At 71.1% G+C, this 57,252-nt stretch carries 50 protein-coding genes and 5 pseudogenes (1 of these 55 only partly in view); 39 read left to right on the top strand and 16 right to left on the bottom strand.

Going from position 1 to position 57,252, the window contains the following annotated elements; translation table 11 throughout:
• Positions 1 to 649 carry the 5' portion of a glycosyltransferase family 4 protein gene (locus tag ACWD11_RS17355; protein WP_451283834.1) on the bottom strand. Its footprint begins 617 nt before the window's first position, so only the first 649 of its 1,266 coding nucleotides appear in the window; its start codon is at positions 647 to 649; its stop codon lies beyond the left edge, outside the window.
• A gap of 156 nt (positions 650 to 805) precedes the next feature.
• Between ACWD11_RS17355 and ACWD11_RS17350 the strand changes: the two genes are divergently transcribed.
• Together ACWD11_RS17350 and ACWD11_RS17345 are read left to right on the top strand one after the other, a co-directional pair.
• Positions 806 to 2,434 carry a protein kinase domain-containing protein gene (locus ACWD11_RS17350; RefSeq protein WP_451283832.1) on the top strand — a complete coding sequence of 543 codons (1,629 nt, stop codon included), beginning with the start codon at positions 806 to 808 and terminating at the stop codon, positions 2,432 to 2,434.
• Positions 2,431 to 3,096, top strand: a complete 666-nt coding sequence (locus tag ACWD11_RS17345; RefSeq protein ID WP_451283830.1) for a hypothetical protein — start codon at positions 2,431 to 2,433, stop codon at positions 3,094 to 3,096. Before ACWD11_RS17350 ends, ACWD11_RS17345 begins: the two co-directional genes overlap by 4 nt.
• Before the next feature lie 15 nt (positions 3,097 to 3,111).
• Here the strand turns inward: ACWD11_RS17345 and ACWD11_RS17340 are convergent.
• A pseudogene (locus tag ACWD11_RS17340) lies at positions 3,112 to 3,288 on the bottom strand (SRPBCC family protein); the annotation flags it as partial.
• A gap of 112 nt (positions 3,289 to 3,400) precedes the next feature.
• On the opposite strand from ACWD11_RS17340, the gene ACWD11_RS17335 reads away from it, so the two are divergent.
• The 18 genes and pseudogenes from ACWD11_RS17335 to ACWD11_RS17250 all read left to right on the top strand — a co-directional run bounded on the left by ACWD11_RS17335 (position 3,401) and on the right by ACWD11_RS17250 (position 21,415).
• A complete protein-coding gene (locus tag ACWD11_RS17335; RefSeq protein ID WP_451283828.1) occupies positions 3,401 to 5,476 on the top strand; it encodes a DUF4139 domain-containing protein in 2,076 nt (691 codons plus the stop codon).
• Between the two features lie 8 nt (positions 5,477 to 5,484).
• A complete protein-coding gene (locus ACWD11_RS17330; RefSeq protein WP_451283826.1) occupies positions 5,485 to 7,044 on the top strand; it encodes a mucoidy inhibitor MuiA family protein in 1,560 nt (519 codons plus the stop codon).
• A gap of 9 nt (positions 7,045 to 7,053) precedes the next feature.
• Positions 7,054 to 7,611, top strand: a complete 558-nt coding sequence (locus ACWD11_RS17325; protein WP_389417315.1) for a GNAT family N-acetyltransferase — start codon at positions 7,054 to 7,056, stop codon at positions 7,609 to 7,611.
• 122 nt (positions 7,612 to 7,733) lie between these two features.
• Positions 7,734 to 9,317 (top strand): ABC transporter substrate-binding protein, encoded by a 1,584-nt coding sequence (locus tag ACWD11_RS17320; RefSeq protein ID WP_451283824.1) that lies wholly within the window; start codon positions 7,734 to 7,736, stop codon positions 9,315 to 9,317.
• 20 nt (positions 9,318 to 9,337) lie between these two features.
• Positions 9,338 to 10,306: an ABC transporter permease gene (locus tag ACWD11_RS17315; RefSeq protein ID WP_389417313.1), complete on the top strand. Its 969-nt coding sequence runs from the start codon at positions 9,338 to 9,340 to the stop codon at positions 10,304 to 10,306.
• A complete protein-coding gene (locus tag ACWD11_RS17310) occupies positions 10,296 to 11,177 on the top strand; it encodes an ABC transporter permease (RefSeq protein WP_389417312.1) in 882 nt (293 codons plus the stop codon). The genes ACWD11_RS17315 and ACWD11_RS17310 overlap by 11 nt, the downstream gene beginning before the upstream one ends.
• A gap of 56 nt (positions 11,178 to 11,233) precedes the next feature.
• Positions 11,234 to 12,145 carry an ABC transporter ATP-binding protein gene (locus tag ACWD11_RS17305; protein WP_451283942.1) on the top strand — a complete coding sequence of 304 codons (912 nt, stop codon included), beginning with the start codon at positions 11,234 to 11,236 and terminating at the stop codon, positions 12,143 to 12,145.
• On the top strand, positions 12,138 to 12,812 hold the full coding sequence (locus ACWD11_RS17300; protein WP_451283821.1) for an ABC transporter ATP-binding protein: 675 nt from the start codon (positions 12,138 to 12,140) through the stop codon (positions 12,810 to 12,812). Before ACWD11_RS17305 ends, ACWD11_RS17300 begins: the two co-directional genes overlap by 8 nt.
• A 49-nt stretch (positions 12,813 to 12,861) precedes the next feature.
• A pseudogene (locus ACWD11_RS17295) lies at positions 12,862 to 13,778 on the top strand (threonine ammonia-lyase).
• Between the two features lie 8 nt (positions 13,779 to 13,786).
• Complete coding sequence (locus ACWD11_RS17290) at positions 13,787 to 14,266, top strand: DUF5990 family protein (RefSeq protein WP_451283819.1); 480 nt, start codon at positions 13,787 to 13,789, stop codon at positions 14,264 to 14,266.
• A 370-nt stretch (positions 14,267 to 14,636) separates the two neighbouring features.
• The gene (locus ACWD11_RS17285) at positions 14,637 to 14,840 is read left to right on the top strand and encodes a cold-shock protein (RefSeq protein ID WP_028799214.1); all 204 of its coding nucleotides are present in this window, start codon (positions 14,637 to 14,639) and stop codon (positions 14,838 to 14,840) included.
• Positions 14,841 to 15,081: 241 nt separating this feature from the next.
• On the top strand, positions 15,082 to 16,575 hold the full coding sequence (locus ACWD11_RS17280; protein ID WP_389417309.1) for a DEAD/DEAH box helicase: 1,494 nt from the start codon (positions 15,082 to 15,084) through the stop codon (positions 16,573 to 16,575).
• Positions 16,576 to 16,665: 90 nt separating this feature from the next.
• Entirely contained in the window at positions 16,666 to 16,905 is a 240-nt protein-coding gene (locus ACWD11_RS17275; RefSeq protein ID WP_389417477.1) for a CBS domain-containing protein, read from the top strand.
• 432 nt (positions 16,906 to 17,337) lie between these two features.
• On the top strand, positions 17,338 to 17,691 hold the full coding sequence (locus ACWD11_RS17270) for a helix-turn-helix domain-containing protein (RefSeq protein ID WP_389417308.1): 354 nt from the start codon (positions 17,338 to 17,340) through the stop codon (positions 17,689 to 17,691).
• A 66-nt stretch (positions 17,692 to 17,757) separates the two neighbouring features.
• Positions 17,758 to 18,291: pseudogene (locus ACWD11_RS17265) on the top strand (S1 RNA-binding domain-containing protein); the annotation flags it as partial.
• 243 nt (positions 18,292 to 18,534) lie between these two features.
• Entirely contained in the window at positions 18,535 to 19,158 is a 624-nt protein-coding gene (locus ACWD11_RS17260) for a class I SAM-dependent methyltransferase (RefSeq protein ID WP_451283940.1), read from the top strand.
• Between the two features lie 100 nt (positions 19,159 to 19,258).
• Positions 19,259 to 20,557, top strand: coding sequence for an MFS transporter (locus ACWD11_RS17255; protein WP_451283817.1), 1,299 nt, complete (start codon positions 19,259 to 19,261; stop codon positions 20,555 to 20,557).
• 219 nt (positions 20,558 to 20,776) lie between these two features.
• On the top strand, positions 20,777 to 21,415 hold the full coding sequence (locus tag ACWD11_RS17250; protein WP_389417307.1) for a hypothetical protein: 639 nt from the start codon (positions 20,777 to 20,779) through the stop codon (positions 21,413 to 21,415).
• Between the two features lie 127 nt (positions 21,416 to 21,542).
• Here ACWD11_RS17250 and ACWD11_RS17245 read toward each other — a convergent pair whose 3' ends face one another.
• Positions 21,543 to 22,745, bottom strand: a complete 1,203-nt coding sequence (locus ACWD11_RS17245; RefSeq protein WP_451283814.1) for an Ig-like domain-containing protein — start codon at positions 22,743 to 22,745, stop codon at positions 21,543 to 21,545.
• 218 nt (positions 22,746 to 22,963) lie between these two features.
• On the opposite strand from ACWD11_RS17245, the gene ACWD11_RS17240 reads away from it, so the two are divergent.
• The 5 genes from ACWD11_RS17240 to ACWD11_RS17220 are packed head-to-tail and all read left to right on the top strand — an operon-like array spanning position 22,964 to position 28,572.
• A complete protein-coding gene (locus ACWD11_RS17240; protein WP_451283812.1) occupies positions 22,964 to 24,157 on the top strand; it encodes a lipid II:glycine glycyltransferase FemX in 1,194 nt (397 codons plus the stop codon).
• The gene (gene murJ, locus ACWD11_RS17235) at positions 24,154 to 25,791 is read left to right on the top strand and encodes a murein biosynthesis integral membrane protein MurJ (RefSeq protein ID WP_451283810.1); all 1,638 of its coding nucleotides are present in this window, start codon (positions 24,154 to 24,156) and stop codon (positions 25,789 to 25,791) included. Before ACWD11_RS17240 ends, murJ begins: the two co-directional genes overlap by 4 nt.
• Positions 25,792 to 25,814: 23 nt before the next feature.
• Positions 25,815 to 26,495 carry a response regulator gene (locus ACWD11_RS17230; protein WP_389417303.1) on the top strand — a complete coding sequence of 227 codons (681 nt, stop codon included), beginning with the start codon at positions 25,815 to 25,817 and terminating at the stop codon, positions 26,493 to 26,495.
• Entirely contained in the window at positions 26,492 to 27,961 is a 1,470-nt protein-coding gene (locus ACWD11_RS17225; RefSeq protein WP_451283808.1) for an ATP-binding protein, read from the top strand. The genes ACWD11_RS17230 and ACWD11_RS17225 overlap by 4 nt, the downstream gene beginning before the upstream one ends.
• Positions 27,958 to 28,572: a hypothetical protein gene (locus ACWD11_RS17220; RefSeq protein ID WP_389417301.1), complete on the top strand. Its 615-nt coding sequence runs from the start codon at positions 27,958 to 27,960 to the stop codon at positions 28,570 to 28,572. Before ACWD11_RS17225 ends, ACWD11_RS17220 begins: the two co-directional genes overlap by 4 nt.
• 35 nt (positions 28,573 to 28,607) lie before the next feature.
• Here ACWD11_RS17220 and mscL read toward each other — a convergent pair whose 3' ends face one another.
• The 3 genes from mscL to ACWD11_RS17205 all read right to left on the bottom strand — a co-directional run bounded on the left by mscL (position 28,608) and on the right by ACWD11_RS17205 (position 31,352).
• Positions 28,608 to 29,054, bottom strand: a complete 447-nt coding sequence (mscL, locus tag ACWD11_RS17215; protein ID WP_451283806.1) for a large conductance mechanosensitive channel protein MscL — start codon at positions 29,052 to 29,054, stop codon at positions 28,608 to 28,610.
• Positions 29,055 to 29,185: 131 nt separating this feature from the next.
• On the bottom strand, positions 29,186 to 30,139 hold the full coding sequence (locus tag ACWD11_RS17210) for a sigma-70 family RNA polymerase sigma factor (protein ID WP_451283804.1): 954 nt from the start codon (positions 30,137 to 30,139) through the stop codon (positions 29,186 to 29,188).
• 10 nt (positions 30,140 to 30,149) lie between these two features.
• Positions 30,150 to 31,352, bottom strand: a complete 1,203-nt coding sequence (locus ACWD11_RS17205; RefSeq protein WP_389417298.1) for an NAD(P)/FAD-dependent oxidoreductase — start codon at positions 31,350 to 31,352, stop codon at positions 30,150 to 30,152.
• 243 nt (positions 31,353 to 31,595) lie between these two features.
• Here ACWD11_RS17205 and ACWD11_RS17200 point away from each other — a divergent pair, with 243 nt between their 5' ends.
• Positions 31,596 to 32,252: a DUF4232 domain-containing protein gene (locus ACWD11_RS17200; protein ID WP_451283801.1), complete on the top strand. Its 657-nt coding sequence runs from the start codon at positions 31,596 to 31,598 to the stop codon at positions 32,250 to 32,252.
• Positions 32,253 to 32,291: 39 nt separating this feature from the next.
• Here ACWD11_RS17200 and ACWD11_RS17195 read toward each other — a convergent pair whose 3' ends face one another.
• Entirely contained in the window at positions 32,292 to 32,951 is a 660-nt protein-coding gene (locus tag ACWD11_RS17195; protein WP_389417296.1) for a type III effector protein, read from the bottom strand.
• A 130-nt stretch (positions 32,952 to 33,081) separates the two neighbouring features.
• Between ACWD11_RS17195 and ACWD11_RS17190 the strand changes: the two genes are divergently transcribed.
• From ACWD11_RS17190 to ACWD11_RS17160, 7 genes are all read left to right on the top strand, one after another.
• Complete coding sequence (locus tag ACWD11_RS17190; RefSeq protein WP_451283799.1) at positions 33,082 to 33,513, top strand: Hsp20/alpha crystallin family protein; 432 nt, start codon at positions 33,082 to 33,084, stop codon at positions 33,511 to 33,513.
• 102 nt (positions 33,514 to 33,615) lie between these two features.
• The gene (locus ACWD11_RS17185; protein ID WP_389417294.1) at positions 33,616 to 34,011 is read left to right on the top strand and encodes a DUF2267 domain-containing protein; all 396 of its coding nucleotides are present in this window, start codon (positions 33,616 to 33,618) and stop codon (positions 34,009 to 34,011) included.
• Between the two features lie 105 nt (positions 34,012 to 34,116).
• On the top strand, positions 34,117 to 34,551 hold the full coding sequence (locus ACWD11_RS17180) for a DUF2267 domain-containing protein (protein WP_451283797.1): 435 nt from the start codon (positions 34,117 to 34,119) through the stop codon (positions 34,549 to 34,551).
• A 189-nt stretch (positions 34,552 to 34,740) separates the two neighbouring features.
• Entirely contained in the window at positions 34,741 to 35,028 is a 288-nt protein-coding gene (locus tag ACWD11_RS17175) for a DUF4190 domain-containing protein (protein ID WP_389417292.1), read from the top strand.
• Positions 35,029 to 35,378: 350 nt separating this feature from the next.
• The gene (locus ACWD11_RS17170; protein ID WP_451283795.1) at positions 35,379 to 36,905 is read left to right on the top strand and encodes an alanine/glycine:cation symporter family protein; all 1,527 of its coding nucleotides are present in this window, start codon (positions 35,379 to 35,381) and stop codon (positions 36,903 to 36,905) included.
• 258 nt (positions 36,906 to 37,163) lie between these two features.
• On the top strand, positions 37,164 to 38,465 hold the full coding sequence (gene nhaA / locus ACWD11_RS17165; RefSeq protein WP_451283938.1) for a Na+/H+ antiporter NhaA: 1,302 nt from the start codon (positions 37,164 to 37,166) through the stop codon (positions 38,463 to 38,465).
• Between the two features lie 36 nt (positions 38,466 to 38,501).
• Positions 38,502 to 38,750, top strand: a complete 249-nt coding sequence (locus ACWD11_RS17160) for a hypothetical protein (protein WP_451283793.1) — start codon at positions 38,502 to 38,504, stop codon at positions 38,748 to 38,750.
• 85 nt (positions 38,751 to 38,835) lie between these two features.
• Here ACWD11_RS17160 and ACWD11_RS17155 read toward each other — a convergent pair whose 3' ends face one another.
• The 3 genes and pseudogenes from ACWD11_RS17155 to ACWD11_RS17145 form a co-directional block, all read right to left on the bottom strand.
• A complete protein-coding gene (locus ACWD11_RS17155) occupies positions 38,836 to 40,014 on the bottom strand; it encodes a Cmx/CmrA family chloramphenicol efflux MFS transporter (RefSeq protein ID WP_451283791.1) in 1,179 nt (392 codons plus the stop codon).
• Between the two features lie 206 nt (positions 40,015 to 40,220).
• Positions 40,221 to 40,619, bottom strand: a pseudogene (locus tag ACWD11_RS17150) (bifunctional serine/threonine-protein kinase/ABC transporter substrate-binding protein); the annotation flags it as partial.
• Positions 40,620 to 40,676: 57 nt separating this feature from the next.
• Positions 40,677 to 41,177 (bottom strand): PaaI family thioesterase, encoded by a 501-nt coding sequence (locus ACWD11_RS17145; RefSeq protein WP_451283789.1) that lies wholly within the window; start codon positions 41,175 to 41,177, stop codon positions 40,677 to 40,679.
• A gap of 90 nt (positions 41,178 to 41,267) precedes the next feature.
• Here ACWD11_RS17145 and ACWD11_RS17140 point away from each other — a divergent pair, with 90 nt between their 5' ends.
• A complete protein-coding gene (locus ACWD11_RS17140) occupies positions 41,268 to 41,735 on the top strand; it encodes a winged helix-turn-helix transcriptional regulator (RefSeq protein WP_451283787.1) in 468 nt (155 codons plus the stop codon).
• 56 nt (positions 41,736 to 41,791) lie between these two features.
• On the opposite strand, the gene ACWD11_RS17135 is transcribed toward ACWD11_RS17140, so the two are convergent.
• Positions 41,792 to 42,451: a hypothetical protein gene (locus tag ACWD11_RS17135; RefSeq protein WP_451283785.1), complete on the bottom strand. Its 660-nt coding sequence runs from the start codon at positions 42,449 to 42,451 to the stop codon at positions 41,792 to 41,794.
• A 186-nt stretch (positions 42,452 to 42,637) separates the two neighbouring features.
• Here ACWD11_RS17135 and ACWD11_RS17130 point away from each other — a divergent pair, with 186 nt between their 5' ends.
• From ACWD11_RS17130 to ACWD11_RS17110, 5 genes and pseudogenes are all read left to right on the top strand, one after another.
• Entirely contained in the window at positions 42,638 to 43,084 is a 447-nt protein-coding gene (locus tag ACWD11_RS17130; RefSeq protein ID WP_451283784.1) for a hypothetical protein, read from the top strand.
• Between the two features lie 32 nt (positions 43,085 to 43,116).
• A complete protein-coding gene (locus ACWD11_RS17125; protein WP_451283782.1) occupies positions 43,117 to 43,683 on the top strand; it encodes a hypothetical protein in 567 nt (188 codons plus the stop codon).
• 666 nt (positions 43,684 to 44,349) lie between these two features.
• A complete protein-coding gene (locus tag ACWD11_RS17120) occupies positions 44,350 to 47,631 on the top strand; it encodes a LamG-like jellyroll fold domain-containing protein (RefSeq protein ID WP_451283780.1) in 3,282 nt (1,093 codons plus the stop codon).
• A gap of 178 nt (positions 47,632 to 47,809) precedes the next feature.
• Positions 47,810 to 50,143: pseudogene (locus ACWD11_RS17115) on the top strand (AbfB domain-containing protein); the annotation flags it as partial.
• A gap of 36 nt (positions 50,144 to 50,179) precedes the next feature.
• On the top strand, positions 50,180 to 50,641 hold the full coding sequence (locus ACWD11_RS17110) for an AbfB domain-containing protein (RefSeq protein WP_451283936.1): 462 nt from the start codon (positions 50,180 to 50,182) through the stop codon (positions 50,639 to 50,641).
• A gap of 49 nt (positions 50,642 to 50,690) precedes the next feature.
• On the opposite strand, the gene ACWD11_RS17105 is transcribed toward ACWD11_RS17110, so the two are convergent.
• The 5 genes from ACWD11_RS17105 to ACWD11_RS17085 form a co-directional block, all read right to left on the bottom strand.
• Positions 50,691 to 52,193 (bottom strand): glycoside hydrolase family 43 protein, encoded by a 1,503-nt coding sequence (locus ACWD11_RS17105; protein ID WP_451283778.1) that lies wholly within the window; start codon positions 52,191 to 52,193, stop codon positions 50,691 to 50,693.
• A 124-nt stretch (positions 52,194 to 52,317) separates the two neighbouring features.
• Entirely contained in the window at positions 52,318 to 53,352 is a 1,035-nt protein-coding gene (locus ACWD11_RS17100; RefSeq protein WP_451283777.1) for an ABC transporter permease, read from the bottom strand.
• A complete protein-coding gene (locus ACWD11_RS17095; protein ID WP_389417278.1) occupies positions 53,349 to 54,311 on the bottom strand; it encodes an ABC transporter permease in 963 nt (320 codons plus the stop codon). Before ACWD11_RS17095 ends, ACWD11_RS17100 begins: the two co-directional genes overlap by 4 nt.
• Positions 54,304 to 55,863, bottom strand: a complete 1,560-nt coding sequence (locus ACWD11_RS17090; protein ID WP_451283774.1) for a sugar ABC transporter ATP-binding protein — start codon at positions 55,861 to 55,863, stop codon at positions 54,304 to 54,306. The genes ACWD11_RS17095 and ACWD11_RS17090 overlap by 8 nt, the downstream gene beginning before the upstream one ends.
• A gap of 73 nt (positions 55,864 to 55,936) precedes the next feature.
• Entirely contained in the window at positions 55,937 to 57,034 is a 1,098-nt protein-coding gene (locus ACWD11_RS17085; RefSeq protein ID WP_451283772.1) for an ABC transporter substrate-binding protein, read from the bottom strand.
• Positions 57,035 to 57,252: the final 218 nt, after the last annotated feature.

Here is a 57,252-nt window from a genome sequence, read left to right as displayed (position 1 = left end):
CGAGCAGGTCGTAACGTTTCACCGGCACCAGCCGCCCGGCCGCGACCACCACCTTCGCGCGGCCGTCCGCGGCAGGCAGCACGGGGTCGGGGACGCTGTTGGGCAGCGCCTGCACCCTGACCCCGGGCAACCGCATCTTGCGCCGGTAGGCGGCGGCGTCCGCCTCCGTGACGGTGGTGAGCACGTCGAGCCCTCGGTAGGCCCGGCGCAGCGCGGTGCGCAGCGCGGGCGGATGGTTGTCGAGGGTGAGATGCTCCTGCCCGACGCGGACGACCTGGGGCGGGGCCTGGGACGCCAGGTGCACATTGAGCCCGGGGCGGGTGCCGATCACCACGTCGGCGTCGGTCCCTTCCAGCCACTCGGCGATGCGCCGGTCGGTCAGCTCGCTGTACTGCTGGTAGCGGTACTCAGCGGCGGGGAACACGCGCGCGGGTCTGCAGTGGAGCGGATCGTCCTTTTCCGTCCGCAGGTCCACCAGCGGTCGCAGGCGGACTCTCGGGTCCACGGTGAAATTCGGGCGTTCCCGATGGCGTAACACCGAGACGATCTCCACGTCGTGGCGCGCCGCCAGCGCCTGGGCCAGGTTGAGGGTGGTGGTGATCGTGCCTCCGATGCCGTACGCGTTGTGGATCAGAAAAGAGATCTTCATGGCGGACTAGACCTCTCCAATCCCCTTTTCGTTGCCCGCCGTTACCGGTTTGTTCTCTTTTCGATCATGGTTCCGGGGTGTGTCACGGTCCGGGTACGTCTCACCTTTACGTCTGGTCCCGCAACCGCACTGGCTGAAAACGGTGTCTCTGAGCGCATGAGCACATGGGAAGTGCCCGGCTACACCGACTCGCTGGAGCTGGGCTCGGGAGCCAGCGGGCGGGTCGTGCTGGCCGTCCACGAGGAGACCGGCGTCGCGGTCGCCGTGAAGTACCTCAGCGAAGCGCTGCTCACCCGGCCCGGCTTCGTGTACGGCTTCCGGGCCGAGGCCCGGCTGCTCGGCGGCCTGGAGAGCCCGTACGTCACCGGTCTGTACGAGTACGTGGAGAGCCCGCACGGCGCCGCCATCGTGATGGAGCTGGTGGACGGCGTCTCCCTGCGGACCCTGCTGACCCGGCACGGCCCGCTCGACCCGGAAGCCGCGCTCGCCATCCTGAAGGGATCGCTGCTCGGCCTGGCCGACGCCCACCGCGTCGGCGTCGTCCACCGCGACTACAAGCCGGAGAACGTCCTGGTCGTGCCGGACGGATCGTCCAAGCTCGTCGACTTCGGGATCGCGGTGGACTCGGGCACCAGCGCCGGCGTGGCGGGCACCCCCTCGTACATGTCCCCCGAGCAGTGGACCGGCGCGCCCGCCTCACCCGCCGCCGACGTCTACGCCGCCACGGCCACCTTCTTCGAGTGCCTGACGGGCCGCAGGCCCTTCTCGGGCGACAACTTCGCCGAGCTGGCGTTGCAGCATGTCGAGGCGCCCGTCCCCGCCGAGGAGGCTCCCGAGGCCGTACGGGAGCTGGTCCGCCGCGGTCTGGCCAAGGACCCGGAGCAACGGCCCGCGCAGGCAGCGGAGTTCGTCACGGAACTGGAGGCCGTCGCCGGCACCGCCTACGGGCCCGACTGGGAGGAACGGGGCCGGGGACGGCTCGCCGCCCTCGTGGCGCTGCTGCCCCTGCTGCTGCCCTCGGGCCGGGGCACCCCGCGCAGCACCACGGACACCGCCCGCACGATCCTGCCCCGGCAGGGGCCCGGCCCCGTCCCCGCACGGTCGTGGCTGCCCGGCCGGCCCGGCATGCTGGTGTCGGTCGCGGCCGTCGTCCTCGGAGCGCTCCTGGCCTACGGCACCCCGTTCGACCCTGGGCCCGCCGCTCAGCAGGCGGCACAAGCCCTGGCCACGACCAGCGCCCGGCCCGACGCGGAACCCGCGGGAACCGCCGTACCCACGGCGTCCGCCTCCCCCTCCCCCTCCTCGGCCACCACGTCGGAGAGCCCGTCGCCCTCGGACCCGGCGGCCACCGAGGGCGAAGCACCCCCCGCCGCCGCAGAGGAGGGCACGACGCCGCCGCCCGCGGGCACCGAGACCACGGCGGCCCCGACGACCGACGCTCCCCCGTCCCCTGCCGCGCCCGCCGTCAAGGCCGTCTCGGTGTCGGGCTTCAGCCAGACCGGCGCCACGACCGCCACCGCCACCCTCAATGTCACGACCGACGGCACCGGGCCGATCTCCCTCACCGTCTCGTGGTCCACGAGCGACACCGGCGGACAGCCCGGCGCCGCCGACGGTGCGCCGCAGACCTTCACGCGCAGCGGAGCCACCACCTACGCGATCACCGTCGACCACACGTTCCAGAACACCGGCTGCTACTGGACCGTCCAGACCACGACGGACCCCGCCGCCGCCGGCGGTACCGCCTCTCAGCAGCTCCTGACCAGGCGGTGCGACATCCGATGACCGCTCACGGCGACCGCACGCCCGCACGGACCGAGGACCGCGAACCGACGCGGGTCCCCGCATCCGCGGAGTACAGCGCCACGGTGCTGGCCAGCCACTGGGTCCAGGGACCGGCCTCCAGCGACACGCGCGTCGAGGAGACCCCGTCCGCGCCCCCACCCGACCGCGTCGACGGCACCGTGCTGCGCTTCGGCCCGGGCGTCACCGCCGCCGTCGCGCACCGCACGCACGTGACCCTCCCGACGATGACCGCACCCCCGGCGCCCCCTCGCCGGCGGATGCGCAGACACGCGCTCCCGGCCCTGGTGCTGGTCGGTGTCCTCGGCTTCCTCGCCTGGCAGCGCCTGGGGCCGTCCGTCGAGGTGAGCACGGTGGCTGTCACGGCCCGGCCGACGGTTCTCGGGTGCGACGAAACAGCCGACATCGTGGGCGTGGTGACGACGAACGGCAGTCCCGGCACGCTCTCCTACCGCTGGACCAGAAGCGACGGCACCACCTCAGGCGTCCTGCGCGAGGTGCTGGTGAGGGGGCAGGAGCAGGCACGCCTGCACCTGAGGTGGACCTTCCAGGGCGAGGGCCACCGCACGGCGCGGGCCGAACTCGAGATCCTCTCGCCGACCGGCGATACGGCCACCGCTCAGTTCACGTACGCCTGTCCCTGACGGTTCATCAACAGCTCAGCTCGGGGCGATCGCCGACTCGGCCGCCGCTTTGATGCGGGCACCGAATGCGGGGGCGTCCTTACGGGCAGCGGCGAGCGCCAGACCGACGAGGAGCTTGCCGCCCTCGCTGACGGTGCCGCTGTTCTTCGACACCTCGGCCCACCGGATCAGTGCCGGGGCTTCGAACGAACTCCGCGGACCGCCCGTCCGCCCCAGCGGGACGCCGGTTCGGGCCACCGCTCGGCACCTGAAGTGCCGTGGGCGCTAGGCTTCGCGCGGCACGGATACGACGGGGGCGGCACGTATGAAGTCCGAGGAGACACCGCGGTGGGCGTCGGCCCTCGACGCGGTCGTGGTGTACGCGCAGGGCGCGATGTGCAGCAGGCGGGCGCGGGGTTCCGTGCCGCCGGACGGGCGGGTGCGGGTCACGGGGCTGCCTCGCTCGATGGACCCGGGGTCCCTGCGCGCCCGGGTGCTCGGCGACAGCGGAGTGCGGGTCACCGAGGTGCGCGTGGAGGTGGACGCCGAGCCGTCCGTCACCGGCTCCTCCCCTGAGGTGCGGCAGGAAGTGGAGCGGCTGCGCGACGCCCACGGCGCGGTGCAGGGGCGCCGCGACCGGGTGCTCGCGCGCATCAAGGAGGTCACGGACCTGCGTCCGGTGCCGCCGCCGCGCAAGCGTGAGGACCCGCACCGCCGCACCCCCGCCGAGGCGTGGCTGACCCTCGCCGACTTCGTGGACGAGCGGCTGACGGCCCTGCACCACCGCCTCACCGAACTGGAGGCGGAGCTGGACCGCCTCGGACACGAACTCACCGTCGCCGCCGACCGCTTGGCCCGGGCCTCCACCGACGCCCCCTCCGCCCACGTCCGGACCACGGTCTGCGCCGTCCTGACCCTCGACGGACCGGGTGAGGTCGAACTGGAGCTGGAGTACGGTGTGCCGGGCGCCGTCTGGGTCCCGGCGTACCGGCTGGCCTACCGGCAGAGCGCCGACAGCGGCAGCCTGGTGCTGCGTGCCTCGGTCGCGCAGCGCACCGGGGAGGACTGGACCGGGGTGCGCATAGCCCTGGCCACCGCCGATCTGCGGCGCCGCACCGACCTGCCGAAGCTGCGCTCGCTGCGCATCGGCCGCCGCCAGCCCGTCCCCGCGCCGTCCGGCTGGCGCGAGCCCCCGGCGGGCCTGGCCGACCTGTTCACCGGGTACGACTCGGCGGGCCCGCGCCCTCAACCGCGTACGATTGCGCCCCCGATCTCCGTCGGCGGCCCCGTCCCGCCTCCCCTCCCCGCGCCCCCGGCATACAGCGGAGCACCCGTACGGCCCGGCGAACCGGGCAGCGCCCGCAGGCCACAGGCCGACGCGCCCGACCGCTCCACTGCCTACGGGCAGGCCCCGCCGCAGCCACTCGCCCGCCCCCGAACAGGCGGCGCACCGGCCCCCGCTCTCGCCGCCATGGCACCGGCCGCCGGAGGACCCCCGCCGCCACCGGCCCCCTGCGGCCCGATCGCCCCGCTCTCACCGCCGCCCCCCGCGCCGGTGACCGGTCCGCCACGCCCGAGCGGCGACGAACTGGACTACGCCGCGCTCCACCTCAGCGGCCCCGACGAGCCCGCCGCGCGCAGGGGCCGGCTGTTCCCCGACGCGCCGTTCGACCCGGTGGCCGCCGAACACCGCCGCCGTGCCGAAGCGGTGGCCTCGCTGCCGCTGCCCGGACACGCCGTGCGGCCCCGCGAGTCGGCGGGCTCCTTCGATCATCGCTACGACGCCGTCGCCCGCGCGGACATCCCCTCGGACGGCACCTGGCACACCGTCACCATCAGCGAGATCCCGGTCGGTCTGCGCACCGAGTACCTGTGCGTGCCGTCCGCGGAGCAGCGGGTGTACGGGACGCTCGTCCTCTCCAACGCCACCGACCAGGCGCTGCTGGCCGGCCCGGTGGAGGTCACCGTCGACGACGACTTCCTGCTGACCGCCGCGCTGCCCACGCTCGCCCCGGGCGGCGTCCGCCGGATGGGGCTCGGACCCGCGGAGGGTGTCCAGGTCACCCGGCGCACCCACCTCGACGAGTCCACGGCGGGCCTGCGCAACAACGTCACCGTGCTCGACCACCGCGTCCAGGTGGACCTGGCCAACCGCCTCGCCCGGCCCGTCTCCGTCGAGGTCCGCGAGCAGGTGCCGGTCACCTCCGATCCGGATGTGCGGATCGACGAACGGGCCGACTGGACGGTGCCCGACGACGGCGCGGGGCCCGATCACCACGCCCCGGGCACCCGCGTGTGGCGTGTCGACCTGCCGCCCGGCGGCACCGTCGCGCTGCACGGCGGCTACGAAATCCGTATCCCGGCCGCGAAGGCCCTGGTCGGCGGCAACCGCAGGAGCTGACACACACCATGCCCACGGATCCGGAACTGATCCCCGCGCCCGTCACCGCCGTCACCTGCCTGGAGGACCGCGCCCAGGTCGAACGCAGCCTCGCCCTCGACCTGCGCGCGGGCGTGCAGCGGCTGCGGCTCGGGCCGGTCAGCGCGCTCGCGGTCGACCGCACCCTGCACGCCGAGCTGACCGCCGACCACGAGGCCGGCGTCCTCGACGCCCGCATCGTCCGCGCCTGGACGCCGCGCGGGCCGCTGCCCGCCACCGACGACTCGGTGCTGCGCCTGCGCGTCCACGCTCTGGAGGAGGAGCGCCGCACGCTGGAGCAGCGCACCGACCGGCTGCGCACCCGCCTCGACCTGCTGGGCCGACTCGCCGCCGACCTCCTGCGCGAGATAGGGGAGGGAGCCGGTACCGGCGAGACCGACCCGACGCGCTGGAGCCGGGAACTCGACCGCGTGGACGACGAACGCGACGTCCGCAGCGAGGAGTTGCGCACCGCGCAGGCCCGGCTGACGGTGCTCGCCACCGAACTCCAGGAGACCGAGCACGCCATCCATCTGTCCGAGCAGGGGCCCGCCGAACTGCTCGGCCATGTCGAGCTGACCGTGCGGTCCGCGGCGGCGGGGCCGGCGCGGCTGCGGCTGACCCACCTCGTACCCTGCGCGCTGTGGCGCCCCGCCTACCGGGCCGTGCTCGACGCGGACACCGTGACGCTGGAGACGGACGCCATGGTGTGGCAGCGCACCGGCGAGGACTGGTCCGACGTGGCCCTCACGCTGTCGACGGCCCGCTCCGCTGCGGCGAACGAGCCACCCACCTTGGTCGAGGACCGGCTGACGCTGACCGACCGCTCCCCCGCCGAGCGGCGTACGGTCGAGGTGGAGGTGCGCGAGCAGGAGATCGCCGACCTCGGCCCGGCCCCCGTGCTCGGCCTGCCCGGCGTGGACGACGGCGGCGAGACCAGGGTGCTGCGCTCCCCCGCACCCGTCTGTGTCCCGGCCGACGGGCGCGCCCACCGCGTGCCGCTCTCCTCCGTCGCGGCGCCCGCGCGCAGTGAGTACGCCTGCGCCCCCGAACTGTCCCCGCTGGTGACCCAGGTGGTGCGGTTCGACAACTCCTCCGGGCACGCGCTGCTCGCCGGCCCCGTGGACCTGGTGCGCGGCAGCGGGTTCAGCGGGCGCGGCACCCTCGACTTCACCGCTCCCGGCGGGCCCGTCGAGCTCGCGTTCGGCAGCCACGACGACTACCGGGTGGTGCGGTACGCGGAGGAGTCCCGCGACACCGCCACCATGACCCAGCGGACCACGGTCACCCACACGGTACGCCTGCACCTGTCCCGCTTCTCCGCTCCGGGAGCGCAGGGCGATCGGACCGTCGTGCTGCGGGAACGGATGCCGGTCTCCGAGGTCTCGGCAGTGGAGGTACGGCTCCGCAAGGAGGGCTGTTCCCCCGCGCCGGACGCGGTCGATGACGAGGGCATCGTCCGCTGGGACATCGCCTTGCCGCCCGGCGCACGGCGCTCGGTCACCCTCGTGTACGAGGTCGCCGCGAGCGGCAAGGTCAGCGGGCTTTGAGGAGGCCACATGACGCGGCGGCAGACCATCGCCGTAGCGCACCTGGACGGAACGGCCGCCGGGGAGGCCGCGAACGCGTTCCGGCTGATCTACGCCGAAGCGTTCGCCGAGCCTCCTTACCACGAGACCGCGGACGACGTCGCCGCCGCCTTCCGCCGCTTCCCTGCGCAGACCCGCAACCCCACGTTTCGCGCCGCTCTGGCCCGCACCGAGGACGACGAGCCGATCGGCATGGCCTACGGCCACCTGCTCGGGCCCGACGCGGTGTGGTGGGACGAACTGACCGAGCCCGTACCCGACGACCTGCGGCGCGAGGACGGACACCGCACCTTCGGTCTCCTGGAACTCGCCGTGCGCGAGCCGTGGCGCGGACAGGGCGTCGCACGACGTCTGCACACCGCCCTCCTCACCACCGTCGGAGCCGAGCGGGTGCTGCTGAACGTCCACCCGGCGGGCCGGGCGGCGTCGGCCGCCTACCGCGCGTGGGGATACCGCAAGGTCGGCGAGGGCCGGCCCGGAGGCGGCGGTGCGGACCTCCACGACGTCATGCTGCTCGACCTGCGCTGAGCGACCCGTAACCCCGCGCCTTCCCTTCCCCCCTCTCGCCACCCCCACCCCGCGTGACACCGCACCCCTTATTGCAATTAATATGCAACAGCTTTGGATCTTCGATAAGGGTGTGAGGTCGCATGACGGTCCGACGGATACGGACAGCCGCCGCCACGGCGGCGATACTCACGGGTGTCGCCGCCTGCTCGGCCCCCGGCAGCAGCACGGGTGGCGACACGGCCGACTCCGTCGTGATCGGCGTGGCCTCCGAGCCGGACACGCTCAGCCCGCTGCTCGGCTACGGCAAGGACGGCAACTCGAAGATCTTCGACGGACTCCTCGCCCGGGACGCCGGCCTGCAGCTGAAGCCCGCCCTGGCCAAGGCGCTGCCCAAGGTCGCCGACGACGGCCTCACCTACACGTACACCCTGCGCGACGGCGTGAAGTTCAGCGACGGCGAGCCCCTGACCGCCGCCGACGTGGTCTTCACGTACGAGACGATCCTCGACGCGAAGACCAACAACACCAGCCGCAGCGAACTGGACGCCATCGAGCGGGTCCGCGCGGACGGCGACGACAAGGTGGTCTTCGACCTCAAGTACCCCTACGCCCCCTTCGCCGGGCGCACCGTGCTGCCCATCGTCCCCGAGCACATCGCCGCCGAGCAGGACCCCAACACCGGCTCGTTCAACAGCAAGCCGGTCGGCACCGGCCCCTACGTGCTCGCCTCCTGGAGCAAGGGCGAGAAGCTCACCTTCAAGGCCAACCCCGACTACTGGGGCGGTGCGCCGAAGGTGACGAAGGTGACCATGGCGATCATCGAGGACGACAACGTGCGCGCCACCCGGCTGCGCTCCGGCGACCTCGACGGCGCCGTCCTGCCGCCCAACCTCGCCGCCACCTTCGCGAACGACAGCGGCAGAAAGACGTACGAGGCGAAGACCTACGACTTCCGCGCGGTCACCCTCCCCCAGGAGAACAAGGTCACCGGCGACCGGGCGATCCGGCAGGCCCTGGACGCGGCCGTGGACCGCCGCGCCATGGTCGACACGATCCTGGACGGCGCCGGCCGCCCCGCGTACGGGCCGCTGCCCGTCGACGACCCCTGGTTCGCCCCCGGCATCGAGCGCGAGCACGACCTCGCCAAGGCGCAACGCATCCTCGACGAGGCAGGCTGGAAGACCGGTGAGGGCGGTGTCCGCGCCAAGGACGGCCGACGGGCCTCCTTCACCCTCCTGTATCCCTCCGGCGACAAGGTCCGCCAGGACCACGCCCTCGCCTACGCCTCCGACGCCAAGAAGGCCGGCATCGAGGTGAAGGTGGAGAGCGCCACCTGGGAGGTCATCGAGCCTCGCATGAAGAACGACGCGGTACTGGCCGGGTTCGGCAGCAACGGCGACCCCGACTTCGGCCTCTACACGCTGCTGCACTCCTCCCTCGCCGGCGACGGCTTCAACAACATGGGCCGCTACGACGACCCGGTCGTCGACGAGGCGCTCGACACCGGCCGCCGCAGCTCGGACGAGTCGACCCGGAAGGCCGCCTACGCCGACCTCCAGCGCGAGCTGGTGAAGAACCCCGGCTACACCTTCCTCACCCACATCGACCACGTCTACGTCCTCGCCGACCGCTGGGCGGGCCTGACCACGCAGACCGAGCCGCACGAGCACGGCTTCGCCAGCGGCCCCTGGTGGAACCTCGAAGCCTGGCAGCCGAAGAAGTGACCGCACTCCCCTGGGGAGCGATGGCACGCCTGGCGGGGCGACGGCTGCTGTTCATCGCCCCGATCCTGCTCGTGGTCACCTTCGGTGTCTTCGCGATCGCCGCCGCCTCCCCCTTCGACCCGGTCAAGGCGTACGCCGGCACGGCGGCGCTCGGCGCCGACACGGAGACACTGGAGCGGCTGCGCCAGAACCTGGGCGTGGACGAGCCGTTCACCAGCCGCTGGTGGAACTGGCTCACCGCGGCGCTCGGTGGCGACCTCGGCCAGTCCAGCGTGATGCGGCAGCCGGTGGCCCAGGTGATCGGCGAACGCCTCGTCTGGTCCTCGCTGTTGTGCGCGGCCGCGTTCGTGGTGGCGGTGCTGACGGGCACACTGCTGGGCGTCCTGGCGGCCCGTCGTCCCGGCTCGCTGCTCGACCGGACGATCACCGCCGTCGCGTACTCCCTGGAGGCGGCCCCCGTCTTCTGGCTCGCCCTGCTCGCCGTCTGGCTGTTCGCCCTCCAACTCGGAGTGCTCCCGGCGGGCGGCCTGACCGACACCGCGAGCGAGCAGGTCACAGCGGGTCAGGTCGCGAGCCACCTCGTGCTGCCGGCCGGGGTGCTCGCCGTCTCCCAACTCCCCTGGTTCACCCTGTACGTCCGCCAGGGCGTGGGCGACGCGCTCGCCGAGGATCCCGTACGGGGCGCCCGCGCACGCGGGTTGAGCGAACGCACCGTGCTGCTCGGCCACGCCCTGCGCTCCGGGCTGCTGCCGGTCCTCACCCTGGTCGGCTCCAGGGTCCCCGAACTCATCACCGGCGCCCTGCTGGTGGAGAGCGTCTTCAGCTGGCCCGGCATCGCGGCGGCGACCGTCGAGGCGGCCACCGCCGTCGACTTCCCGCTCCTCGCCGCGCTCACCACGCTGGCCACCGCCGCCGTACTCCTCGGCAACCTCCTCGCCGACCTGCTCTACGGCCTGTTCGACCCGAGGGTGAAGTTCAGTGACATGTGAATCGCCTCCAGCGACGGCCTGGCGGTCCTACGGCGCCGACCGCCGTTCCACCCGGTCGGTGCGCGTACGTGTCTCGGCCGCAGTGGTGGCCGTGACCGTCCTCGCCGTGCTCCTCGTACCGCCGCTGGTCCAACTCGACCAGCAGGCCGTCGATCTGTCCGCGAAGCTGCTCCCGCCGAGCTGGTCCCACCCCTTCGGCACCGACGACCTCGGCCGGGACCTGCTGGTGCGCTGCGTCTACGGACTGCGCGTCTCCCTGCTGGTCGGGGTGGTGGCGGCGCTTGCGGCGACCGTGCTCGGCACGGCCGTCGGAGCGACCGCCGGAGCGCTGGGCGGCTGGGTCGACCGGGGTCTCATGCGGCTCGTCGACACGGTCTCCGCCGTGCCCCACCTGCTGCTGGGCATCTTCATCGTGGCCATGTTCCGGCCCGGTGTGTGGCCGGTGGTGGTCTCCGTGGCGCTCACCCACTGGCTGTCCACCGCACGGATCGTGCGCGCGGAGACGCTGTCCCTGCGCTCGCGGCCGTACGTCGACGCCGCCGTCTCCGGGGGCGCCTCCCGCCGACGCGTGGCGGTACGGCATCTGCTGCCCGGCGTCCTGCCCCAGGCCGCGCTGGCCGCCGTGCTCATGGTGCCGCACGCCATGTGGCACGAGTCGGCGCTGTCCTTCCTCGGCCTGGGCCTGCCCACCCACACCGCCAGCCTCGGCACCCTCATCCAGGGCGCCCAGGGTTCCCTGCTCGCCGGGCAGTGGTGGCCCACCCTCTTCCCCGGCCTGTTCATCATCGTGCCCACCCTCGCCATCGCCGGTCTCACCGGAGCCTGGCGGGAGCGGATCAACCCCCGGCGCCGATCGGAGCTGATGCTGTGACTCCCCCAGCCGGCCCTCCCGTGCTCTCCGTACGCGGACTGTCCGTACGCTTCCTGATGCCCGGCGCCCGCCGGATCGCGGCCGTCACCGACGTCCACTTCGAAGTGGCCGCCGGCGAGTGCCTGGCCCTGATCGGGGAGAGCGGCTGCGGCAAGTCGGTCCTCGCCTCGGCCCTGCTGGGGCTGCTGCCCGCCAACGCGCAGGCCGCCGGCGAGGCCCGCCTCGGCGACCTGGACGTCCTCGCCGCCGACGAACGCACCCTCGCCCGCACCGTACGGGGCCGCCTGATCGGGCTCGTCCCGCAGAGCCCCGCCGCCCACCTCACCCCCGTCCGCACCGTCCGGTCCCACCTGGAGGAGACGGTCGGCGCGCTGACCGAGGTCCGAGGGCGGGCCGCGCTACGGCACGCGGCCGAGGCGGCCGCCGAACGCGCCGCCTTCCCCGCCGACCACCTCGACCGCCATCCGCACGAACTCTCCGGCGGCCTCGCCCAGCGCGCCGCCACCGCCCTCGCCCTCGTCGGCGACGCACCCCTGCTCCTCGCCGACGAACCCACCACCGGCCTCGACCGCGACCTGGTCGACCACACCGTGACCGAACTGCGCCGTCACGTCGACACCGGCCGGCACGCCCTGCTCATGATCACCCACGACCTGGCCGCCGCCGAACGCATCGCCGACCGGGTGGCCGTGATGTACGCGGGCCGGATCGTCGAACTCGCCGACGCGAAGGCGTTCTTCGGGGCGCCGGGCCCTCGCCACCCCTACAGTCGCGGCCTCCTCGACGCCCTCCCCGACCGCGCCTTCGCCCCGATCCCGGGCCTGCCGCCCGAACTCGGCGACCTCCCCGACGGCTGCGCCTTCGCCCCCCGCTGCGAGCGGGCCACGGACGCCTGCGCCGCGCTCCCCCGGACCACCGACGGCATCGCCTGCCACCACCCGCGCGTACGGGAGGACCTCCGTGCTTGACCTGCACGACATCACCGCCGGATACGACAGGAAGGCCCCCGTCGTCCGCGGTGCCGCCGTGTCCGTCGCCCCCGGCGAGGCCGTCGGTCTCCTCGGCCCCAGCGGCTGCGGCAAGTCCACCCTCGCCCGGGTCGCGGCGCTGCTGCACCGCCCCGACACCGGCACCGTGACGCTCGACGGCGAACCCGTACGACGCTGGCGCCACCGCGCCCCGCGCGCCCAGCGCACCGCCATCGGCGTCGTCTTCCAGCAGCCCCGCCTGTCCGCCGATCCCCGGCTGTCGCTCACCGACCTCATCGCCGAGCCCCTGCGCGCAGGCGGCTCGCGTCACGAAGTCCCGGACCGGGTGGCCGAGTTGGCGTCGACCGTCGGCCTCACCCCCGACCTCCTGCGCCGCCGCCCCCACGAGGTCAGTGACGGCCAGCTCCAACGCGCCTGTCTGGCGCGCGCCCTGGTCCTCCGCCCCCGCTGGCTGATCTGCGACGAGATGACCGCGATGCTCGACGCGTCCACCACCGCCGCGCTCGTGACAGCCGTCGAGGAGTACCGGACCACCACCGGCGCCGGTCTGCTCGCCGTCGGCCACGACCAGGTGCTCCTGAACCGCTGGTGCGACCGCACCCTCCACTGGGCCGACGTCACCGGCCGCACCTCGCGGACGGTGTGACCGCGACACCTGCGTAGGGTCGGAGCCGGCGGCGTTACGCTTGCGTGCCGTGCAGGAGACGCGCCTTGACACCGCCCGGATCCGGGCAGCCCACCGAGTGATCGACCCACAGTTCCGGTGAGCATCAAGCTCGAAACGGCGAACCCGGTCCGCAGCTTCAAGGCCCGCGGCACCGAGCTGGTCGCGAGCCTGCTCGCCGAGCACGGCCCGGCGGCCGTGGTGTGCGCCGGCGCGGGCAACCTCGGCCAGGCCCTCGCCTGGTCCGGTCGCGGCCGGGGGCTCGACGTGACCGTGGTGGCCTCCCGCTTCGCGACCGCGGCCAAGCTCGACCGCATCCGCGCGCTGGGCGCCCGGCTGGAGCTGGTGGACGGCGACCACGAGACGGCCCGCGAGCGGGCGGTGGCCATCGCTCGGTACGACGGCATCCGCCTGCTCGAGGACAGCCTGGACCTGGAGACCTGCGAGGGTGCGGCGACCATCGGCCTGGAACTGGTGGGCAGCACCCCGTCCTTCGACGCGATCCTGATCGCCCTCGGCGGCGGAGCGCTGGCCACCGGCATCGGTCACGTCATGAAGGCCCTGGCACCCGGCGTCGAGGTGATCTGCGTCCAGCCGCTCGGCGCACCGGCGCTGACCCGCTCGTGGCACCAGCGCCGGGTCGTCACCACCGACTCGGCCGACACCATCGCCGACGGCGTCGCGGGCCGCCACCCCATCCCGGCCGTCCTGGACGACCTCCTCCTGGTCGCCGACGACGCCGTACTGGTCCAGGAGGCGTCGATCATCGCCGGAATGCGGATGCTCCTCACCCATGCCGGCCTCGTCGTCGAACCCTCGGCGGCGCTCGGCATCGCCGCGATCCTCGAAGACCGCGACCGCTTCGCCGGCCGCCACGTCGTCACCGTCGTGTGTGGCAGCAACGTCGACCTGGACGCCTGTCACCGCTGGATCGGCATGGGTGGATGATGGCCGCCATGCGCATCCGCATCGACGCCGTCGACCTGCCCGGTCTCACCCGCCCCGCCCGTCCTGACGGCAAAGTGCCCGCCTACGCCGGTCTCCACGTCGCGGTGCAACGCCGTGACCGTCCCGCCGAACTCCTCGACCCCCAGCCCGGCGACGCCCCGTCCGCCACCTGGACCCTGGAGTGCACCACCAGCGCCTCGCCGACCGGCACCGAGATCGCGGGCCCCTACGTGCAGAACCGGCTGGGCCGACGGTTCATCTACCTGTCGTGGTGCACGGCCGACGAGTCGGGCACCCTCTCGATGTTCCGCCGCGCCAAGCTCATGCTCGACGTCATACCCGCCGACATACTCACCGCCGCCGTGCGCGACGGGCTGCTGGTCGGACACCTCGGTTTGACCGACGCGCAAGGCGGGCCCGTGTGCGCCCGAGTCGAACCCCCGCACATCACGTGGACCCCTGGCCACGCCGACCGCGCAGGGATGTGACCTTCGTCCCCACGGGGGTATTCAGGGCGTCGCCGTTGACCCGCCCGGCACGGACGAGAACGGCGGCCCCCGGCGCATCGCAGGAGGTCACCGCGCTGCGGCCGGAAGAACCGGCAGGAACTCTACGCCCGCGTGAATCAATATCTGTCGTCGCCACATAAGAAATAACTGCGGCGCACCGCGAGTATTCCCCGACCTCCCCACCGGGACGAAATCGAGGGCCGTGCGGGGACGATCACCCCGTGCTAATGTCGTCGTCAGTTGCAGGTGTGGTTGCCAGAAGGTTCATTTTCCTACGGGGTAATCAGCACGGGCGACACGAAATTCACACAGGGTGAATTTCGAACATCGTCTCCGAAGGAGAATTAACATGGCTACTGGCACCGTGAAGTGGTTCAACGCGGAAAAGGGCTTCGGCTTCATCGAGCAGGACGGCGGCGGCGCCGACGTCTTCGCCCACTACTCGAACATCGCCACCCAGGGCTTCCGTGAGCTGCTCGAAGGCCAGAAGGTGTCCTTCGACATCGCCCAGGGCCAGAAGGGCCCGACGGCCGAGAACATCGTTCCCGCCTGACACGGCAGCAACGCATACTTCGCAGCTGGGGCCCGCACCTTGGGGTGCGGGCCCCAGCTCGCTGCATTCCAGGGCGCGTGACGGGAGACCCCACCGCTTCACCTTTCGGTGACGCATTCCCCGTCGATCCGACTCGGCGCCCCTCATCACCGGCCCGTTCTCGCGATTCTCTGCGCCGTTCATCTTGCTGCGGAAAATTCCTTGCTACGTGCCTACGCACCCACATCGAGGAAGGTTCCGCTTGAACCGCGCACGCACTACCCGCACGCCCCGCACCTACGACCGCTCCGGGGGTGCCCCGGCCCAGCGCTCGGCAGCTCCGCGGCGTTACCAGGGCTCGAGCCGCCGGCCGACCGCCCCGCAGGGCGAGTTCGCGCTGCCGGTGACGACGACGCCCCCGCTGCCCGCTGTCGAGGCGTTCACCGAGCTCGCTCTTCCCTCGCCGCTGCTGGCCACGCTCGGCCGTCAGGGCGTGACCGAGCCGTTCCCGATCCAGGCGGCCACTCTGCCGAACTCGCTGGCCGGCCGTGACGTACTGGGCCGTGGCCGCACCGGTTCGGGCAAGACCCTCGCCTTCGGCCTGGCGGTGCTGGCCCGTACGGCGGGCCGGAGCGCCGCGCCGCGGCAGCCGCTGACCCTGATTCTCGTACCCACCCGCGAGCTCGCCCAGCAGGTCACCGACGCGCTCACGCCGTACGCCCGCTCCGTGAAGCTGCGAATGGCCACCGTGGTCGGCGGCATGTCGATCGGCAAGCAGGCCGGTGCGCTGCGCACCGGGGCCGAGGTGGTCGTCGCGACACCGGGGCGGCTCAAGGACCTCATCGACCGGGGCCACTGCCGACTGGACGACGTCGACATCACCGTCCTCGACGAGGCCGACCAGATGGCCGACATGGGCTTCATGCCGCAGGTCACCGCCCTGCTCGACCAGGTCCGCCCCGAAGGCCAGCGCATGCTGTTCTCCGCCACCCTCGACCGCAACGTCGACCTGCTCGTCCGCCGCTACCTGACGGATCCGGTCGTCCACTCCGTCGACCCGTCGGCCGGAGCGGTCACCACGATGGAGCACCACGTGCTCCATGTGCACGAGGCGGACAAGCACCGGACCACCACCGAGATCGCGGCACGCGACGGCCGGGTGATCATGTTCCTGGACACCAAGCACGCCGTGGACCGGCTCACCCAGCACCTGCTGACCAACGGTGTCCGCGCCGCGGCCCTGCACGGCGGCAAGTCACAGCCCCAGCGCACCCGGACCCTCGCCCAGTTCAAGACCGGCCAGGTGACGGTGCTGGTGGCGACCAACGTCGCGGCCCGCGGCATCCACGTCGACAACCTCGACCTGGTCGTCAACGTGGATCCGCCGGCCGACCACAAGGACTACCTGCACCGCGGCGGCCGTACCGCCCGCGCCGGGGCGTCCGGCAGCGTCGTCACCCTCGTCACCCCCGGCCAGCGCCGCGGCATGACCCGGCTGATGACCTCGGCGGGCATCGCACCCCGGATCACCGCGGTGCGTTCGGGTGAGGAGGAGCTGAGCCGCATCACCGGCGCCCAGGCCCCTTCCGGTGTCCCCGTCGTCATCGCCGCGCCGGCCGTGACCCGCCCCCGCCGTGCGGGGGCTTCCGGGGCTCCCTCGTCCCGAGGCCGCTACGAGCGCCCCGCTCAGGGGCGCGCCACCGCACGACCGGCACGGCGCAGGCCGCAGCGGCCCGCCTTCGACGCGACGGCCTGAAGGTTTGACGGCTTGACGGCATTGATCTTGGGCTCACCCATCTGCGAGGAGACAGCTTTGACAGCGGTGCACGACCCCACTCTTGCGACCATGGTCGACGGCCTGGACGCGTCCGGACCGCGGGTCCGGGACGACATGACCGTCGAGGTCGCCCTGTCCCTCCTGACCGGGGCCGGGGTCGAGTACCTCCTGCTGTGCGACGGGGACGACCAGTTGACGGGCTCGATCACCCGGGCCGAACTCGCCGTCCACCGTGGCAGCTCCACGTACACGGACCGGATCCGCCTGAGGGACGTCGCCCCGGGGCCGTATCACCCGGCAACCGCGTGACCTGACCGCTCCATAGCTCAGACCCAGTGAGGGCCCCGCCGGCGTATGTCGGCGGGGCCCTCACTTCTGTCCCGGGATCTGATCCCTCCGAGAACCAAAATCTACTTTTGTCAGAGTAGACATTGAGCTGCGGCGTGGCTAGGCTATGTCTCATAGAAACGGTCAAGCGAAGCTCGAGAGAAGGACGGAGGAGTAGACGCCATCAGGATCGCCCGGCCGGAGCAGTACTGGGCCGGGTACCGCAAGACCCCGGATTGGAAGGTGGTCCCCGGTCACGCAGCCGCGATCCCCGCACCCCTCTGAGCAGGGCTGGTAGCGGAAACAGAAGGTCGGCAGAGCATGAGGGCCGACAGATGGTGTTGAATTTCCTTCGGGGCCCTGGTGCCGTACGGCACCAGGGCCCCTCGACGCATTGCTGCTCAACGAGGTGACATGACAGCGGATACCCCCCTCAGTGGTCGTCTGGACGACGACGACTACCCCGCCTACACGATGGGACGGGCCGCCGAGATGCTCGGCACCACCCCGGCCTTCCTCCGAGCCATCGGCGAGGCTCGTCTGATCACGCCGCTCCGCTCGGAGGGCGGGCACCGCCGGTACTCCCGCTACCAGCTACGGGTCGCGGCGCGCGCCCGCGAGCTCGTCGACCGGGGCACCCCGATCGAGGCGGCCTGCCGCATCGTCATCCTTGAGGACCAGCTCGAGGAGGCACAGCGCATCAACGCCGAGTACCGCCGCCGCGCCGGCCACGCGGTACCCGACAGCTCCGCACCCGACACCGGCTGATCCACCCGCCCGGGGCAGCGAGTCCGCCCGGGCGGGCACACGACCGCTCATGAGAGGGTCGGCGCCATGGGTGGAGTGTCGGACCATGAAGGTGCCCGCACGTTTCTGGCTGAGCTGCAGGTCGGTGACCTGTGCGGGGGAACCGTGGCGGAGGTGGCTCGCGGGGTGTCGGTGATCCTGGACGGATTCGCCGCACGTCCGCTGGGGTTCGTCGGGCCGCTGGACCTGTCCTGGCGCCAGAGCCCGTCCCTGGCCGTGGAGGTCGGCCAGCGGATCACCGCCGAGGTGACCGCCGTCGACCCGGACCGGGGCCAGGTCCGGCTGTCCATGGCCGCCACGGAGAACCCCGAGCTCTGGGCGTTCCTCAAAGCCCTCCGCGTCGGTGACGTGCTGTCGGGAAGCGTCGCGTCGATCGAGCGGTTCGGGGTGTTCGTGGCCTTGGACGACGGCCCCGCTCATCCGGTCTACCCCGGCGTCGGATTCCTCACGATCCCCGAATTGTCCTGGCGGCAATTCGAAGCGGCTTCGGACGTCGTGCGGGTGGGACAGCGTGTTTCCTGCGAGTTCCTTCACTTCGACACAAGCAAGGGAGAGGCCAGGCTGTCCCTGCGTGCCACACAGCCCGACCCCTTCCGCACCTTCACCGATGACGCCTCGGTGAGACAGTCGCTGGAGGGGCACGTCACCAAGGAGGAAGTCACCCAAGTCGGTGACAAGATCACGGTCGTCATCGCGGAGAGCGACCAGGAGCAGCGCAGGCTCGTCCTCTCCCGGCCACAGGCTGCGCGTGGCGAACCTGACGCCCTCAGCGTCACCCGTGATGCCTACGACGCCGCTGCCTCCGTGTACGCGCAGATGTTCCGGGACGAGTTGCGGGACCGTCCCTTGGACCGGGCCATGTTGAGTGCTTTCGCCGAGGCCGTGCGGGCGAGTGGTGGTGGTCAGGTCGGGGACCTGGGGTGTGGGCCCGGCCATGTCACCGCTCACCTGGATCAGCTGGGGCTGGAGGTGTTCGGTGTCGATGCCTCGCCTGCGATGATCGCGTCAGCTCGGCAGGCGTACCCGGGGCTGCGGTTCGACGTGGGTTCGATGGCCGCCTTGGACCTCGCTGACGGCACGCTGGCGGGCGTCCTGTCACGGTGGTCACTCATCCATACGCCGCCGCCGGAGCTCCCTGCCATCCTGGCGGAGTTCCGTCGCGTGCTGGCACCTGGCGGCCACCTGCTGGTCGGCTTCTCGGCCAGCGACGGTCCCGCTCAGCCGTCGCAGGTCTTCGACCACGCGGTCGCGCCGGCCTATCGGTGGTGGCCGGATCACCTCGCCGCGATGTTGCGCACGGCGGGTCTGGCCGAGGTGGCGCGGATGGTCCGTGAGCCGCAGCCCACTGACCGGCGGCAGTTCAAGGAAGTGCACCTGCTCGCCCGCAAGACGGAGGCAGGGGCAGGGGCCGGGGCTGCCCGTCCGTAATTGCCTTTCGTGACCCTGCGAGGCGGAGTTAGTGTGCCTGCGGCGAGTGATTACCTGAACGTGGTGGTGGCTCTCGTCTTCGGTCATCCGAGGGGTCCCTGTGCCGTCCTCTGCCTCCGCTGGATCCGATTGCGGTCCGCACGGTTGTAGAAGCTTGTGGCGGGACAGTGACTTCCGCAGGCTATGGGTGGGTCAGACGGCCTCCCAACTGGGCGAACACACCACTCTGGTGGTGCTGCCGCTCTTCGCCGTCCTGACGCTCCAGGCCGATCCCGGCCAGTTGGGCGCCCTGCGCGCGGTGGGGCAGGCGCCGATCCTGCTGCTGTCGCTGTTCGCCGGTGCGTGGGTGGACAGGTGGCGCACCCGCACGCTGATGGTGCTGACGGACGCCGGTCGGGCCCTGGCACTCGGCGCCGCGGCCGTCGCCGGCCTCCTGGGCTGTCTCGGGCTGCCGGCGCTGTTGGTGGTCGCCTTCACCGTCGGGGCACTGTCCGTGTTCTTCGACGTGGCCTACCAGGCGTCGCTGGTGCGGCTGGTGGAACGGGATCAGTTGGTACGGGGCAACAGCGCACTGGAGGGCAGCCGGTCCGCCGCACAGATCGGCGGTCCCGCCCTCGGCGGTACGTTGGTGTCCGCACTGTCGGCGCCGGTCGCCGCCGCCTCCGGCGCGGTGTTCTTCGCGCTGTCGTTCCTGTCGATCCGGCGGATCGCTCGCCGTGGATCCGTCCCGGAGAGCTCGGCACGTCCTCATCGGGTCTGGCGGCGCATCCATGAGGGCCTGCGCTTCGTCACCGGTGACACCTGGCTGCGGACGGTGTGCCTCGCATCGGCCGCCTTCCAGTTCTCCTTCGCGGCGGTGATGACCGTATATCTGCTGTTCCTGCCGCGGGACCTGCACCTGTCGGGCACCGCCGTCGGCCTGGCGCTGGCGGCGACCGGGCCGGGTGCGCTCCTGGGTTCGCTGCTGGCGGCCCGCCTGCCGAACCGCTTCGGATACGGCACCGTGCTGGTGTCCGCGGCGGCGATCGGCGACGGCGTGTTCCTGCTCGTGCCCGCGCTGGGCGGCTCCTCCGCGGTGACAGTTCCCGCGCTCCTTGCCGTCAACTTCGTCTTCGGGACCTTCAGCCAGCTGGTCAATGTCACGGTCATGGCCGTCCGGCAGACAGTCACTCCTGACGGCGTGCAAGGCCGCGTGGCCGCGACCATCACCTTCGTCGGCATGGGACTGACTCCACTGGGCTCGCTGCTCGGCGGCCTTCTCGCGGAGGCATGGGGGACACGCACGAGCCTGCTGGTGACAGCCTCGGGCATGCTGTTGTCACCAGTGCTGGTGACCCTGTCCCCCCTGGCCCGCCTGGGCCGGACACTGCCCTCGCCAACCGTCCCCGCCGGGAAGTGAAGCAGGGGCACAACACCGTAAGTCTGTTCTCGCTGCTGTATCTCAGCCACACAGCAGAGAACATCGCGGCCCTTTTCCGTAGTATCACTACGACACGACTGTGCGGCAGTAACTTTCACCGAGCGCGCAGTACCAGCCCGAACAGCACCCACATTAGGCATCGCATACGCCGCCGACGGATGACTGTTGACGGCGGCAACCAGGAAGGGCGTGAGCAACATGTCCGAAACCACCGCTCCGAACACCGAGTTGACCTCGCAGTACAGCGCCCAAGTAGTCGGCGACCTCGAGCGGAACCTCAAGGAGCAGGAGCGTCTCAACGACGAAATCGCCGCGCTCCAGGCGCAGTTGGCGGCCCTGCGGCACGACCAGGCGGTCCTCGTCAGCATCCAGCAGGCCCTCGGTGTCACCGCGGAACCCGCTCCGGAGGCCGTCGCGAAGGTACCCGCCGCCCGCAAGAAGCCGGCCGCCGCATCCACGGCGACCAAGCAGGCGACCAAGCAGGCAAAGGGCAAGAAGCCTGCCGCGAGCCGCAAGCGCACCGTCAAGAAGACCGCCGAGAAGACCGCCGAGAAGGCACCGGCCGCTGCCTCCGCGTCCCCCACGCTCGTCGACCTCGTCCACGGCCACCTCGCCGACCAGCGCGAACCCCGTTCAGCCGCGGAAATCAGCACCGCACTGGCCCAGCAGTACCCGGAGCGGGGCATCAAGACGACCGTCGTGCGCACCACGCTCGAGGGCCTCGTCGCCAAGAACCGCGCGCAGCGCACCAAGCAGGGCAGTTCCGTCTTCTACACCACCCCCGAGGCGGCGGACTCCGCCGCGGCCGACGAGGAGACCGCGCCCCAGTCGTCCTGAGCGGTAGAGCCGCAGGCACCGGGCGCTGGTCAGGCAGCGGCCCGGGATGCGGCGCGGTGCGAGTGCGGGGCTCCAGGCAGCCACCTGGGACGGGGATGTGTCCGGCGCGGTGACGCTGTGGCCGGATTCAGCGCAGCGCGCTCTTCTGCTGCCACTGGGTCCACGACAGGTTCCACGCGCCGAACCCGTTCCCGGGGTCGACCACGCCCTTGGTGTCCTTGCCGGTGATCTCGAAGGGGTCACCCGGGCGCACCTGACCGTAGAACCAGGCCGCGTTCGCGTCGCTCATGCCTATGCAGCCGGAACTCTGGTTGCTGTTGCCGAAGTAGCGGGCGTTCCACGGGGCGGCGTGGGCGTACATGCCCGACCAGGTGAGGCGCATCGAGTAGTCGACCATCTTGTCGTAGGCGTCGCCCAGGCCCACGGTCTCGGAGTTCATGTTGATCGTGCCCTCCTTGGCCATGAGCACGGCGGTTCCGCGCCAGGAACGCTTGTCGCCTCCGGGTGTGCCGCCGGACACCGGGATGCGTCGCACCGTCTCGCCGTCGCGCACGAGGGAGAGCTGGTGACGGTCGAGATCGACCTCGACGATCTGCTGGGCGCCGATGGTGAACCTGGTCGTGTAGTCGCGTACGAACCAGCCGCCGTCCGTGCCCGAGTCGGTGCCGTTCAGCTCGGCCTTCAGGGTGACCTCGGTGCCGGGCTTCCAGTACGTCCTGGGCCGCCAGTCCACCCGGTCCCGGCCCGACCAGTCGCGTATCCAGCCCCAGGACCCCTCGGTGTTGTTCGAGGTGGTGATCCTCAGGTGTTTCTCGACCTCGGCGCGGTTCTTGACCGGATGGTCGAAGACCAGGGAGATCGGTTGGGCGACGCCCACTGTGGCGCCGGTGCCCGGCCGCCAGTCGACCTTGTTGACCTTGTCCGCCGGCGCGGTGGTGAAGGCGGCCTTGGTGCTCTTGGCGGTTCCGGCGGCGGTGCGGGTCACCGCCGTCACGGTGTATGCCGCGCCGGGTACGGCCTTGCGGTCGGAGACCCACGACCGGCCGTCGGCGGCGACCTTGCCGGTGAGCCGGTGGCCCTCGTCGTCGGTGACACTCACCGAGGTGAGTCTGCCGCCGGTGGCGGTGACGCGCACGGGCTCGCCCGCCGCGACCTGCTTTCCCTTGGGTGTGACGGCGACCGTGACCGGGCGGTCGTCGGTGGCCGGCGGTGCCTCGCCGTCCTGGGAGTCACCGGAGCCGTTCGACGAGCAGGCGGTGAGGGCTGCCAGCAGGGCGGCCGCGGTGGCGGCTCGGACGCGGGCGTGAGTGCGGGCACGGGTGCGCGACAACGGGACCTCCGAAGAAGGACGTTCACGGGTGGGAGATGCGGCGATGTCGTGACTGTAGAGCCGTGAAACCCGAGCTCAGCGGCGGTGGAGCAAGGTGACGGCGACTGGTGCGGAACGGTCATCGTCCGGTCACATTCGCCGGACGGAGCGGTCATGGGCCGCTGTGAGCCTCCTGTGTGTCCCCGCGACAGGGCCGGGGAGAAGGAGAGGCTCACACTGTGTCAGCGCTGCTCGTTCCGCCCAGCCGCTCGTCCCGGGCACACCCCCAGGGCTTCGCCCTGCGCCCCATCACCGCGCAGACCTACCGCGCCTTCCTCGCGTCCCCCGACGGCGCGGCCCTCGGCGCCGGTTTCCTGCAATGCCCGTCCTGGGCCGAGGTCAAGGAGGGCTGGCGCGCCCAACTGCTCGGCTGGGGACCGGATCCGGAGGCGGGGCAGCTGGCGGGCGTGGCCCTGGTGCTGCTGCGGCAGTTCCCCGGCACCCGCAAGTACTTCGCCTACCTCCCCGAAGGGCCCGTGGCCGACTGGAGCGACCCCGACGTCGACGGCTGGCTCGGTCCGCTGCTGGAACACCTGCGCCGCGCGGGCGTCTTCGCCGTACGCATCGGGCCGTCGCCCGCCTACCGGCGCTGGGACGCCGCCCTGCTCAAGCCGCTGACCGGGCCGGGCCGACGCCTCGGTGACGTCCTCGCCAGTGAGGTCGACCCGCTCGGTACCGCCGTGGCCGAACGGCTGCGGGCCCGCGGCTGGCGGCGCTGCGGTGGTGACACCGGACAGGACGGGGATGCCCAGCCGCGGCACGTCTTCCATGTGCCGCTCGCCGGACGCACCCCCGAGGACCTGTGGTCCGGGCTCAACCAGGAGTGGCGGCGCAATGTCCGCCGAGCGCAGAAGGAGGGCGTGGAGGTGGTGGTGGGCAGTGCGGCGGAACTCCCCGAGTTCTACCGGCTGCTGGGCATCACCGAGCGCCGCGACGGATTCCGGCTCGGCCGCTCGCTCGCCTACTACGAGCGCCAGTACGCGGCGCTCAACGCCGAGGAGCCGGGCCGGATGAAGCTGTACCTCGCCCGGCACCGGGGCGAGATCCTCGCCGCGCACACGCTGATCACGGTGGGCCGACGGGCCTGGTACCAGACCGGCGCCTCCGCCGACCACCGGCGCGAGGTCCGGCCCTCCAACGCCCTGCAATGGCGGATGCTGCAGGACGCCCTCGCCCTCGGCGCCTACGTCTACGACATGCGCGGGGTACCCTCCACTCTCGATCCCGGGGAACGTGCGTACGGACTGCTGCGGTGGAAGCTCGGCACCGGAGGACGGGTCGTCGAGACGTTGGGGGAATGGGAGACACCCTTGAGCGGCAGCGCCAACCACACGCTTTACCGCGCCTTCCAGGCGTACCTGAACCGCCGATGAGGCAGCCCACGCCGACCGGTACGCAGGCCGCGGACGTACCGGCTGCGAAGGCTGCCTCCGCCGCGCGCGGCAGCGCTGTCATGGCCGCCGGATCCGTCGTCTCCCGGGCCACCGGTTTCGCCCGGTCCGCCGTGGTCGCCGCGGCGCTGGGCACCATCGGGCCGGTCCCCGACGGTTACGCGGTCGGCAACGCGCTGCCCACCATCGTCTACATGCTGCTCCTCGGCGGCGCGTTGAACGCCGTCTTCGTGCCGGAGCTGGTCAAGGCGGCGAAGGAACACGCCGACGGGGGTGCCGCGTACACCGACCGGCTCGTCACGGTGTGCGTGGCCGCCCTGCTGGCGATCACCGCGACCGCGGTGTGGGCGGCCCCCGCCATCATCGACGTGTACACCGACTACACCGGTGAGCAGGCGGCCATGACCACCGCGCTCGCCCGCTACTGCCTGCCGCAGATCTTCTTCCTCGGTCTGTTCACGCTGCTCGGGCAGGTGCTCAACGCGCGGGGCCGGTTCGGCGCCATGATGTGGGCGCCGGTGCTGAACAACGTCGTCGTCATGACCGTCTTCGGGCTGTACCTCGCCCTGGCCATGGGCGGCGGGGACACCCTCACCGCGTCCGAGGCGGCCGTGCTCGGCTGGGGCACGACCGCCGGTATCGCCGTCCAGGCCCTCGCCCTGGTGCCCGCCCTGCGTGCGGCCCGCTTCCGCTGGCGGCCCCGCTTCGACTGGCGCGGCAGCGGGCTGACCCGCCCGCTGCGCGCGGCCGGCTGGCTGGTGCTGCTCGTCCTGGCCAACCAGGCCGCCTACTGGGTCACCACCCGGCTGGCCACGTCCGCGGGCCAGGACGGCGGTCCCGGGTACGGCGCGTACAACAACGCCTATGCGCTGTGGGTCGTCCCGCACGGCATCATCACCGTTTCCGTGGTGACCGCGCTGATGCCCCGGATGAGCGCGGCCGCCACCGACGGGGACCTCCCCGCCGTACGACGCGACGTCTCCCACGCCCTGCGCGTGAGTGCCGCCGCCGTCGTACCCGCCGCCTGCGCGCTGCTCGCTCTCGCCCAGCCGGTGATGGCTTTGGTCTTCGGCTACGGCAGGACCAGCGCCTCCGACACGGCCGCCATGGCCGGGATCCTGATGGCGTTCGCACCGGGACTGGTCGCGCTGTCGGGCCAGTACGTCCTGTCCCGCGCCTTCTACGCGCTCTCCGACACCCGTACGCCGTTCCTGCTCAACCTGGTCATCGTCACCCTCAACGCGGGACTGTCCCTGACCGCCGCCCACCTGCTGCCGGCGCGCTGGGCCGTGACCGGCATGGCGGCGGCGTACTCCCTGGCCCTGTGCGCGGGCTGGGCGCTGACCGCCCGGGTGCTGAGCCGCCGGCTCGCCGTCGAACGGCCGCTGCGCTCGGCCCCCGTCGGCGCTCACGCCCGGCTGCTGCTGGCCGGCTTCCCCGCCACCGCGCTGGGTCATCTCACCGCAACGGGAACCGCACCGGCGGGAGCGGTGGTCTCCACGGGTGCCGGCGCGGCCGTCGTCGTGCTCGTCTTCGCCCTGCTCGCCCGTCCCCTGCGCCTCACCGAGCTCGACGCGCTGCTCCGCCGCGTACGCCGCGCGGCGACCCGGACCTGACCACCACCGAGGGAGAACCACTCATGTCCCGCGTGCTCCTCATCGAGGACGACCCTTCCGTGCGCGAGGGGGTCGAGATCGGTCTGCGCCGCCGCGGCCACGAGGTACGGGCGGCCGCGACCGGTGAGTCCGGTCTCGTCGCGCTGGCCGAATTCCGCCCGGACCTGCTGCTGCTGGACCTGATGCTGCCCGGGATGAACGGCGTGCAGGTCTGCCGGCAGGTCCGCGAGCACAGCCAACTGCCGATCATCATGCTGACCGCGCGCGGCGACGACTTCGACGTGGTCATCGGCCTGGAAGCCGGTGCCGACGACTACATCGTCAAGCCCGCCCGCCCCGAGGTGATCGAGGCCCGCATCCGTGCCGTGCTGCGCCGCCTGGACGACAGCCCCGGCCGCCCGGCCATCGAGGTGTACGGCGAACTCACCATCGACCGGGGCGGACTGACCGTCACCAAAGCGGGCCGGCGGCTCGCGCTCGCGCCCTCGGAGCTCAAGCTCCTGCTCTACCTGTCGGCTGCCCCCGAGCAGGTCTTCAGCAGGCAGCAACTCCTGGAACACGTCTGGGAGCACAGCTTCTCCGCCGACGCCCGGCTGGTCGACGCCTGCGTCGCCCGCCTGCGCGGCAAGATCGAGGACGAGGTCGGCAGCCCGCGCTACGTCCAGACCCTGCGCGGCTTCGGCTACCGCTTCGGGCCGCTGTGATCAAGGACCCTCGCCGCATCCGGGCGTTCGGGCTGCGGACGCGGCTGCTGCTCGCCTTCCTGCTGGTCGCCGCCGTCAGCGCGGGCACCACCGCCGCGCTGACCTACCGCGAGGCCCGCAACGCGCTGCTGGAGACCGCCCAGGACACGGCGGTCACGTCGTTCCGGGAACAGGTGCAGCAGACGAGCTTCGCCCTGCCCCTGCGGGGAGGGGACAGCCTGGAGGAAGTCCTGCGGGACATCGCCCGCAAGGGCAAGCCGCACCCCTGGGTGGTGTTCGCCGAATACGGGTCGCTGCGCGCCTCCTCCGGCGAGAATCCCGAATCCACCGTCATCACAACCGAACTGCGCCGCACCGCACTGGCCAACCCCCATGGCAGCTTCGAGCGGGTCGTCAAGGACGGCGTCCCCTACCTGACCATCGCCATGCCCATGGTCTTCAAGACGAGCCCGGACAGCCTGCTGCCCAGCGGACTCGTCCTGTACGCCGTCATGCCGATGAACGAGGAGCAGATCAACGTCGACGCCCTCCTCATGGCCGCTCGGGACGGCGCCCTGCCGGGCCTCGCCATCGCGCTGATACCGGGCCTGATCGCCTCCCGCAGCGTGCTGCGCCCGGTGCGGGAACTGCGCCACGCGGCCCGGAACATGGGAAGCGGCAGACTCGACACCCGGATCCGGGTGCGCGGCAGCGACGAACTGGCGGACCTGGCACACACCTTCAACGAGTCGGCGGCCCAACTGGAGCGCTCGGTGCGGGAACTGCGCGAGACCGGGGAACGCGCCCGCCGCTTCGCCTCCGACGTCTCGCACGAACTGCGCACCCCCCTCGCCGGCATGCTCGCCGTCACCGAGGTGCTCGACGAGGAGGCGGACCGCCTCGACGCCGACACCGCCCGGGCGGTCCGGCTGGTCAGCGCGGAGACCGGAAAGCTCGCCGTGCTCGTCGAGGACCTGATGGAGATCTCCCGCTTCGACGCACGCGCCGCCGAACTGAACACCGACGAGGTCGACGTCGCCGAGGCCATCCGCAAGACCCTGCAGAGCAGGCACTGGACCGACGACAGGATCCGCGCCGACCTGCCCGGCGCCATCCGGGCCCGGCTCGATCCGCGCCGCTTCGACCTCGTGATCGCCAACCTCGTCGGCAACGCCCTGCGGCACGGCGCCGCACCCGTCACCGTCGGCCTGCGCACCGCGGCCCGCCCCGAGGGGCCGCCCGTGCTGATCACCGAGGTCGCCGACAGCGGACCCGGCATCCGGCCCGAGGCGCTCCCCCACATCTTCGACCGCTTCTACAAGGCCGACGCGGCCCGCACCCGCTCGGCCGGCAGCGGCCTGGGACTGGCGATCACCCTGGAGAACGTGAAGCTGCACGGCGGAACGATCCGCGCGGGGAACCTTCCGGGGGGCGGTGCCGTCTTCACCGTCGAACTGCCGCTGCACGCCGAGGGGACCGGGACATGAGGAGTGCGCGCAGGCGCCGACGTGCGGCGGCAGCCGTACTCGCCATGGCCCTGCCGCTGCTCGGGGCCTGCGGCATCCAGGAGACCGACGTCATCGAGGCGGGCGGTCCCGCCAGCTTCCAGGCGTTCCTCGACCGCGACTACGACATGGTGCTCTTCTTCCGCTCCGCCGACGGAGGACTGCGCCCGGTGATCCGTACGACCGGGCCCTCGGACGAGTTCAGCGGCCAATACGTGGGTGAGGGAGCCGAGGGCCGATACGGGGGAGAAGGCTCCGGCGAACCGGCCGGACCGGTGGCGGCGGAGAAGGTCGTCGCCGCGCTGCTCAGCGGGCCGCGGAAGGAGGACCGGGCCGCCGGTCTGGGAACCGCCCTTCCCCCGGCCGCCCGTGGCGGGAGCGTCGAGATCGAGGCTCTCCCCCAGAACCGGGTGACGGCTCGCGTACCGCTGGCCCTGGACAGCCTCGACAGCACCGCTCTGGCCCAACTGATCTGCACGATCGCCTACAGCCAGGACGCCGAGGGCCAGGCCGTCGTGGAGCTGACGGGACAGGACGGCGCGACGAGTTCCGAGACCTGCGGCCTCGCCCTGCGCGTGAGAAGCGGCAGCTGACCTGAACTTGGAGGAATCGCTTCGTCGGGGTCCGGTCAGTGCAGGGACGCCGTCGCCTGGGCGGGGAATCCGGGGCGGCCGGCCAGGTCGGAGGTGCAGAAGGCGCACCGGGTCGCCGCCGCGGGCACGATGCTGAGACAGTCCGGGCAGTCGGCCTTGGCCACGGGCTGGTCCTTGACCGGGTTGAAGCGCGCCTGGAGGCGGCCCACGGGCACCACGACCGCGAAGTAGATGACGGCGGCGACCAGTAGGAAGCTGATCAGGGCGTTCAGGAAGGCGCCGTAGGGGAAGGTGGTCTCGCCGACGGTGAACGTCTGCTTGCTGAAGTCGCCCACCGCTCCGGTCGCCACGCCGATCAGCGGCGTGAGGAACGCGGTGACGAAACCGGTGACGACGGCGGTGAACGCCGCACCGATCACGATGCCGACCGCCAGGTCGACCACATTGCCGCGCAGGAGGAACGAGCGAAATCCGTTGAACACCAAGTACTCCTGAAATGAGGCGCGTTGAGCACCGAAGACGTGGCGTCCGGTTGGCCGCCGCCGGGCCATGCTGCCGTTCGCCTTCGCATGCGTCCAACTTCCTCACCCTATACGGTGAATGCGCCTTTCGGTCACCACTGGGCGATGAGGGGTGCGTCCGGTTCGCGCTGACGCCAGGCTTCGGTGAGACGGACGAGGCGGGCGGGGGCGGCGATCCCGCGTACCGTCGCGATCTTGCCGTCGGCGATGTCGAACATCGCGGAGCCGATGACCCGGTCGCCGAGCACGAAGAGGAGGGCGGGGGCGCCGTTGACGACCGCGTAGTGGAGGGCGGGCGTGCCGCCGATCAGGCGCCGCTTGGCCGGTGTGGGCTTGAGTCCGGCCCGTACGACGGCGGCGATGCGCTGCGGAGTGTCGAACCGCAGCAGCTTCGCGGCCGTGCCGCCGGCGCCGTCGGAGACCGCGATGGCGTCGTCCGTGAGCAGCGCCACCAGCCGCTCGGTGCGGCCCGAGGAGGCAGCGGCGAGGAACTCCTCGACGATCCGGCGGGCGGCCGCCGCGTCGACCTCGCCGCCGCGGCGCGCGGCGGTGATACGGCGCCGGGCCCGGTGCAGGTGCTGCTGGCTCGCGGACTCGGTGATTTCGAGGATGTCGGCGATCTCGGCGTGGCCGTAGGAGAACGCCTCGCGCAGGACGTACACGGCCCGCTCCACGGGCGACAGGCGCTCCATGACCGTCAGCACGGCCAGGGAGACCGACTCGCGCTGCTCGAAGGTGGCGGCCGGTCCGAGCATCGGGTCGCCGTCGAGGAGCGGTTCGGGAAGCCAGGCGCCGACGGTGCGTTCGCGGCGGACCTGCGCCGAGCGGAGCCGGTCGAGGCACAGGTTCGTGACGACCTTGGTCAGCCAGGCTTCCGGCACCTTGATGCGGTGCCGGTCGGCGGCCTGCCAGTGCAGGAACGCGTCCTGCACCGCGTCCTCGGCATCGGTGGCCGAGCCGAGGAGACGGTAGGCCAAGGAGGCCAGCCGGTTGCGGCTGGCCTCGAAGCGACTGGTGTCGAAGCGATCGGTGGCGGCGCTGTCCACGCTGATCACCTTATGGGGCGGTGGTCTTCGCGGCGGCCGCATCCGGCGTCGCGACCAGGCGGTGCTTGCGCTTGGGCAGGCAGAAGGTCGGGTGCGCGGTGGCCCACAACGAGCCGTTGAGGATGGCGGACTTGATGCGCGCGGCTTTCCGGCCGCCCATGTACTTCCGTTTCGCCCGGCCTTCGGCGTCGACCATCTGCAGGATGCCGTCGCGCCGCCCGAGGCTGATGTGGTTGCCCACGTAGGCCAGCTTGACGTGCGCGATCTTGCGGCCGGTCAGGTTCCCCACGATCGCCTCGATGACCTGCTTGCTGGTGTATCCGGCCGAGGCGCAGGACATCGGCAGCGGCCGGCCGTTGTCGCCGATGGCGTGGACGCTGTCACCGGCGGCGTAGACGCTCGGGTGCGAGACCGAGCGCATGGTGCCGTCGACGACGATCCGGCCTCCTTCGGTGACCTCGAGACCACTGGCGGCGGCGATGGGGTCGACCGCGAACCCGGCCGTCCACACGGTCGCGTCGGACGCCAGGACGGTGCCGTCGGCGCACAGCACGCGTGTCGCTTCGACGGCTTCGACGGTGGTGTGCTCCAGGACGGTGATGCCCAGCCGGTCGCAGGCCCGGCGCAGGTGGCCGCGGGCTCCGGTGGAGAGCGGGGCGCCCAGTGCACCGCGCGCGATGAGCGTCACCAACAGGCGGGGCCGGGCTTCGGCGATCTCGGTGGCGGTCTCGATGCCGGTCAGTCCCTCGCCGACGACCAGCACACTTCCGCCTTCGCCTCGCTGGTCCAGGCGGTCCAAACGCTCGCGCAGGCGCAGTGCCGAGGGCCGGGCGGCGACGTTGAAGGCGTGCTCGGTCACGCCGGGGACGCCTTGGTCGGCGACATGGCTGCCGAGCGTGCAGACCAAGGTGTCGTAGCCGAGTTCGCCGCCTCCGGTGGCGTCGGCCACGGCGACGACCTGGTGCTCGGGGTCGACGGACGTGACCCGGGCCAGGCGCAGCGCGATTCCCGTGCCCGCGAAGATGTCGGCGAGCTTCGGGGCCTCGACTTCGTGGCCGGCCGCGAGCTGGTGCATCCGCAGCCGTTGGACGAAGTCCGGCTCGGCGTTGACCACGGTGATCTCGGTGTCCGCCGGGGACAGTCGGCGGGCCAGGTTCCCGGCCACGAAGGCCCCGGCGTAACCGGCGCCGAGGACGACGATGCGGTGCTTCATGAGTGGCTCCTGTCGGATCGCTTGCCTTCGAGGGTTGAGCGGGACAGAGCCTCGATTGCTGACAGGAACCGGATGTGATGTGGGTCACGTGAGCCTGGAGTTCACGGGTCTGCTGCACCCATGGCCGCTGTCACAGTGTCACGAACGTGTCCGCAGTCGGACCTTTGTCGGTTCGCGGGGGCGGCAACCTCGCCGCCATGCGGCACGATCACCGGAACATCGCGACTCCCCGGGGGACCTCTCATGGCTCACACCGCTCGTTCACGCCGTACCGCCGCCGCACTCGCCGTTCTCTCCCTCGGCGTCCTGACCCTGACCGCCTGCAACGGCGACGGGGACAAGGACGCGGCCGCCCCGAGCACCGCGACGAGCCCGTCCCCTTCGGGTACGAGCCAGGGCGCCGACACCCCCTCGACGGCCGGCCCGAGTGAGGGCGACAGCGGCGCCTCCGCCGGCAGCACCGCGCCCTCGGAGCCCGGCGCCGAGGACGACCAGGACGGAGGGGTGGGCATGTGCGAGACCAAGGACTTCGGCTACAAGGTCACCGTCGCGTCCAGTCCGGTGAACCACGCGCTGCTGACCGCGACCAACACGAGCGGCGACCCGTGCCTGCTGGCGGCCAACGAGCTGGTGATCACGATTCCGGGGCTGGACGGATCAGCCGAGCACGCGGGGCCGGAGGTCAAGGACCGGATGCTGAAGGCCGGTGAGAGCGCCTACGCCGGGATCCTGTTCGCGCGCGCCGACACCGCGGGCGGCAAGAGCGCGGACAAGGTGGAGGTCGCTCTCAGTGCGGCCGAGAGCCCGTCGACCGTGGCGATCGACGGCGGTCCCGTCACGGTCAACGACGGCCAGGTCACCAGCCTCTTCAGCACGGCCGAGGACGCGCTCACCTACTGAGGTCCCGTCGCGCGACCAGGAGCCCTCACCCGCCCCGCGCTACCGCGAACCGTCGGCCGCGGCCGTGGCGGAGTCGGTGAGGGTGTCCACTCGGGCCGCGAGGTCGGGGTGGGCGTCCGTCAGATGCGGGCGGGCGGCGTTCAGGGGGCGCAGGAGAGCCGCGGGATCGTCCTGGGCGAGGGCCGCGTCGAGTTGGCTGAGCGGACGGCGGGCGGCCCTGGGCAGGTCGGTGAGGGCGCTGATCTGACCGGCGACGCGACGCAGGTCGGCGGCGTTGTGGCGAGCCCAGGCGGCGAGGGTGCGGTCGGCGGCGCGACGTTCGCGGGTGGCCTGGACGCGCTGTTCGCCGGTGGTTCCGGCGGGGCCGGGCCGGTTGCGCAGATAGCGGCGTTCGGCTGCCTGACGGCTCGCGACACCGAGGGGGTGGGCCAGGTCGGCCCAGCTGGCACCTGCCTGCCGGGCGGTTTCGATCAGACCGGTCTCCCATCCGGCGAGCTGCTCGCGCACCTGCCGCAGCAGCAGGAGAGAGGCCAGGGCCTGCTCGGGGTCCGCGTCCTCGGCGGCGGCCGCGCCGGGCTCCTCGTGCCGGGCGTCGGCAAGGGCCTTGTCGATGGCTTCCAGCGCCGCCGCGGCGGCGAGAAACGACGCCGGGCTCTGGGCGTCGGTGCGGGAGACGGCCGAGTGGTCGGCTGTGGTCATGGGCACCTCCTTCCGGGCTGTCATCCTTTTGACGACATCGGGTTTGTCATCCATCAGATGACATGTTACAACGGTTTCAGTGAAGCGCATTGGCAGGTACTGCCCCTGACCTTCCTGGAGGTGTTTCGCGATGTTGATGCGCACTGACCCCTTCCGTGAGCTCGACCGGCTGGCCCAGCAGCTGATGGGGCCGGGCACCTGGTCGCGGCCGTCCGCGATGCCGATGGACGCGTACCGCGACGGTGACGAGTACGTCGTGGCCTTCGACCTCCCCGGCGTCAGCCCGGACGCGATCGACATCGACGTCGAGCGGAACATGCTGACCGTCCGGGCCGAGCGGCGGCCCGTGGCCAAGGGCGACGACGTGCAGGTGGAACTCTCCGAGCGACCGCTGGGTGCCTTCTCCCGCCAGATCGTGCTGGCCGACACCCTGGACACCGAGCGCATCGCGGCCGACTACGACGCCGGGGTGCTCACCCTTCACATCCCGATCGCCGAGCGCGCCAAGCCCCGCAAGATCACCATCAGCGGGGAATCCTCCCGCAAGGAGATCTCCGGCTGAACGCGGCGACCCACGCCGATCAGCGCGCGGAGGACGGGTATCTGATCTCCCCCTCCACCCGTCCTCCGCACCCCTCGGGCTCGAAGAAGGGCGGCGGCTGACGTGACCCTGCACATGGATGCGTTCCTCGACCGGGTCAAGGAACGCGGCGAGTACGAGAACCGGCAGGAGGCCCAGCGTGCGGCGAGGGTGATCCTCGCCCTGCTGGGCGCACACCTGGTGGGCGAGGTGCGATCCCAGTTGGCGGCACGGCTGCCGGAGGACTTCGCGCTGATCCTGCTCAACCCCCTCCAGAGCGCCGAGCCCCTGTCCCCGGAACGGTTCGTACGGGCGACGGCGGCCTGGATCGAGGGGGCCACCGCCCAGACCGCCGCCTGGGACGTCGGTGCCGTCCTCAGCACGGTCGCCGACGCGGCCGGCGACGACCTGCTCGAGCAGATCCTGCTCCAGCTCCCCGCGGGCTACGACCTGCTCTTCGGCCGCCCTGAGCCCACGTGACCCCAGCACCCACACCCACACCCACACCCACACCCCCGGCCCCGGCCCCGGCCCCGGCCAGGGACCGGCACCACCACCCCGTAGACAGAAAGGCAACGACCGCAGATGTCCGACCGGCGCGCACCGCTTCAGCAGCCTTACGGGACGGCATACGAGCAGATGCTGGAGAAGGTCCGCTACGAAGGCGCCTATCCCACCCGCGAGCGTGCCGAGGAGGCCGTCCGCCTGGTCCTCGCGGGGCTGGGACGTCAGCTGACGGGTGACGAACGCGTGGAACTGGCCGCCTGCCTCCCCGTCGAAGCCGCGCGCGTCCTCACCGCCCAGATCCCCGACACCCAGCCGCTGACCGGCTGGGCCTTCGTGAAGGACCTCGCCGCCCGTAACGGCGCCGGCCTGGCCACCACCCGCTGGGACACGGGCTCCGTCCTCACCGCCGTCGCGGCCCTGGCCGGCCACGACCTGCTCACCCGCATCCTGGACCAACTCCCCGCCGGATACGCCCTGTTGTTCGGCCGCGCGGAACTGACCCAGGCCGCCTAGCGCGGGCAAACGATCACGAGCCGCGGGGCCTCCGGCTGATGCCGGAGGCCCCGCGGCCGTTCCCTGACTTCGGCTGAGGCACGAGATTTCAGACATGACACCGCGTCGAAGGGGCATTCGGGAAAGCAGCCAAACAGTAGGGAGTGTGCGGCCCGATCGGTCCGTGCAACCGACAACCGGGAGTGTCTAATGGCGAGTTACGGCAGTTCCTCGGCCGCGTCCGCTGGCTCACGCACCAACGGTCTGGCGATCGCGAGCCTGTGCTGCGGCGTCGTCGGGCTGTTCATCCTGAACATCATCCTGGGCCCCTTGGCCATCATCTTCGGTGCCGTGGCCCGGCGTCAGGCAGCGGTCAAGAACGGCGCGGGGATGGCGAAGGCCGGCATCATCCTCGGCATAGTCGACGTGGTCCTCTGGATCGTGCTCCTGATCGTCGCGGCCAACAACGGCGGGTTCAGCTGGTACGTAGGCGGCTGACAGCCGGTCGCACAGGCACACGCCCGGGGCGGGCACGGACCGAGAGTCCGTGCCCGCCCCGACCGGTGCCGGAGACGATAAGTGTCCGATGAACGGACATCGCGTCCCGTATAACGGTCTGGCCTCGCTCGCTGGTGTTTTCGCTCGCAATCACAGCCTAAGTGACCTGCATCACTAAAGAACCCGTAAAGGCTGTGATAGAACGACGCAACTCCCCAGGCCAGGGCTATGACGTTCGAGTCCCCGAACACGTCACCCCGGCCGCCGACCGGACAACGGCGTTCGCCCAAAGACCGCTCTTCCTTCCGGTCCAGCCTGCTGGACCGGTCCGCGCCACCGAGGTAGCCATCGTGTCACTCGATTCCATCACCACGTCCGTCGACGAGGCAGTCAGCGGATTCTTCGAACCCATAGCCACTTGGCTCGGAGAGGTCGTCTTCTACACGGTCCCCGTAGGAGGCACCGACCTTCCCCTGATCGTGGCCTGGCTCGTGGTCGCGGGTCTCGTCTTCACCACCTGGTTCGGCTTCATACAGCTGAAGCACTTCAAGCTCGCCGTGCAGACCGTGCGCGGCAAGTACGACGAGAAGGGGTCCGCGGGTGAGGTCAACCACTTCCAGGCGCTGACCGCCGCCGTCTCCGGCACCGTCGGACTCGGCAACATCGCCGGTGTCGCCGTCGCCGTCACCATCGGCGGCCCGGGCGCCACCTTCTGGATGATCGTGTGCGGCCTGCTCGGCATGGCCACCAAGTTCGTCGAGGTCACCCTCGGCGTGAAGTACCGCGAGGTGCACGAGGACGGCACCGTCTCCGGCGGCCCGATGCACTACCTGCCCAAGGGCCTGACGGAGCGCTTCGGCAGCAACGGCGCCAAGCTCGGCAAGCTACTGGCGATCCTCGCCTCCGTCATGATCCTCTTCTTCGGCCTCTTCGGCGGCAACCTCTTCCAGGTCAACCAGAGCTACACCCTCCTCGTCTCCGTCGCCGGCGGCGAGGACGGCGCCCTCGGCTCCTCGGCCGGCGCGCTCTTCTTCGGCATCCTGGTCGCCGCCCTGGTCGGCATCGTGCTGCTCGGCGGCATCCGCTCCATCGCCTCCGTCACCAGCCGTCTGGTCCCGGCCATGGCGATCATCTACATCACGGCCTGCCTCGTCGTCATCGTCGTCCACGTGACCGAGCTGCCCTCCGCCATCTCCGCCATCATCGAGGGCGCGTTCAACCCCGAAGGCGTCGCGGGCGGCATCATCGGCGCCCTGATCGTCGGCTTCAAGCGCGCCGCGTTCTCCAACGAGGCAGGTCTCGGCTCCGCCCCGATCGCCCACGCCGCGGTGAAGACCAAGCACCCCGCCAGCGAGGGCCTGGTCGCCCTGCTCGAGCCGTTCATCGACACGGTCATCATCTGCACCATGACCGCGCTGACCATCATCATCGCGAACCCGGCCAGCTACCGCGGCGGCGAGGAAGGCATCGGCGGCGTCACCATCACCTCCGACGCCTTCGAGACCGTGCTGCCCTGGTTCCCGTACGTCCTGACCGTGGCCGTCCTGCTGTTCGCCATCTCCACGGTGCTCACCTGGGGCTACTACGGCCTCAAGGCGTGGACGTACCTCTTCGGTCGCAGCAAGGCCAGCGAGGTGACGTACAAGTCGCTCTACACCCTCTTCGCGGTGGCGGGCTCGCTGCTCACCCTGCAGACGCTGATCGACCTGGCCGACGCGGTGCTCTTCATGCTCGCCGTCATCAACATCATCGGCCTGTACCTGCTCGCCCCGGTCGTCAAGCGCGAGCTCAGCTCCTTCCTGGAGTTCGTCCGTGCCCGCAATGCCGGTGCGGGCGATGACGAGGAAGACCAGGAGTCGGCGAAGACCACCGTCTGACCGCCCCCGCGGCCCGGCTCCCGAGCGGGCCCGTACACACCTGGCGCCTTGGTGTGGACGGGCCCGCTCGTCGTGCCCAGCGGGGCATTTCCGCAGGTGAAATGGCCTCTAGCGGCACAGGAGGTCGCCGGTTAGGGTGTAAGGAACGCGTCAGCGACAGCCCTTCTCGAGGGCATCCCGCCGACGCGCGGTGTGCCGGGAAGTCTGGTCGGCGTCAGGGGCTCGTATGCCCTCATGCCGATCCCCGGAGGCTTCTTCATGGCTGCCACGCCGCGCGAGCGTTCCCCCTTCCTCGGTCTGCTGCCGCTGCCCGAGAGCATGGCCATCACCCGGGCCCTGAGGACGGAGACCGTCGGCGGGCTGGTGCTGCTGGTGTCGGCCGTGGTGGCGCTGGTGTGGGCGAACAGCCCCTGGTCCGACGCCTACGAATACCTCCGCGACGATGTCCACTTCGGGATACCGGCCCTCGGCCTGGACCTCTCGGTCGGGCACTGGACCGCGGACGGTCTGCTCACCCTCTTCTTCCTCATCGCCGGGATAGAACTCAAACGGGAACTGGTCGTCGGCGAGCTCCGCACCCCGGCCACCGCCGCCCTGCCGGTCATCGCCGCCCTCTCCGGCATGATCGTCCCCGCCGCGGTGTACGCCGCCACCGCCTCGGCGGGAGGCGGCAGTGCGGACGGCTGGGCGGTGCCCATGGCCACCGACATCGCCTTCGCCCTGGCCGTGCTCGCGGTGCTCAGCACCCACCTGCCGGCCGCGCTCCGCGCCTTCCTGCTGACCCTGGCCGTCGTCGACGATCTCGGCGGCATCCTCGTCATCGCCGTCTTCTTCACCAGCGATCTCAACTTCCTGGCTCTGGGCGGAGCGTTCGCGGGCCTCCTCGTCTTCTATCTGCTCCAGCGCTTCCGCGTCCGCGGATGGTGGTGGTACGCCCCGCTCGGGATCGCGATCTGGGCGCTGATGTACAACGGCGGCATCCACGCCACCGTCGCCGGCGTGGCCATGGGCCTCATCCTGCGTACCACCCGCGACAAGGACGAGGACCTCTCCCCCGGCGAACGCACCTCCCACCTGCTGCACCCTGTGTCGGCGGGGGTGGCGGTCCCCCTCTTCGCGCTCTTCGCCGCCGGTGTCAGCGTCTCCGTGGCCTCACTGGGTGAGGTGTTCACCGAGCCGGAACCGCTCGGCGTCGTCCTGGGGCTCGTCGTCGGCAAGACCGTCGGCATCTTCGTCGGTACCTACCTCGCCGCCCGCTTCACCCGCGCCCGGCTCAACCCGGACCTGGCCTGGGCCGATGTCTTCGCGCTGTCGGCGCTGGCCGGGATCGGCTTCACCGTCGCCCTCCTGATCGGCGACCTCGCCTTCACCGACCCGGCGACCGCGGAAGCCGCCAAGGCCGCCGTCCTCGTCGGCTCGCTGACCGCCGCGGCGCTCGCCGCGATCCTGGTCAAGCGGCGCAACCGGATCTACCGCCGGCTGTACGAGGAGGAGACCCGCGACGACAACCACGACGGCATCCCCGACATCTACCAATACAGTTCATCCACGGAACGCTGAAGCGGGAAGAGGCGGCTTGTGGATCCTTCGGCTTCGGTGACGACCGTGGCGATCATCGTCGCCGCCCTGGTCGTCCGAGCCGCGGTGCTGGAGATACGGCAACCCGGCAGCGCGCGACGGGAGTGGGCCTGGGTCTCGGACAAGGCGGCCTGGGCCGGCGGCTCGCTGACCGCTGTGGTCGTGGGCGGACTGGGCTGGACCCATATGGGCCGCAGCGCACTGGCATGGGGGCTGCTGGCCGGCCTCCTGGTCGCCCACGTCCTGGGCCGACGCTCGGCGGGCTGATTGCCACGTCCTTGCCGACCGCACCAGCCTGCGCCCCACCTCCCCTCCGGCACAACGTCCGCCGCCGCGGTGTGGAGGGCGGGCGTCACCGGGCCAGGTCAGCGCTTCGGTCCGGCGTGACCATGCCGCGCAAGGGCAACGCAATGAACAGGGTGACCGCGACGAGGACGCCGCTCGCCCACAGCGGTCCGGCGTTCCCCGCCGTGCTGCCCAGGGTGGCCGCGGCGATGAGAGGGCCCGCGGCGGCGCCGACGTTGAGCGCTGCCGTCGCGTACGCGCCTGCCATGGTGGGGGCCGCTGCGGCCTCGTAGAGGACCCGCGTGATCAGCGTGCTGCCCAGGGCGAAGGAGAGCGCGCCCTGGACGAGGACGAGGGTGCACAGGGCCACCGGTTCGTGGGCCAGCAGTGCCAGGGCGGGCCAGCCGATGAGCAGCAGCGGGCCGCCGGCTGTGATCACCAGGCCGGGACGCCGGTCGGAGAGGCGGCCGGCGACAAAGACCCCGACGAAGGCACCGGCACCGAACAGGACCAGTACGACGGAGATCCACAGCTCGCTCAGCCCTGCGGTGTCGGTCACCACGGGTGCGAGGAAGGTGAAGCTCGCGAACGTGGCCGCGTTCACCAGTGCGCCGAGCAGCATCGCCAAGAGCAGCCGCGGGCTGGTGAGTTGGGCGAGTTCGGCTCGCAAGGCAGGCGCGTCCGTGCACGCTTCCTCCGGTCGCCCCGCCGGGATTCCCCGGTACACGCCGAGCGCCGCGGGCAGGCACAGCACGGCAACCGCCCAGAAGGTGGCCCGCCAGTCGAGCAGCGTGCCGAGGACCGACCCGCCGGGCACCCCGGCGATGGTCGCCACCGTCGTGCCGGACAGCAGCACAGCCAGCGCGCGCCCCTTCCTGTCCGGTGGGACCAGTGAGGCGGCGGCCGTCAGGGCGACGGCGAGGAACCCCGCGTTGGCGATCGCGGCGACGGCCCGGGCGGTGAACAGGACCGCGAAACTGGTGGTGCAGGCACCCACGGCGTGCGCCGCCGCGAAGGCGAGGACGAACCCGAGGAGGCTTGAGCGCCTGGGCCAGTTGCGGGCGGACGCGGCCACGAGGGGGGCGCCGACGATCATGCCGATCGCGTAGGCGGAGGTGAGCGTGCCCGCCGCTGCGACGGTGACGTCGAGATCCGCGGCGATGTCCGGTACGAGACCGGCGAGCATGAACTCCGAGGTCCCCATGGCGAAGACGGCCAGGGCGAGCAGATACAGCGGGAGAGGCATCGAGTGGCTCCGAGGTGAGGAGAGGAGAGGGTCGTCTCGTCACCGCGGTCGGCCCCCGGAGCACACTCGTCCCGCCGCGCAACGGCGGTGGGACGGTCAGGAGTTCAGTGGTTCAGGGGGCTGACGGCGTGACCGTAAGCCCCCGACTCGTCTGACTCAGGACTCGACATGTCCCGCACGCTACCGGAGCACCGCCTCGCGCGGCATCCCGGTTTCCGCGACTCCGTCAGCGCCTCGGCCAGCAGCCTGCCGAGCGAGCGCACCGTCGCGGAGGGCAGCGGGCCGTGCTCGGCGACCGCCCCGACCAGCGAGGGAACCGGGAGGAACGCGGTCGCCAGCCATGGCTCGGCCGCCTCCGCGTCCGCGCCGAGCACCGGCACCACCCAGCGGTTGGCCACTCGCCGTGCCGGCTGCGTCTCGCGTGCGAACCGGGCCCGGAACGCGGGGTCGCCCGCGCTCTCGCCCCGGATCACGTAGACCGCCGCGGGCGTGCCGTCGTCGGCGCGTCCCGGATGGACCACGCCCATACCGCCCGCGCCGAGCCGCCGCAGCAGCCGGAACCCGGCGATCCGGGACGGGTCGGCAGGCCTGAGCGGCTCACTCATCGCGAACCCTCCGCAGTGTCGACGCCGTCGGCGCCGCCCCCGGGCGCGACAGTGGCCTCAGGCCGCCGGGGGAGGCACCGGGAAGAGCATGCAGCTGCTCGTGGCGTGGGCCAGCAGGCGGTCCTTGGTGTCGATGAGCCTGGCCTCCGCGAGCGCGGTCTGCCGGCCTCGGCTGACGATCGTGCCGATGGCCCGGACCCGCCCCGTGTCCACCGTGATCCGCTTCAGGAACTTCACGGTCAGATCGAGCGAGGTGTAGCCCATGCCCGGCGGCAGCGTGGACTGCACGGCGCAGCCCGCCGCCGAGTCGAGCAGGGTGGCGTAGACACCGCCGTGCACGCTGCCGATCGGGTTGTAGTGCTCCTCGCCCGGTGTCATCGAGAACACCGCCCGGCCCTCGTCCACCTCGTCGAGGGTGAAGTCGAGGGTCCCCGCGATGGGCGGCGCGGGCAGTCGGCCCGCGAGCATCTCCCGCAGCAGGTCCAGCCCGGAGGCGTGCCCCACCGCGGCTGCGGTGATCGAGGGGTCCTCCCACTCGTACGTGCGTGTGCGTCCCATGCCCCGGCATCCTCTCCGCTGACTTCGTTCGATGAAGCTAGCGGGGTGCCACCTGGCTGTCAAAGGTGAAGCCAGCGCTAGCATGGGGGCATGGAGTGGCTTGACGTCAGTACCGAGAATTGTCCCGTCCAGTGCACCCTCGACCTGGTCGGCGAGAAGTGGACGCTGCTGATCCTGCGGGACGCCGCCAACGGCGTCCGCCGGTTCGACGACTTCCGGCGCCATATCGGCCTGTCCGAGGCGGTCCTGAGCGACCGGCTGCGCAAGCTGACCGCGGCCGGCATCCTGACGACCGTCCCCTACCGCGAGCCGGGCAGCCGCTCCCGCTACGAGTACCGGCTGACCCGCAAGGGCTGGGACCTGTGGCCCGTCCTCGTCGCGCTGCGCCAGTGGGGCGAGACCTACGCCCCGGATCCCCAGGGACCCGTCCTCGACCTGCGCCACGCCGGCTGCGGGGCCCCGGTCCGCGTCGTCGTCGAGTGCGCCGAGGAGCATGCCGCGCTGTCGCCCCGCGAGGTCTCCGCGAAGCCGGGGCCCGGAGCGCGACGTAGGGCGTAGGGCCGGGTACTGGGACTGACAACGGCCTTGCGGTTACGGCCTGTTGTGAAAGTCGATCACGACTTGTGGTCGGTATGGGCACCTGTCGGTCCTGCCCAGCCCCGCGACAGGGGGAGACGGCCGGCTCGGAGCGCGTCGCGCTGTTCGGTCACCCACCGCTCAACCTGATCCACGGATTCCGCGACGGGCTGGTCTGTGGTGTCCAGCAAGTGGGTGCGCCATCGCCAGTCGTCGGCCTTCCACCCGGCCCAACGGTGCCAGGCCATACGGGACCAGCTGTCGTCGATGATGACCTCGGGTCGGTGCCGGGGATCCCTGGCATGCTCGCGGTGCCAGGCGGCCCAGCGGAGGAAGGCGCCAACCGCCGAAGTGTCCCACCGGCCCGCGTCGCGCATGGTGAGCCTGCTGCACCGGAGTTCGTCGGACACGTCGACCAGGCACACCGCGATTCCGTCCAGCAAGGGAGCGGAGGGGGTGGCCAGGACCTCTCCCAGCGGGGACTGCCCGGTCAGCAGGAGGTCGACTCCGCGATCCTGGTACTCCAGCGCACGGCGCACCCACATCTCGGTCATGCGGTGGCGCCACCGGCGATCGGCGCCTGTGGTGACGCCGCATTCGTCGAAGTCGTGCACGGCAAGCCGCCCCAGCCGCTCACCTACGGAGTAAGCGAGCGTGGTCTTGCCCGGACAGCTGGAACCGGTCAGCTTGAGCAGCATCGCACCAGGGTGGCAGGTCAGGCGTGGTGTCCTCGAAGGGTTTTCCCCGGGCACCGACCGCACAGGGCTGGCCAGTGCCTGGCGCCCGCGACGGAGAAGCCGCCCCCGGAACCGATCCCCCGGCCGCCGTGTCCTCCTTCGCAAGTGGTGGTTCCACGCCACGGGGCCACCGGTGAAAGGGGAGCCATGGGGCAGTTACGCGAGGGGGCTCATGTCGGCGCATGGGCCGTCAGCGGGGTCATCGGCCTCGCCGTGCTGTACGTGATCGGGGCGTTCGCCTTCGGCGGCGCGGCGTGGATCACCGCACCCTTCCGGGGGGAGGTGGACGAGCGCGAGAACACGGTGGCGTCCGGGGAGTTCCGCCGGACCACCTACGAGACGTTCTTCGATCTGTGCGCGGCCGTACAGAACGCCGAAGGAACGATGCAGGCGCTCCTCGAGGAGCGGGAGACCGCCTCGGAGGCACGGGCGACGCAGATCGATCAGTCGATCACCGCGCTCAAGGCCACTCGGATCGAGTCCGTCAACGACTACAACGCCAAGGCCGCTCAGGAGCACCGCGCGCCCTTCCGCGACCAGGAGCTGCCGTACCGGCTGGACGCCGACGCGGAGCGTACGACATGCGCCCACTGATCCCCACCACTCCGGGAAGAGGACGGCAAGGGATGAAGATGCTCGTGCACACGGTCCTGCTCGGCGTCGTCGCGCTCGCCGTGGGCCTCGCCCTCACCTCCTGTACCGGCGACTCCAGCCAGGACAAGGAGAACAAGGCCAAGCAGGAGAACTACGACCACCTGGTGGCCCAGCAGCCGGCGGGCCGCATGGAGTACTCCCCCACCCGCGAAGCGATCAACCAGTGGATCAAGACGTGGGGCAAACGGGGCAAACTCTCGTACGTCTACATTCAGAACGCCAAAGGCGAGTACGGGTACTTCATCATGAAGGGCCTCCCGGTGCCCCGCTGCAAGATGCTCACCCCCACCGAGCGTGTGGAGTCCTCCTCCGACGGCATCGCGGTCCTCCCGCAGCCCGGCATGGACGGCACGTACTCCTCGGGCTCCACGTGCAACGCCTACTACGGCTTCGACGCCACGACGGGTGCGTACATGGAGTTCACCGTCGGCACGAACCAGTCCTTCTTCCTGTTCGACAAGCCCATGACGATGCCGGAGTACGCGAGCGCCAGGCAGTTGGGGCCGACGTCGGTGAAGGAGGTCGGCGAGCGACGCTGAGCCGGACCACTCGGTCTCCGCCACACCGTCGTGGCCAAGCGGTGTCGATGTGCCAAGTCCGTCCCGGACCGGTCGAGTTGGTGGTCGGGCGACGTTCCGGATGCACCCGTGGGGCGGACGAGGACCCTGGCGGGCGTACGACGACCGGTCCGGCGCGGAGCAATGGCGGCGCGGGCGGGGCCAGTGCCTGGGCGACCGCGGCAGAGGACGAGCCGTACACGGTGGCCGAGGAGTTTGTGCCGCAAATCCGTTCCGAGGCGGTCGCGTTCGCCGGGGGCTCACCACGCGACCGGATCACTTCGGCGGCAAGTGCCCACGCGGCCACCGGTCGTCCCGTCTTCGGCGCCGACGGCGCGACCGGCGTGCGGTACCGGACGCTACGACGCCGGCAACGAGTTCTTCCAAGTGCACGACGACGCCGGCGCCTTCCTCCACCGGGTGACGGACCGCACCGCCCGCTTCGTCTCCCGCGCCGACGACATCGGCCGGGCCAGGGGGTGACGACCCGGCGCCGGGGCTTGTGACGGTAAGTCAACCCAGGGGTGCGAGAGGTCTGGACAGCTGTGAGAGGCCGTGCTGTCATACCGCTGTCACCCATTTCCAACGTTGAAAAGGCCCGCTCCGGCGCCCCCGACCGGTCACGGCCTCTGCACGAGGAAAGGTTCGATGACACCACACCGCACCCGTACCCGTACCCGAGCCAGATGGTGGGCGCTGCTCGCGACGGCCGCCCTGACCCTGACGCCGGTGGGCCTGCTGCCCACCGCGACGGCCGCGGAGCAGCCGAGCAGTGTGTCGGCACCCCCGGCCGAACGGACCGCCGTCCAGACGCACGGCCTGAAGGGCGAGTACTTCAGCATGTCGGCGCCCGGCGCCCGCGACTTCGCCGAACTGGGCGGCGCCCTCCTCGACCCCCAGATCAACTTCTCCGGACTCACCAGTACCTTCGAGGAGTTGACCGGGCAGACCGAACACACCACCGCACGCTGGACGGGACACATAACAGCGCCCGCCACCGGCGACTACACCTTCCACGCCATCGGCGACAACGGCTTCCGCCTCTACATCGACGACGAGCCCGTCATCGACCACTGGGTGGGCGACTGGGACCGCGAACAGACCAGCGCCCCCGTACGGCTGACCGCCGGTGAACCGCACGACTTCCGCCTGGAGATGTTCCAGGACACCGGCGGAGCCAACATGTATCTGCGCTGGTCGACACCGACCCTGCCCAGACAGATCGTGCCGATGTCGGCGTTCACCCCGCCGGCCGGCTTCGAGGTCTACCCGGTGGAGCCCTCCGTCGCCGCTGACGGCAAGCGGCTGCGCCTGCGCTTCGACGGCCGCGTGGGCGGGCTCCAGGCGATCGGGGATCACCTCGAGATCGAGGCGGACACCACCGCCATGCCCATCGGGTCGGTCGCGCCCTACCCGGGCGACGACACCTCCCTGCTGGTCACGCTCACCAAGCCGATCCAGAAGAACCAGCTGGTCCGGGTCTCCTACGACGGCCAGGGCGGCCTGACGGTCGGCGGCGAGAGCGTGCCGAAGGTCATCCGCTACGCCGAGAACGCCTCCGCCCACCGGCTCACCACACCGTGGGGCGACAAACTCGACAAGCAGCACCCGCTGCCCGAGTACCCGCGCCCGCAGCAGGTGCGGTCCGCGTGGAAGAACCTCAACGGGCCCTGGCAGTTCAGCGCCGCCGAGGAGGGCGAGGAGCCGGTCTTCGGCAAGAGCCTCGACGAGAAGATCATCGTGCCGTTCCCCGTCGAGTCCCAGCTGTCGGGCCTGGAGCGGCACGAGGACCACATGTTCTACCGCAGGCTCGTCGACGTCCCCAGGGACTGGAAGGTGGGCACCGACAGCCGCGCCAACCGGCTCAAGCTCCACTTCGGCGCCGTGGACTACCGCGCCCGCGTGTACGTCAACGGCTCCGAGGTCGCCGAACACACCGGCGGCTACACGGCCTTCAGCGCCGACATCACCGACGCGCTGAAGGGCACCGGCCCCCAGGAGATCGTCGTCGCCGTCACCGACACGGGCGGCGCGAACCAGCCCATGGGCAAGCAGTCCACGCACCCCAGCGGCATCTTCTACACCCAGACGTCCGGCATCTGGCAGACCGTCTGGATGGAGCCCGTCGCGCCCGCGTCCATCGACGACATCGTCACCACCCCCGACATCGACACGGGCACCCTCGCCGTGACGGTCGACGCCGACGGCGCCTCCCCCGCCGCCCGCGTGGAGGCCGTGGCCCGCGACGCCCGCGGCACGGTCGTCGGCCGGGTCAGCGGACCGGCGAACGAGCAACTCACCCTGCCCGTGGCCGAGCAGCATCTGTGGAGCCCGGACGACCCCTACCTCTACGACCTCGACGTCAAGCTCACCGACGGCAGGTCCACCGACACGGTCGACAGCTACTTCGGCATGCGCGAGGTCGGCATCGAGAAGGTCGGCGGCTTCAACAAGCTCGTTCTCAACGGCAAGCCGGTCTTCTCCCTGGCCACCCTGGACCAGGGCTTCTGGCCGGACGGTCTGTACACCGCGCCCAGCGACGAGGCCCTCGCCTTCGACCTCAAGGCGCACAAGAAGCTCGGCTTCAACGCCGTCCGCAAACACATCAAGGTGGAGCCGGACCGCTGGTTCTACCACGCCGACAGGCTCGGGCTGCTGGTCTGGCAGGACTTCGTCTCCGGCAACATCACCGACGAGACGGGTCAGAAGGCCTTCGTGGACCAGGGCCGGGAGATGATGCGGCAGCACCACGACGCACCGTCCGTCATCGGCTGGATCGTCTTCAACGAGGGCTGGGGCGAGTGGAGTCGCGAGGAGACCGGCCGCATCGCGGAGTCCGTGAAGGCCGCCGACCCGTCCCGTGTCGTGAACGCCCACAGCGGGGTCAACTGCTGCAACTCCAAGGGTGATTCGGGCAAGGGCGACATCATCGACCACCACGACTACAACAACACCGATCCCGCCTTCCCCGACGGGACCCGGGCCGCCATGGACGGCGAGCACGGCGGCTTCACCCTGCGCACCCCGGGACACATGTGGCCCGGCGCCCCGACCGTGATCTACAGCGGTGTCACCACCAAGGAGGAGCTGACCCGCAAGTACGTCGAGAACACCGAGCGGTTCTATCTCGCGCAGGCCGGCGCGGAGCTGTCCGGATCGGTGTACACCCAGATCACCGACCTGGAGAACGAACTCAACGGCCTCTACACCTACGACCGTCGCGAGATCAAGGTGGACCCGGCCCAGGTGCGGGACATCAACCGCAAGGTGATCGCCGCCGGAGCCGCCGCGGGCTCGCAGAAGCCGCTGACGGGCGGCGGGCACTGGAGCCTGGATGAGAACGCCGGCACCACCGCCCAGGACCAGGGCCCCGCCGACCGACCCCTCACCCTGCGCGAGGGTGCCTCCTGGACCCCCGGTGTCAGCGGCAGCGCGCTGAAGTTCGACGGCCAGAAGCAGTACGCGGCGACCGCCGGACCGGTGCTCGACACCGCCGGCAGCTACTCCGTGGCGGCCTGGGTCCGGCTCGACCAGCTCCCCGGCAACTACGCCACCGCCGTCAGCCAGGACTCCCGCGCCACGGCCAACTCCTTCTACCTCCAGTACGGGCACGGCACCTTCGCCTTCAGCACGCCCGGCGAACGCCGCGCCCAGGTGCCCGCTGCCGTGGAGACGGGCCGCTGGTACCACCTCGTCGGCGTCCGCGACGCCGACGACAACGAGATCCGGCTGTACGTCGACGGCGCGCTCGCGGCGACCGGCACCGGCGGCACCGCGTATCCGAGCACCGGCCCGCTGACCGTGGGCCGGGCCCACTGGGACGGCTCCCAGGTCGACTTCTGGAACGGGGCGGTCGACGAGGTCCACGCCTTCGACAAGGCACTGACAGCCGAGGAGGTGGGCGGCCTCCACGCCGACGAGAAGCCCTGACCGACAGCGCACAAAAAACGGTTCCGGTGGCAGGAGGCCACCTCCCGCCACCGGAACCCCCGGGCGGGGCCCTTCACCTCCGCCTTCGCTCACCCCCGCACGGACTCCCGCACGCTGCTCGTGCCGTCGGCCGCGCGGCAGCGGGACTCCCCGTGCCCGTCTGCCCTGGAGGAGTTCGATGCGCCGCATCATCGCCTGCCTGGCGGCCCTGTTGGCGATGACCGGAGGCTTACTCGTCTCCGGCACCACCACCGCCACCGCCGCCGTCACCCTCAAGACACCGCCGCTGAGCACCCCGTGGACCGGTCAGGTGTCCACCACCAATCCCCTGCCGGACTATCCCCGGCCGCAGATGACCAGACCGGACTGGCAGTCCCTCAACGGGGAGTGGCAGTTCCTCAACCCGCCGACCGACAGCTCGGGCAACGTCAACCGCAACGCCGCTCCGCCGGTCGGCCAGACCCTGCCCGAACGCATCCTCGTGCCCTATCCGGTGGAGTCGGCGCTGTCCGGCATCATGCGCAACGACAACCGGGACCTGATGTTCTACAAGCGCACCTTCACCGTCCCGCAGAGCTGGGCCGGCCAGCGGGTGCAACTGCACTTCGGGGCCGTCGACCACGAGGCCACGGTCTGGGTCAACGGCACCCAGGTCACCACCCACAAGGGCGGATACGACCGCTTCGAGGTCGACATCACCCCGCAGTTGAGCGGCGGCACGAACGAACTGATCGTCCGCGTCTACGACCCGACCGACGGACGAGGTGAGAAGCAGCCGGTCGGCAAGCAGGTGAACAACCCCGGCGGCATCTTCTACACCCCCTCCTCCGGCATCTGGCAGACGGTGTGGATGGAACCCACTCCCGCCTCCTCGATCTACTCCGTCGACATCGTGCCGAACCTCTCGGACAACACCGCGCGGGTCCGCGTCTTCACCCGGGGCAACGTCGGCGGCCACACCGTCCTGGCCGAGGCGATGTCGGGCTCCCAGGTGGTGGGCAGCTCGACCGGCGGCTTCACCGAGTTCTCCGTCCCCGTGCCCGACGCTCGCCGCTGGTCGCCCGACGACCCCTTCCTGTACGACCTGCGGGTCACCCTGCGCGATGCCGCCGGCAACCCGGTCGACCGGGTTACCAGCTACTTCGGCATGCGCGAGGTCGGCAAGAAGATGCTCAACGGGGTCATGCGCCCCACCCTGAACGGAGAGTTCGTCTTCCAGATCGGCACCCTGGACCAGGGGTTCTGGCCGGACGGCCTCTACACCGCGCCCACTGACGCTGCCCTCGCCTTCGACGTGCAGAAGCACAAGGACCTGGGCTTCAACATGGTGCGCAAGCACATCAAGGTCGAGCCCCCACGCTGGTACTACCACGCCGACCGGCTCGGGCTGTTGGTGTGGCAGGACATCCCCTCCACACCCGCGTCCGACCAAAGCCGCACCCCGGCACAGATCGCGCAGTTCGAGACCGAGGCCCGCGAGATCATCGACGAGCACCGCTTCTCCCCCGCCATGGTCACCTACGTCCCGTTCAACGAGGGCTGGGGCGAGTGGGACCTCGCCGCCACCCGTCGCGTCACCACCGACCTGGAGAACTACGACCCGACCCGGCTGATGAACCCGCACAGCGGCTTCAACTGCTGTGCCTCCAGGGGCGACCCCGGCACCGGTGACATCATCGACTGGCACGCCTACACCGGCCCGGACGCCCCACGCCCGTCGGCCACCCGGATCTCCGTGCTCGGCGAGTTCGGCGGCATCGGGCTGCGCACACCCGGTCACGAGTACAGCCCGAACGGCCAGTTCTTCGCCTACGAGCAGGTCTCCAGCCGCGAGCAGCTGAACGACCGCTACACCGGCATGGTCCGTGACGCACAGCAGCTGATGACCACCAAGGGCCTGTCGGCGTACGTCTACACCGAGATCACCGACGTCGAGGGCGAGTACAACGGACTGTTCACCTACGACCGGCGCGTGCAGAAGGTCGACACCAACCAGCTGCGCGCGGCCCACGGCGCGCTCATCCGCGCCTCACGCAACCTCAACGCCCCGGTCGCCCTCACCCTCGGGCACGTCCGCTCCTTCAAGGTGACCACGCCGGGCTTCACCGACCGCTACCTGCGGCACGCCAACTCCCTTGTCCGCACGGATGTGATCAGCAGCACCTCCGGTGACGGCGCCCGCCAGGACGCCTCCTTCCGCACGGTCCCCGGACTGGCCGATCCGCGCTGCTACTCCTTCGAGGCGGTCAACCAGCCCGGCCGCTATCTGCGCCACGCCGACAGTCGGGTCCGCATCGACGCGGACACCGGCGGCCCGTTCGCCGCGGACGCCACCTGGTGCAGCCGGGCCGGCCTCGCCGCGGGCGGCACGTCCTTCGAGTCGCTCAACCACCCCGGCCACTACCTGAGGCACTACGCGGACAATGTGTATCTCGCCCGCAGCGGCGGCCCCAACGCCTGGGACACGCCTGCTTCCTTCGCCGCCGACGCCACCTGGAACACCGGCGACCCGGCCCTGTGGCGCAGCTCCGTACTGCTGCCCACCGATGTGCGGCGGTCGTTGCGGGTGACCACCTGGGGGCACACCAACCGCTTCCTGCGGCACGCCGACAGCCTCGCCCGCACCGACATCGTCGACGCGGGCAGCAGCGCGCTGCTCAAGCAGGACGCGACGTACACCGTGCGGCGCGGGCTCGCCGACTCCTCCTGCTACTCCTTCGAGTCGGTGAACTACCCGGGTCAGTTCCTGCGGCACGCCGGCAGCCGGGTGCGCAACTCGCCCGACGACGGCTCGGCGCTGTTCCGCCAGGACGCCACCTTCTGCGCCCGCCCGGGGATCGGCGGGACGGGGGTCACCTTCGAGTCGATCAACATCCCCGGCTCGTTCCTGCGGCATCACGACTCGCAGGTGTACATCGCCTCCGGCAACGGCGGCGGTGACGTCTTCGACCGTCCGCAGACCCTGACGGCCGACAGCAGCTGGGACCTCGCGGCCCCGTGGGCGCCCTGATCCACCCGTGACTCCCCGAGAGGTATCGAACCTCTCGGGGAGCGCTCGGTCACTGCGCCGGGCTCACCGCCACGTTGTCGAAGGACGCGGCGGCGTCGAAGACGCGGACGCCGTTCGCACCGCTGCGGTAGGTGCCGTCGGTGACGGAGATTTTCGGCGTCGTCATGTCGTCGACGTACACCTTGATCGAGGAACCGACGGCCGTGACGCGCAACCGGTGGGTCGAGCCGGGCGCGATCGGCATCCGGGCGGTGCCCAGCTCGGTCCAGCTGTCGTTCGCCCGGCCCAGGACCACCTTGCCGCTGGGGCTGAGGCCGGCGTAGTAGCCGGAGTAGCTGTCCCAGCCGACCGACGGCCGGGTCACCCGGAAAGTCAGGCCGGCGTCACCGCCGCCGGAGGTGACCGTGACATCGGCGTCCTGGGTGAAGTCGGCGAAGTTCGTGTCGAGCAGGGCCTTGCTGCCCAGCGACTGGTTCACCCGGTAGCGCCCGTCACCGGCCGACCAGGATCCGCCGTAGGTCTTCCAGCCCAGCGCGTTGCCGTCGGCGAAGTTGTCCTTCACCTGCATCTGGACCCGGCGGATGGTTCCGTCGGCGTTGAAGTGGAGCCGGTCGTAGGCGAGTTGGCGGTGGTTGCCGTCGGTCTCGCTGAGCGGGCGGCGGTGGTAGACGATGTACCAGACGTCGGTGCCGGGCACGTTGACGACGGAGTGGTGGCCGGAACCCCTGGCGACGGCCGGGTCCTGGGCGAGCACCTTGTCGATCTTCCTGAACGGACCGGTGGGCGAGTCGGACATGGCGTACGACACCGAGTAGTCCGGGCCGGTCCAGCCGCCCTCGGACCACATCAGGTAGTACCTGCCGTTCCGCTTGAACATGAAGGAGCCCTCGGTGTAGTTCTCCGGGGTGATCTCCTTGTAGGTCGTCCCGTCGGCGAAGGTGCCGAGGCTCGTCATGTCCGGGTTGAGCTTGACCACGTTGGCGTGGTGCCAGCCGCCGTAGTACATGTACGCCTGACCGTCGTCGTCGATGAAGACGTCCTGGTCGATGGGCTGGGCGCCGTTGTGGAACTGCGAGATCAGCGGCCGGCCGATCGCGTCCTTGTAGGGGCCCTCCGGCTTGTCCGCGACGGCGACGCCGATGCCGCCGAGCTGGGCGTTGTTCTGGATGTCGTTGGCGGCGAAGTACAGGTAGTACTTGCCGTTCCGCTTCACCGGCGCCGGGGCCCACAGGGCGTACTTGGCCCAGGAGACGTTCGCCGTCGACAGCACGTTCGGGTGCTTGGTCCAGTTGACCAGGTCGGTGGAGGAGAACGCGTCGAGGTACGTCTGCTCGGAGTAGGCCTTGGAGGTGGTGGGGTAGACCCAGTAACGCCCGTCGTAGATCTCGGTGTCGGGATCGGCGTACCAGCCGTCGACGAAGGGGTTGCCCGCCTCGGACGTGCCGTACACGGGGGCGGCGACGGCGGCGGAGGGCGAAAGCATGGCAAGGAGCCCGCCGACGAGCAGCGCGGCACAGGACTTGGCGAGGATCCCGGTCGATCTTGCGGTCATGGCTGGACCTCCGAGGAGTGGGGGGGACGGCTCGGTCGCCGCGTGCTGCGCGCGGCCGGCCGGTGGGAACCGGACGCGGCGGCCGGGGGGCCGGGGGAGGCACGGCTGCCGCGTCCGGGGCTCGTCACATCAGTCGGCGTCTGCGGCCCAGCCAGGTCTGGGCGATGACGACCACGGCCAGGAAGGCGCCGCTGACGACTTGCTGGTAGGAGGAGTCGAGCGAACCGATCTGGTTGATGACGTTCTGGATCACTTTGAGGAGCAGGACGCCGACCAGGGACCCGCTGACGTAGCCGAGGCCGCCGGTGAGCAGGGTGCCGCCGATGACGACGGCGGCGATGGCCTCCAGCTCCATGCCGTTGCCGACGATGGTGACGCCGGACGCCAGCCAGGCCGCGTTGAGGGCGCCGGCCAGGCCGGCGAGCAGTCCGGACAGGGCGTAGACCAGGATTTTCGTACGGGCCACCGGGGCGCCCATCAGGGCCGCCGCGTCCTCGTTGCCGCCGACGGCGTACACATGCTGCCCGAAGCGGGCCCGGCGCAGCACGACGGCGCCCGCGACGAACAGCGCCAGCGTGATCCACACCGGGTTGCCGAGGCCGAGGGTGCTGCCCTGGCCCAGTTCGGCGAGGAAGGAGCCCTTGCCGATGAGGTAGGTGTCGGCGCCCTCGTCGGTCATCGCGAGCATCAGCCCGCGCGCGCCCAGCATGGCGGCGAGGGTGACGATGAAGGGGGCGAGCCGGGACCGGGCCACCAGCAGGCCGTTGACCACGCCGATCAGCCCGCAGACCGCGAGCGGCAGCAGCAGCGCCACCAGGGTGCCGTGGCGTGATCCCCAGGCGGCCAGGACGCCGCCGAGGGCGAAGAGGGAACCGACGGACAGGTCGATCCCGCCGGTGATGATGACGAAGGTCATGCCCAGGGCGACGATCGCCAGGAAGGCCGAACTGGTCGCCATGTTGGAGAGGTTGTCGCCGGTGGCGAAGGAGTCGAAGGAGAACGACGCCACCAGGGAGACGAGCGCCAGCACGGCCAGCGCGCCGTGCTGCTGGACCAGCGCGCTGAGCCGTTCGGCCCGGGCGGAGCCGACCGGCTCGGCGCGCTCCTTGTGTTCGATGCTCGCGGTGGTCACGGGCGTGTCCGTCCCGGTGGCGGTCATCGCTTCCCCCGTCCCCGCGCCGCGTAGACCGCGGCGACGATCACCATGGCCTGCGCGATCTGCGTCCAGGACGGCGGCAGGTCGTGCTTGATGAGCGTGGCCGTCAGGAGCTGGATGAGGACGGCTCCGGCCACGGTTCCCGCGATGTTCACGCGGCCGCCGGTCAGCGGGGTACCGCCGACCACCACCGCCGTGATCGCGGACAGTTCCATCAGATTGCCCAGCGAGGTCGGGTCGCTGGCCTGAAGGCGCGCGGTGGCCAGCACGCCCGCGACCGCCGCGAGCAGCGCGCACACGACGTACACGATGATCAGTACGCGGCGCACCGGCAGTCCGGCGAGCTGCGCCGCGGGGCGGCTGTCGCCGATGGCCAGCAGCCGGCGTCCGAAGGTGGTGCGGCGCACCACGAACGCGACGAGCAGCGCCAGGGCCGAGGCGATCAGGAACAGGTACGGCACGCCCAGGACGTCACCGGAGCCCAGGGAGGCCAGGGCGGGGTTGCGCAAGTCCTCCAGCTGCGGGAGGAGCACCAGTGCCAGGCCCCGGCCGCCGACCATCAACGCCAGGGTGGCGACGATGGGCTGGACGCCGATGAACGCCACCAGCGCTCCGTTGGCCAGTCCGACACCGGCCGCGAACAGGGCGACCATGAGCAGGGTCGGCAGGAGGCCGTAGCCGAGGTAGAGGGCGGTGACGGAGGCCGCCAGCGCCATCACGGCGCCGACGGACAGGTCGACGCCCTCGGTGCCGATGACCAGGGCCATGCCGAGCGCGACGATGATGACCGGGGCGACCTGGACGGCCTGGGTGCGGAAGTTCTCCGCGGACAGGAAGTGCGGGGTGATGAGGACGTTGACGACGAGCAGCACCGTCACACCGGCGTAGACGCCGTAAGTCTGCAGCCAGTGCAGCAGGCGGTCCTTGTCCAACGGGACGGTGCGCAGGGTGACTTCAGCCATCGGCGGCCGCCTCCTCGCCGGCGTCCCCGGCGGGGCCGTGCCCGGCGATCGTCCGCATCAGCTTCTCCTCGGTGACGTCGTCGCCGCTCAACTCGCCGACGACGGCACCGTCCTTCAGCACGACCACGCGGTCGGACCCTTCGATCAGTTCCTCCAGGTCGGAGGAGATGAGCAGGACGCCCAGGCCGTCGGCGGCCAGTTCGTCGACGAGTTTCTGCACCTCGGCCTTGGCGCCGACGTCGATGCCCCGGGTGGGTTCGTCGAGCAGGAGCACCTTGGGGTTCATGGCGAGCCAGCGGGCCAGCAGCACCTTCTGCTGGTTTCCGCCGGAGAGTTCGCCCGCCTTCTGATGGGGTGAGGACGCCTTGATGCGCAGCCGCTCGATGAAGGTGTCCACGACCGCGTCGACGCGCGCCTCGGAGACCAGGCCGAAGCGGGACATGCGCGGCAGCACGGCGAGGGCGATGTTCTCCCGTACCGACAGGCCCGGCACGATGCCCTCGCTCTTGCGGTCCTCGGGCAGCAGGCTGACGCCGGCCCGGATGGCGGCCGGCGTGGAGCCCGCGCGCAGCGGCACCCCGGCCACCGTGACCGTGCCCGAACGCGGTTGCAGGGCACCGGCGATGGTCTTCGCCGTCTCGGTGCGGCCGGAGCCGAGCAGACCACTCAGGCCGACGACCTCGCCGGGGCGGATGCTCACCGAGACACCGTGCAGCTTGTGCGGGACCGTCAACTCCTGTGCCCGCAGCACCGGTTCGGCGTCGGCCGCGCCGTGCTCGCCGGTGAACTTGGTCAGGCCCTCCGTGCGGACCTCGCCCAGGTCCCGGCCGAGCATGGTCGACACCAGTTGGAGGCGGTCGAGCCGGGCCAGTTCGCCGTGGTGGACGCGGCGGCCGTCGCGCAGCACGGTGACGGTGCCGCACACCTCGTACAGCTCGTCCAGGCGGTGGCTGACGTAGACGACCGCGATGCCCGCGTCGCGCAGGCGCCGTATCACCGTGAAGAGGGTCTCCACCTCGCGCGGTTCCAGGGAGGAGGTCGGTTCGTCCATGATGACGATCCGCGCCTCGGTGGCGACGGCCCGCGCCAGGGCGACCATCTGCTGGGCGCCGACGCCGAGGGTGCGCAAGGGGCGGCGGACGTCCACCCGCACGCCGTAGCCGCGCAGGGTCTCCTCGGCCTCGCGGTTCATCCGGGGCAGGTCCAGCACGCCGAGGCGGTTGCGCGGCTCGCGGCCCAGGAAGAGGTTGCGGGCGACGCTGAGCAGCGGGATGAGGTTGACCTCCTGGTAGATGGTGGAGATGCCCGCCTTCTGCGCCTCCAGCGGGGTGGCGAAGGAGACCGTGCGGCCCAGGAAGACGATCTCGCCCGCGTCGGGCCGGTACACACCGGTCAGGAGTTTGATCAGGGTCGACTTGCCGGCGCCGTTCTCGCCGATCAGGGCGTGCACCTCGCCGGCGCGCAGGGTGAGGTCCACGTCGTCCAGGGCCCGGACGCCGGGGAAGGTCTTGCTCAGTCCGCGGACGGCAAGGACTTCGGCGGGGGGTGCCACCTGTGCCTCCAGGATGCGGGGAAGGGATTGCGGGGGCGGAAGGGGGCCCGGCTCGACGGGCCCCCGGGGCACGTCAGTACGCCTTGCCGATGTCGCTCTGCGCGTTGGCCTCGTCGTAGGCACCGTCCTCGATAACGATGTCCTGGGCGACTTCCTCACCCTGCGTGAAGGTCTCCAGCGTCTGGAAGGCCAGCGGACCGAAGCGCGGGTTGGACTCGATGACCCCGCTGATCCAGCCGTCCACGACGCCCTGGACGGCGTTGCGGGTACCGTCCACCGTGACGATCTTGACCTCGCCGGCCTTCTTGCCCGCGCCCTTCAGCGCGGCGACCGCGCCGAGGCCCATCTCGTCGTTCTCGGCGTAGATGCCCTTGATGCCGGGCTTGGACTGGATGAGCTGCTCGGTGACCTGCTGGCCCTTCTCTCGGGCGAAGTCGCCGGTCTGCTCGAAGACGACCTTCAGCTCGGGTGCCTTCTCCGCGATGCGGTCCTTGAAGCCCTTGGTGCGCTCGGTGGTGACGTTGTTGCCCGCCGAGCCGAGCAGGATCGCCACCTCGCCCTTGCCGCCGGTCGCCTCGATCATCTGGTCGGCGGCGCGCCGGCCCTGCTCGACGAAGTCGGAGGCGATGAAGGAGACGTAGTCCTTGCAGGCCGTGGCGTTGATCTTGCGGTCGATGGTGACGATGGGGACCTTCTTGGCGGCGGCGGCCTGGAGGACCGGGTCCCAGCCGTCGGAGTTGAGCGGGGCGATGACCAGCAGGTCGGCGCCCTTGGCCAGCAGATCCTGTACGTCGCTGATCTGCTTGGAGAACTGTGACTGGGCGTTGGCCGTCAGCAGTTTCACGCCCCGCTTCCTCGCCTCGTCCTTGATGGACTGCGTCTCGGCGATACGGAACGGGTTGGCTTCCTTCTCGGACTGGGAGAAGCCGACGGTGGCGTCCTTGAGGTCGAGCTTCTCGGCGCCGTAGGCGTCGATGGTGCAGGTCTTGCCGCCCGGCGCGGGCGAGGCGGCCTTCTGTTCGGCGTCCGCGTTGGACGCGGAGGAGGTGTCGGCACCGGCCGCGTCGTCCTCCGACTTCGCGCAGGAAGTGGCGGTCAGGGCGACCGCGGCGGCGAGGGAGACGACCACGGGACGGGCGAGGAGGCGACGGCGGTGAGTGGTGCGCTGCATGGTGACCCCGATCCGGGCGACGCTGGAAGGGAATGGGGGAGGTGGTGAACGGACGAAGACCGAGCGGATATCGAGCACAGTGGTGCTTCTCCCCCGGCGGGAAAGGTTGTTCGGCCCGCCGCACAGAGGTTTTTACATCGTTGGAAGGACGCTGTAAACCCCCTGTGCACACGCCTTCACACCGGGCGTCGGGACGGAAGGTCAGCGGGGAGCGGGCC

The sequence above is a fragment of the Streptomyces sp. NPDC002776 genome, from assembly GCF_053592195.1.
Note: the sequence above shows the minus strand (reverse complement) of the source record. Positions and strands in the feature narration are given on the sequence as shown.

Coding starts and splice junctions, on each gene's coding strand:
- ACWD11_RS17100 (WP_451283777.1), bottom strand. CDS start 53,352: ATGACCGCCACCGGGACGGACACGCCCGTGACCACCGCGAGCATCGAA.
- ACWD11_RS17230 (WP_389417303.1), top strand. CDS start 25,815: ATGTCCCGCGTGCTCCTCATCGAGGACGACCCTTCCGTGCGCGAGGGG.
- ACWD11_RS17250 (WP_389417307.1), top strand. CDS start 20,777: ATGTCCGAAACCACCGCTCCGAACACCGAGTTGACCTCGCAGTACAGC.
- ACWD11_RS17135 (WP_451283785.1), bottom strand. CDS start 42,451: ATGCTGCTCAAGCTGACCGGTTCCAGCTGTCCGGGCAAGACCACGCTC.
- ACWD11_RS17140 (WP_451283787.1), top strand. CDS start 41,268: ATGGAGTGGCTTGACGTCAGTACCGAGAATTGTCCCGTCCAGTGCACC.
- ACWD11_RS17180 (WP_451283797.1), top strand. CDS start 34,117: ATGTCCGACCGGCGCGCACCGCTTCAGCAGCCTTACGGGACGGCATAC.
- ACWD11_RS17285 (WP_028799214.1), top strand. CDS start 14,637: ATGGCTACTGGCACCGTGAAGTGGTTCAACGCGGAAAAGGGCTTCGGC.
- ACWD11_RS17125 (WP_451283782.1), top strand. CDS start 43,117: ATGAAGATGCTCGTGCACACGGTCCTGCTCGGCGTCGTCGCGCTCGCC.
- ACWD11_RS17330 (WP_451283826.1), top strand. CDS start 5,485: ATGCCCACGGATCCGGAACTGATCCCCGCGCCCGTCACCGCCGTCACC.
- ACWD11_RS17195 (WP_389417296.1), bottom strand. CDS start 32,951: ATGACCACAGCCGACCACTCGGCCGTCTCCCGCACCGACGCCCAGAGC.
- ACWD11_RS17335 (WP_451283828.1), top strand. CDS start 3,401: ATGAAGTCCGAGGAGACACCGCGGTGGGCGTCGGCCCTCGACGCGGTC.
- ACWD11_RS17320 (WP_451283824.1), top strand. CDS start 7,734: ATGACGGTCCGACGGATACGGACAGCCGCCGCCACGGCGGCGATACTC.
- ACWD11_RS17095 (WP_389417278.1), bottom strand. CDS start 54,311: ATGGCTGAAGTCACCCTGCGCACCGTCCCGTTGGACAAGGACCGCCTG.
- ACWD11_RS17315 (WP_389417313.1), top strand. CDS start 9,338: ATGGCACGCCTGGCGGGGCGACGGCTGCTGTTCATCGCCCCGATCCTG.
- ACWD11_RS17275 (WP_389417477.1), top strand. CDS start 16,666: ATGGTCGACGGCCTGGACGCGTCCGGACCGCGGGTCCGGGACGACATG.
- ACWD11_RS17345 (WP_451283830.1), top strand. CDS start 2,431: ATGACCGCTCACGGCGACCGCACGCCCGCACGGACCGAGGACCGCGAA.
- ACWD11_RS17325 (WP_389417315.1), top strand. CDS start 7,054: ATGACGCGGCGGCAGACCATCGCCGTAGCGCACCTGGACGGAACGGCC.
- ACWD11_RS17120 (WP_451283780.1), top strand. CDS start 44,350: ATGACACCACACCGCACCCGTACCCGTACCCGAGCCAGATGGTGGGCG.
- ACWD11_RS17200 (WP_451283801.1), top strand. CDS start 31,596: ATGGCTCACACCGCTCGTTCACGCCGTACCGCCGCCGCACTCGCCGTT.
- ACWD11_RS17270 (WP_389417308.1), top strand. CDS start 17,338: ATGACAGCGGATACCCCCCTCAGTGGTCGTCTGGACGACGACGACTAC.
- ACWD11_RS17105 (WP_451283778.1), bottom strand. CDS start 52,193: ATGACCGCAAGATCGACCGGGATCCTCGCCAAGTCCTGTGCCGCGCTG.
- ACWD11_RS17190 (WP_451283799.1), top strand. CDS start 33,082: ATGTTGATGCGCACTGACCCCTTCCGTGAGCTCGACCGGCTGGCCCAG.
- ACWD11_RS17155 (WP_451283791.1), bottom strand. CDS start 40,014: ATGCCTCTCCCGCTGTATCTGCTCGCCCTGGCCGTCTTCGCCATGGGG.
- nhaA (WP_451283938.1), top strand. CDS start 37,164: ATGGCTGCCACGCCGCGCGAGCGTTCCCCCTTCCTCGGTCTGCTGCCG.
- ACWD11_RS17290 (WP_451283819.1), top strand. CDS start 13,787: ATGCGCATCCGCATCGACGCCGTCGACCTGCCCGGTCTCACCCGCCCC.
- ACWD11_RS17085 (WP_451283772.1), bottom strand. CDS start 57,034: ATGCAGCGCACCACTCACCGCCGTCGCCTCCTCGCCCGTCCCGTGGTC.
- ACWD11_RS17220 (WP_389417301.1), top strand. CDS start 27,958: ATGAGGAGTGCGCGCAGGCGCCGACGTGCGGCGGCAGCCGTACTCGCC.
- ACWD11_RS17175 (WP_389417292.1), top strand. CDS start 34,741: ATGGCGAGTTACGGCAGTTCCTCGGCCGCGTCCGCTGGCTCACGCACC.
- ACWD11_RS17130 (WP_451283784.1), top strand. CDS start 42,638: ATGGGGCAGTTACGCGAGGGGGCTCATGTCGGCGCATGGGCCGTCAGC.
- ACWD11_RS17305 (WP_451283942.1), top strand. CDS start 11,234: ATGCCCGGCGCCCGCCGGATCGCGGCCGTCACCGACGTCCACTTCGAA.
- ACWD11_RS17205 (WP_389417298.1), bottom strand. CDS start 31,352: ATGAAGCACCGCATCGTCGTCCTCGGCGCCGGTTACGCCGGGGCCTTC.
- murJ (WP_451283810.1), top strand. CDS start 24,154: ATGAGGCAGCCCACGCCGACCGGTACGCAGGCCGCGGACGTACCGGCT.
- ACWD11_RS17350 (WP_451283832.1), top strand. CDS start 806: ATGAGCACATGGGAAGTGCCCGGCTACACCGACTCGCTGGAGCTGGGC.
- ACWD11_RS17145 (WP_451283789.1), bottom strand. CDS start 41,177: ATGGGACGCACACGCACGTACGAGTGGGAGGACCCCTCGATCACCGCA.